Genomic DNA, 55813 nt, shown 5'->3' with positions numbered 1-55813 from the left:
CTAGCTGGTCATCGCCCCCTAAGCAACGTCAAGAGCACTTTCTCTCGCCACAAAATGCACTTCATCACTGTCCGTGTTTGTAAAATCACATTGTGCTGATCGAATTGCCGCACTTCCCGCTCAGGGCGGCGGCGCGCGACGATGTCGCGAAACGCAATGAAGATCACATTACAGCCGTCCAGCATTGTCCGAAATGCCGCCCGCACCTGGGCCGAAACCTTCTCGGCGATCGGTGCGCGACCGCTTCAGGGATGCCTTATGATCTTGTGAGCGGCACCGGACGGCAAGATCCGTCTTGCCCGCCCGTCCATGATCCACCGACCCATGGCGGCGGGTGCACGGGCAGGCGCGGCGACCACCTCTGACTCGCGCCCGTCAACCCACATCCGTCACCCCGTGCCGGGGGCGCCGCCACCGCCCGACCACACGGGACCGACGCGACATCCCGGCGTCTCGCCGGCATGTGGCCGACGCTGTGCCGCGACGGCACGGAGCCCAGCGCCCCGGCCCCGGCATGACGGCCTGGTCCATGCGTGAATGCCGGGCGCGTGTCCTGCGGCCACCACGACACGCGCTCGACCTGCCGGGTACGCGGCCATCGGCGCACCGTGACCGGCCACGGGCGCGTACCCGGCTGCGGACCACCACGGTCCGGTCTGGCGCGCGTCCCCGGGTGCCGGTCCGCCACGGGCCGGGTCAAGTGTGCGCTCGTCACGGCGAGTGCCACGTGGGCCTTCACGACCGGCCATGACGGGCGGAGAGCGGCGTCGGCGCGTGCGGGCAGGCCAGGCTTGCCGTAAAGGATGGAGATCGTTACCTGTCAGGCGGAACGGCGGAGAGAGGCGGCGATGGCGGCGGCCGCGGCGCCCGGGTCCGGGGAGCCCGTGATGGGGCGGCCGATGACGAGCAGGTCGGCGCCGTCCGCGAGGGCCTGTTCGGGCGTGGCCACGCGCGCCTGGTCCTGCGTGGCGGCGCCCGCGGGGCGCACGCCCGGCGTGATCAGCCTGATCCCCTCCCCCACCTCCGCCCGCACCGCGGACACCTCGTGGGGCGAGCACACGAGCGCCGTCGCGCCCGCCTCGACCGACAGCGCCGCCAGCCGGCGCACCGCGGCGTCGGCCGGGCCGGCGAGACCGACGCGGTCGAGGTCGGCCTCCGTCAAGGAGGTGAGAATCGTCACGGCGGCGATCTCGGTGTGCGGCGCCGCCTCCACGGCGGCCCTGATCATGGCGGGCCCGCCGGCGGCGTGCACGGTCAGGATCGCGGGACGCAGCCGGGCCACGGCGCGGGCGGCGCCGGCGACGGTGTTGGGGATGTCGTGCAGTTTGAGGTCGAGGAACACCTGCACGCCACTCGCTCCCTTGACGGAGGCGATCACGTCGGGGCCGTAGCGCAGGTAGAGCTCCAGGCCCACCTTGACCGTGCTGACGTGCGGCGTCACGAGGGCCGCCCACTGGGCTGCGGTCTCCAGGTCGGGTGCGTCGAGGGCGACGGCGATCGGTGCGGGAGTCAAGACGTGCTCTCCTCAGGTGCTGGAGCGATGGCGGGCGGGGACGTCAGGGGCGCTGGTCCGCCACGGCCGTCATGAGACGGCACGGGGCATTCTCCTCCGCGGCCGGACGGCACAGGACGCTCTCTTCGGAAGTCCGCCGGAAGACGGTACGGGACGCTCACTTCCGGGCCGGCCGGCGGACCTCACGGAGCGCTCTCCTCGGAGTCGACCAGAAGATGCCGGGGCGCGCTCCCCGGAGGACGGTGTGCCAGGCCGACGGCGTCGGCGAGGCGCTGCAGGCCGCGCGCCCTCAGGAGGTCTTCGAGCTCGCGCTCGATACGCAGGCAGGCGTAGGGGTCGTGGAAGAGCGCCGTGCCGACCCCGACCACGCAGGCGCCCGCCAGGACGAGCTGGAAGGCGTCCCGGCCGCTCATCACGCCGCCCATGCCGATCAGCGGGACTCCGGGCAGCGCGGCGTGGACCTGCCAGACGCAGCGTACGGCCAGCGGCAGGACGGCGGGCCCCGACAGCCCGCCGGTGACGGCGGCGAGCGAGGGCCGCAGCGCCTCGGTGTCGATGGCCATGCCGAGCGGGTTGTTGATCATGGACAGCGCGTCGGCGCCGGCGTCCACGCACGCCCGGGCGACCGAGACGATGTCGGCGACGTCGGGCGCGAGCTTGGCGACGACGGGAACGTCGTAGCGCATGATGGAGCGCACGGAGGCGATCACCTCGGCCGCCGCGCTGCCCTCGCGGGCGAAGACGCGGCCGCGGTCCTCCATGTTCGGGCAGGAGAGGTTGATCTCCAGTGCGGTGACCCCGGGCGCGTCGGCCAGCCTGCGGGCCAGCTCGGAGTATTCGGCGACGGTGCCCCCGCCGATCGAGACGATGGTCTTGATGCCCCGCTGGGCCAGCCAGGGCAGCTCGCGCTCCAGGAACGCGTCGATGCCGGGGCCCTGCAGGCCGACGGAGTTGAGCATGCCCGAGGGCGTCTCGGCCATCCGCGGGGTCGGCCGGCCGGCGCGCGGCGCCATGGTGATCGAGCGGGTGGTCAGCGCGCCGAGCCGGTGGAGGTCGAAGAACTGGGCCAGCTCCCGCCCCGAGGACGCGCAGCCGGCGGCCGTGGTGATGGGGTTCGCCAGCTCCACATGCGCCAGAAAAGTCCGCATATCAACTGACATGTCGTGCTCCGCCTCCGGGGGCGCCCAGCGCGTCGAACGGGATGGTTCCCACGTCCTCGAAGCGCACCCGTTCCCCCCGGAACACCGGCCCCTCCGCGCACGCCCTGACCATCCTCGTCGCCCCGTCGTCGCCGATGACGGGGAGCACGCACGTCATGCACACCCCGATCCCGCAGGCCATCGACTCCTCGACCGCCACCTGCACCGGGATGTCGAACTCCATCGCCACCGCCGTCACCGCCCGCAGCGTCGCCATGGGCGCGCAGGCGTAGACGGCGTCGGCCCGCGTGTCGGCGATCACCGAGGGCAGCGCGTCGGTGACGGTGCCGCGCAGGCCGAGCGAGCCGTCCTGGGTGGTCAGCGTGGTCGTCTCGGCCATCCTGCGGGCCCGCATCGCCCCGAAGACCCGTTCGGCCTCGGCTCCCCCGATCACGAAGTCCACCCGGCAGCCCCGCGCCAGCAGCGCGTCGGCCAGCGGGAACAGCACGGCGGAACCGTAGTCGGAACCCACCAGCACGCAGTGCGCGGGATCGCGCGGCAGCGGGAACGGCCGCCCGAGCGGCCCGACCAGGTCGAGCGTGTCACGGGCGCGCCGCTCGGCGAGCCAGGCCGTGCCGGGCCCGCCGGTGGTGAAGACCAGTTCGACCGTGCCGCCGTAGTCGGCCTTGACGTCGTGGATGAAGAACGCCCGGCGCGTCACCATCGAGGTGTAAGCCCCTCCGACCGCCACCGACACGAAGTGACCGGGGCGGTAGCGCTCGGCTATCCCCGGCGCCACCACCGTCAGCGCATGGTAGGCGTCGACGCGGCGCGTCGTCAGCACCGTGCCAGTCACCTGCACCGGAGTGCCGGCCAGTCGTCTTCACCTCCCGCCCCGGGGGTCGTACGGGGTCAGCCCCTGAGTGCCTGCGCGTGTTCCTGCAGAGACCGTACGCCCACATCGCCGCGCACGATCGCCTGGATGCCCGCCGCCGCCGCGGCGAGTCCCGCGACCGTGGTGATGCACGGGATGCCGCGCAGCACCGCGGCGGTGCGGATGTCGTAGCCGTCGAGCCGCGGGCCTGACTGCCCGGGGCTGCCGAAGGGCGTGTTGATGATCAGATCGACCTCGCCGTCGAGAATGCACTGCACGCTCGTAGGCTCACCTCCGGGCCCCGTCCCCTCGCTCTGCTTCCGCACGATCTTGGCATGGACACCGTTGCGGCGCAGCACCTCGGCGGTCCCCTCGGTGGCCAGGATCTCGAACCCGAGGTCCGCGAGCGCCTTCACAGGGAAGATCATCGCACGCTTGTCGCGGTTGGCCACGGACACGAACGCGCGTCCTTTGGTCGGCAGCTCACCATAGGCGGCCGCCTGGGACTTCGCGAACGCCACGCCGAAGAACGCGTCGATGCCCATGACCTCGCCCGTGGAGCGCATCTCGGGCCCGAGCACGATGTCGACGCCGCGGAAGCGGTTGAACGGCAGCACCGCCTCCTTGACCGCGATGGACGAGTCGAGCGGCAGCGTGCCGCCGTCACCGGTCGCGGGCAGCATGCCCTCCTCGCGCAGCGAGGCGATCGACGCGCCGAGCATCACCCGGGCCGCCGCCTTGGCCAGCGGCGCCGCCGTGGCCTTGGACACGAACGGCACGGTGCGGCTGGCGCGCGGGTTGGCCTCCAGGACATGGAGGACGCCGGCGGACATGGCGTACTGGACGTTCAGCAGCCCGCGCACCCCCACCCCGGAGGCGATGGCCTCGGTGGCGGCGCGGATGCGCTTGATGTCGTTGCTGCCGAGCGTGATGGGCGGCAGCGCGCACGCCGAGTCGCCGGAGTGGATGCCGGCCTCCTCGATGTGCTCCATGACGCCCCCGAGATAGAGCTCCTCGCCGTCGTAGAGGGCGTCGACGTCGATCTCGATGGACTCGTCGAGGAACTTGTCCACCAGCACCGGATGGCCGCCCTCCTGGGCCGCCATGTAGGTGGCCAGCGTCTCCTCGTCGTAGACGATGGCCATGCCGGCCCCGCCCAGCACGTAAGAGGGGCGCACGAGCACCGGGTAGCCGATGTCCTCGGCGATCTCCAGCGCCTCCGGGACGGTCAGCGCCGTGCCGTGCTTGGGCGCGGGCAGCCCCGCCTCGGCCAGCACCCGCCCGAACGCGCCGCGCTCCTCGGCCAGGTGGATGGACTCCGGCGAGGTGCCGACCACGGGCACGCCCGCGTCCTTCAGCGCCTGCGCGAGCCCCAGCGGCGTCTGGCCGCCGAGCTGCACGATCACGCCCGCCACCGGTCCTGTCTGCTGCTCGGCGTGCACGACCTCCAGGACGTCCTCCAGGGTGAGCGGCTCGAAGTAGAGCCGGTCGGAGGTGTCGTAGTCGGTGGAGACGGTCTCGGGGTTGCAGTTGACCATGACGGTCTCGAACCCGGCCCGCGACAGCTCGAACGAGGCGTGCACGCACGCGTAGTCGAACTCGATGCCCTGCCCGATGCGGTTGGGCCCGGAGCCGAGGATGATGACCTTCTCCCGCTCGCCGGAGGGGACCTCGCTCTCCTCGTCGTAGGTGGAGTAGAGGTAGGGGGTCTTCGCGGCGAACTCGGCGGCGCACGTGTCGACGGTGTTGTAGACCGGCCGCAGCCCGAGAGCGTGCCGCAGGTCGCGCACCCGCGCCTCGTCGATGCCGCGGATGTCGCCGATCTGCACGTCGCTGAACCCGTGGCGCTTGGCGCGTTCGAGCACCTCCACCGTCAGCTCGGTCGCCGCGGCGACCGTCTCGGCCTCCTCGTGCAGCAGGAAGAGCTGGTCGATGAACCACGGGTCGACGCGCGTGGCCTCGAACAGCTCTCCGGGCGTGGCGCCCGCCCTGATGGCCTGCTGCATGGTGTGCAGCCGCCCGTCGTGCGGCGTGCGGCACTCGGCCAGAAGCTCGTCCTTCGGCCGGAGCTCGCCGGCCCAGGTGAAGGAGGAGTCCTTCTTCTCCAGCGACCGCAGCGCCTTCTGCAGCGCCTCGGGGAAGGAGCGGCCGATGGCCATGGCCTCACCGACCGACTTCATGTGCGTGGTGAGCGTCTGGTCGGCGCCCCTGAACTTCTCGAACGCGAACCGCGGCACCTTCACCACGATGTAGTCGAGCGTCGGCTCGAAGGAGGCGGGGGTCTCCTTCGTGATGTCGTTGGGGATCTCGTCGAGGGTGTAGCCGATGGCCAGCTTGGCCGCGATCTTCGCGATCGGGAAGCCGGTGGCCTTGGACGCCAGCGCCGACGAGCGCGACACGCGCGGGTTCATCTCGATGACGATCATGCGGCCGGTGCGCGGGTCGACCGCGAACTGGATGTTGCAGCCGCCGGTGTCGACCCCGACCTCGCGGATGACGGCGATGGCGACGTCGCGCATGTTCTGGTATTCGCGGTCGGTCAGGGTCAGCGCGGGCGCGACGGTGACGCTGTCGCCGGTGTGGACGCCCATCGGGTCGATGTTCTCGATCGAGCAGACGATGACGACGTTGTCGGCCTTGTCGCGCATGACCTCGAGCTCGTACTCCTTCCAGCCGAGGATCGACTCCTCGAGGAGCACCTCGGTGGTCGGCGACGCGTCGAGCCCCGCGCCGGCGATGCGCCGCAGGTCTTCCTCGGTGTACGCGAACCCGGACCCGGCGCCGCCCATGGTGAACGACGGCCTGACCACCACCGGGTAGCCGAGATCGCCCGCGGCGGCCAGGCACTCCTCCATCGTGTGACAGATGACCGACCTCGCGGACTCGGCGTTGAGACCGTGCTCGCGGGCGACCTTGGCGACGATCTCCTTGAACCGCTCGCGGTTCTCGCCCGACTGGATCGCGTCGAAATCGGCGCCGATCAGCTCGACGTCGTACGTGTCCAGGACGCCCGACTCGTGCAGCGCGACCGCCGTGTTGAGCGCCGTCTGCCCGCCCAGCGTCGGCAGCAGCGCGTCGGGGCGCTCCTTGGCGATGATCTTCTCGACGAACTCGGGGGTGATGGGCTCGACGTACGTGGCGTCGGCGAACTCCGGGTCCGTCATGATCGTCGCGGGGTTGCTGTTGACCAGGACGACGCGGAAGCCCTCGTCCCGCAGCACCCGGCACGCCTGGGTGCCGGAGTAGTCGAACTCGCACGCCTGTCCGATCACGATCGGCCCGGAGCCGATCACCAGGACCGACCTGATGTCCTCACGCTTGGGCACGGGTCATGACCTCACAGAACTCGTCGAAAAGGTAGGCGGCGTCGTGGGGCCCCGCGGCGGCCTCCGGGTGGTACTGCACGCTGAAGGCAGGCTGCTCCAGCAGGCGCAGGCCCTCCACACAGCGGTCGTTGAGGTTGACGTGGCTGACCTCGGCCGGCCCGTACGGCGTCTCGAACGGCCCGCCGAGCGGCGCCTCCACCGCGAACCCGTGGTTGTGCGCCGAGATCTCCACCTTCCCGGTGCGTACGTCCTGCACCGGCTGGTTGACGCCCCGGTGCCCGTAGCGCAGTTTGTACGTCGACAGGCCGAGGGCCCGGCCGAAGAGCTGGTTGCCGAAGCAGATGCCGAAGAAGGGCACCCTGGCCTCCAGCACCTGCCGCAGCGCCGACACGTCGGCGGTGGCGGGGTCGCCGGGGCCGTTGGAGAAGAACACGCCGTCCGGCTGCACCGCCATGATCTGCTCGTACGTGGCGGTCGCGGGCAGCACGTGCACCTCGCAGCCGCGCTCGGCCATCCGGTGCGGCGTCATGCCCTTGATGCCCAGGTCGACGGCCGCCACCGTGAACTTCTTCGGCCCCGCCGCGGGCACGACGTAGGGCTCGGCCGTGGCCACCTGGGCGGCCAGGTCGGCGCCCTCCATGCCGGGCGAGCGGCGCACCCGCTCGACCAGCTCCTCGACGGGCTCGGACGGGCCGGTGAAGATGCCGGCGCGCATGGCGCCGCGTTCGCGCAGGTGGCGGGTGAGCGCGCGGGTGCCGGAGATGGCGATGCCGACGACGCCCTGTTCCTTGAGGTAGGCGTCGAGCGATCGGGTGGCCCGCCAGCTGGAGACCACCCTGGACGGTTCGCGCATGACGTAGCCGGCCACCCAGACGCGCGACGACTCGGGATCGTCGTCGTTGACGCCGGTGTTGCCGATGTGGGGCGCCGTCATGGCGACGATCTGCCGGTGGTAGGACGGGTCCGTCAGCGTCTCCTGGTAGCCGGTCATGCCGGTGTTGAAGACCATCTCGCCGAACGTCTCGCCTTCGGCGCCGTACGGGGTTCCGTGGAAGACGCGCCCGTCTTCCAGGACGAGCACCGCCCCTCGGTGGGCTGCGCCCCCCAAGTGCCCCCCGAAGGGCGTGGAGCCGCTTCGCGGCAGGTTGTCATTCACGTCAGCAGGGCTGTCGTTCACACCAGCTTCCCTTCGAGAACGGTCGGCCTGCCGCGCAGGAACGTGGCGACGACCCGGCCCGGCAAAGTCATGCCTTCGTAGGGTGTGTTCCTGCTCTTGGACGCGAAGGCGGAGGGGTCCACCTCGGTGCGCGCGGTCGGGTCGTACAGCATGATGTTGGCCGGCTCGCCCGCCTCGAGCGGACGGCCCTGGCCGGGCAGGCGGCCGATGCGCGCGGGAAGCGCGGACATCCGCTGCGCGACGCCCGCCCAGTCGAGCAGCCCGGTCTCGACCATGGCCTCCTGGACGACGCTGAGCGCCGTCTCCAGGCCGACCATGCCCATGGCCGCCGCCGACCACTCGGTCTCCTTGTCCTCGACCGGGTGGGGCGCGTGGTCGGTGGCCACGATGTCGATCGTGCCGTCGGCCAGCGCGGCGCGCAGCGCCTCCACGTCGGCGCGGGTGCGCAGCGGCGGGTTGACCTTGTAGATCGGGTTGTAGGCCCCTACCGGCGACTCCTCGACCAGGTCGTCGGTCAGCAGGAGGTGGTGGGGGGTGACCTCGGCGGTGACGTTCCAGCCCTTGGACTTGGCCCAGCGGATGATCTCGACCGAGCCCGCCGTGGAGACGTGGCACACGTGCAGCCTGGAGCCCACGTGCGCGGCCAGCAGGCAGTCGCGGGCGATGATCGCCTCCTCGGCGACCGCCGGCCAGCCGGCCAGGCCGAGCCTGCCGGAGACGACGCCTTCGTTCATCTGGGCGCCGGAGGTGAGCCTGGGCTCCTGGGCGTGCTGGGCGACGACGCCGTCGAACGCCTTGACGTATTCGAGGGCGCGGCGCATGAGAACGGCGTCGTCGACGCACTTGCCGTCGTCGGAGAAGACGCGCACGCGGGCGGCCGAGTCGGCCATCGCGCCCAGCTCGGCCAGCTGCCTGCCCTCCAGGCCGACGGTGACCGCGCCGACGGGGTGCACGTCGCACAGGGCGTGTTCGCGGCCCAGCCGCCACACCTGCTCGACCACGCCGGCGGTGTCGGCGACGGGCGAGGTGTTGGCCATGGCGTGGACGGCGGTGTAGCCGCCGCGGGCCGCCGACTGCGTGCCGGTCCGCACGGTCTCGGCGTCCTCCCGGCCCGGCTCGCGCAGGTGGGTGTGCAGGTCGACCAGCCCGGGGAGGGCGATCGCTCCCGCGCCGTCGATCGCCTCGGGCGCGTCCATGCCCGGCGCGACCTCCGCGATCACGCCGTCGGCGATCCGGATCGAGACCGGCTCGCCGCCGAGAATCCTGACGTTCTTGATGATCATCATGCTGTGCCCGTCGGTTGGTTCGCTGCGCTCTTTCACGTGGTCTCTCCTCCGAGCAGCAGGTAGAGGACGGCCATCCGGATGGTCACGCCGTTGGCGACCTGCTCCACGATCGTCGAGCGCGCCGAGTCGGCCACCTCGGCGGCGATCTCCATGCCGCGGTTCATCGGACCGGGGTGCATGACGATCGCGTCGTCCGGCATCTTGGCGAAGCGGTCGCGGTCGAGTCCGTAGCGGCGCGAGTATTCGCGCTCGCTCGGGAAGTAGGCGGCGTTCATCCGCTCCTTCTGCACCCGCAGCATCATCACCACGTCGGACTTCGGCAGCACCGCGTCGAGGTCGAAGGAGACCTCGCAGGGCCAGGTGCCGACGGAGACGGGCAGCAGCGTGGGCGGCGCGACCAGCGTGACCTCGGCGCCGAGCGTGCCGAGCAGCAGCACGTTGGAGCGGGCGACCCGGCTGTGCAGCACGTCGCCGACGATCGTGATCTTGCGCCCTTCGAGCGCGCCCAGGCGGCGGCGCATGGAGAAGGCGTCGAGCAGCGCCTGCGTCGGGTGCTCGTGGGTGCCGTCGCCGGCGTTGACGACGCTGCCGTGCACCCAGTTGGCCAGGCGGTGCGGCGCCCCGGAGGCGCTGTGGCGGATGACGACCGCGTCGGCCCCCATGGCCTCCAGGGTGAGCGCGGTGTCCTTGAGCGACTCGCCCTTGGACACGCTCGACCCCTTGGCCGAGAAGTTGATCACGTCGGCGGACAGCCGCTTGGCCGCCGCCTCGAACGAGATGCGCGTGCGGGTCGAGTCCTCGAAGAAGAGGTTGACCACCGTGCGCCCGCGCAGCGTGGGCAGCTTCTTGATGGAACGTTCCGAGACACTCGCCAGCTCCTCGGCGGTGTCGAGGATGAGCAGCGCGTCGTCCTTGGTGAGGTCTCCGGCGGAGATCAGATGCCGTTTCACCTGCCACCCCCCTTGACCAGCACGACGGCGTCCCGGCCGTCGATCTCCTGCAGGTAGACCTTGACCTTCTCGCTCTTGGCGGTCGGCAGGTTCTTGCCGACGTAGTCGGCGCGGATGGGCAGCTCGCGGTGGCCGCGGTCGACCAGCGTGGCCAGTTGCACGGCGGTGGGCCGGCCGAGGTCGTTGAGCGCGTCGAGCGCGGCCCGCACGGTGCGGCCGGAGTAGAGCACGTCGTCGACGAGCACCACGACCTTGCCGTCGATGCCGTCGGGTGGCAGCTCGGTGTGGCCGAGCGGCCGGGCGGGCTTGAGCCGCAGATCGTCGCGGTACATCGTGATGTCGATCGAGCCGACGGGGATCTTCACGCCTTCGAACTGCTCGACGCGGTCGCCGAGCCGGCGGGCCAGCGTCGCGCCACGGGTCGGGATGCCGAGGAGGACGACGTCGTCGGCGCCCTTGGTCCGCTCGAGGATCTCGTGCGCGATCCTGGTCAGCGCCCGGTGGATGTCGGGGGCCTCCAGCACGGCGCGGGAATCGGACATGGCGAATCTCACCACCTTTCCCGCCTCACGGGACGGGTCTTAAAGGGTGTTGGTCGGGAGACAGAGTACCAGGGGCTACCAGCTACAACGTGAGCGCCCTTCCGAAGCGCCGCGACGGCTCCCCTACAGGGGGTGACCGGCCGGGGCGGGTTCCGCCACCCTCATCCGCGGCCCGCTGCCGGGTAAAACTCCCCTCTTCCGCCGTGTCGGCCGTTCTCGCGCGGGCAGGTCACGGAGGGCTTGCCGGGCGATCGTTCATGTCCGGCTTTTGGGGGGATAGAGCGAAGATGACCTTTCATGTTGATTCGGAGGTCGGGCGGCTGCGCCAGGTCCTCCTCCACAAGCCCGACCTGGCGCTCAAGAGGCTCACCCCCACCACCAAGGACGCGTTCCTCTTCGACGACGTGCTGTGGGTCCAGCGCGCGATGGAGGAGCACGAGGAGTTCAGGCAGGTGCTGACCGGCCGCGGCATCAAGGTGTACGAGCTGGCCGACCTGCTGCGGGAGACCGTCGACATCCCCGAGGCGCGCAAGCACATCCTCGACGCGGTCATCGACGAGCGCTGGCTCGGCCCGGCCGCCATCGACGACATCCGCAACACCCTCGACGGCATGGACGCGGCCACGCTGCAGCTCTACCTGACAGGCGGCATCACCAAGGACGAACTGGTCGCCATGGGCTGCGCCCCCAAGTCGGTCACCTTCCACACCACGGCCGGCGACGACTACATCCTGCCGCCGCTGCCCAACCACCTCTTCACCCGCGACACGTCCTGCTGGATCTACGACGGCGTGTCGATCAACGCCATGCGCAAGAAGGCCCGCATGCGCGAGACGGTCAACATGGAGGCCGTCTACATGTTCCACCCCACGTTCGCCGGCGGCTTCGACCGGCCCGGCCAGGGCGGCTACCACTGCTGGATGCCCGGCCAGGCGGTGGCGCCCGCCACCCTCGAAGGCGGCGACGTGCTGGTGATCGGCAACGGCGCGGTGCTGATCGGGATCAGCGAGCGCACCCGGGCGCAGGCGGTCGAGATGCTGGCGCAGCGGCTGTTCAGAGCCGGCTCGGCGCGGAAGATCGTGGCGCTCGACATGCCGAAGGCGCGGGCGGTCATGCATCTCGACACCGTGATGACGATGCTGGACGTGGGGGTGTTCACCAAGTACGCGGGCCTCGGGATGCTGCGCTCGTACACGATCGAGCCCGGTGAGACGCACAAGGAGCTCAAGGTCACCGACCACCCGCCGGAGGACATGCACAAGGCCATCGCCCGCGCGCTGGACCTGGACGACATCAAGGTCCTCACCCCCACCCAGGACGTGTACGCCGCGGAGCGGGAGCAGTGGGACGACGGCTGCAACGGGCTGGCGCTGGAGCCCGGCGTGGTGGTCGCCTACGAGCGCAACACCACGACGAACAACTTCCTGCGCGACAACGGCATCGAAGTGATCACCATCAGGGGCAGCGAGCTCGGCAGGGGCCGGGGCGGCCCTCGCTGCATGAGCTGCCCGCTCGAGCGGGACGCGGTCCAGGAGGCCTGATGCGGGTCATCGTCGCTCTCGGCGGCAACGCCGTGCTCAAACGCGGCCAGAAGGCGGACGCCGACGTCCAGCTGGCCAACGTGCGCACGGCCGTCAGGACGCTCGCCCGGCTGGCCGGCGAGCACGAGCTGGTCATCACCCACGGGAACGGCCCGCAGATCGGCATGCTGGCGCTGGAGAGCGCGGCCGATCCCGACCTGACCCGGCCCTACCCGTTCGACACGCTGGTCGCGCAGACGCAGGGCATGCTCGGCTACTGGATGCAGCAGACCCTGCAGAACGCGCTGCCGGGTCGGCAGGTCCTCGCCATGGTCACGCAGACGCTGGTGACGGCCGTCGACCCCGCCTTCGAGCAGCCGGCCAAGTTCGTCGGGCAGGTCTACGACCAGGAGGAGGCCGAGAAGCTGGCCGCCGAGTACGGCTGGACCGTCGCTCAGGACGGCCCTCACTGGCGGCGGGTCGTCCCCTCCCCCACGCCCCGGCGCATCGTCGAGACCCGGCTGATCCGCAAGATGATCCGGGAGGGCGTGGTCGTCATCTGCGCGGGCGGCGGCGGCATCCCCGTCGTCCGCGACGAGTCGGGCCGGTTGATCGGCGTCGAGGCGGTCGTGGACAAGGATCTCACCGCCGCGATGCTGGCCGAGTCGCTCGAGTGCGACGCGTTCCTGATCCTCACCGACGTGCCCCGCGTGATGCGCGGCTTCGGCACGCCCGAGGAGACGGAGATCGCCCACACCACGCCGCACGAGCTGCGGACCATGGAGTTCCCCCCGGGGTCGATGGGCCCGAAGGTGGACGCCGTGTGCCGCTTCGTCGAGAACACCGGTGACATGGCCGCCATCGGGAAGCTTGACCAGGCCGAGCGCATACTCGACGGCTCAGCGGGCACGATCGTCACACCCAACGGCAGGTGGCCGCTGACGAGCACGTTGTAGGGGGTGTCTGATGGCACTGGCCCAGCGGCTCTTGCGTACGAAACCGGCCGAGCGCATCGTGGCCGAGGGTGGACGGGGCGAGGGCGGTGAGCTGCGGCGCACGATGTCGTTGTGGCAGCTCACGCTGTTCAGCGTGGGCGCCACGCTGGGCACCGGCATCTTCGTGATCCTCGGGCAGGCGGTCCCCAAGGCGGGGCCCGCGGTGGTGCTGGCGTTCGTGCTGGCCGCCTTCACCGCGCTGCTCTCCGCCCTGTCGTACGCCGAGCTGGCCGGGACGATCCCGGTGTCCGGCTCGTCCTACTCCTACGCGTACGCGACGCTGGGCGAGCTGGTGGCCTGGATCTGTGGCTGGTGCCTCATGCTGGAGTACGCCGTGTCCGTGGCGGCGGTCTCCGTGGGCTGGGGCGAATATCTGAACTCGTTCCTGCGGTCGTTGTTCGGCTTCACCCTGCCCGACGCGATCACCCGCTCCCCCGGCCAGGACGGCGGCGTGGTCAACGTCACCGCGATCCTCATCGTGCTGCTGGCCACCTGGCTGCTGCTCTACGGAGCGTCCGAGAGCGCCACGGCCAACGCGGTCTTCGTGCTGATCAAGATCGCGGTGCTGCTGTTCTTCTGCGCGGTGGCGTTCACCGCGTTCGACGCGGGCAACCTCTCGCCCCTCGCTCCCATGGGGGTGGCCGGCATCACCGCCGCCGCCTCCCAGGTCTTCTTCTCCTACATAGGCTTCGACGCCGCCTCGACCGCCGGCGAGGAGGCCAAGAACCCCAAGCGCGACCTGCCCCTGGCCATCGTCCTCTCCCTCGCCATCGTCACGATCGTCTACGTGCTCGTGGCCCTGGCCGCCGTCGGCGCGATGCCGTGGACCGAGTTCGACCCCGAAAGCACCGAGGCCAGCCTGGCCTACATCGCTGACCTGGCCATGGGCGCCACCTGGCCCGGCCTGATCGTCTCCTTCGGCGCGGTCATCGCCATCGCGAGCGTCGTGCTCACCGTCATGTACGGCCAGACCCGCATCCTGTTCGCGATGTCCCGCGACGGGCTCATACCCCGTGTCTTCCAGAAGGTCAACCCGCGCCACCAGGTGCCCGTCGCCAACACCCTCATCGTCGCCCTGTTCATCTCGGTGCTGGCCGGGCTCGTGCCGCTGGGCCAGCTCGCGGAGGCGACCAGCATCGGCACGCTGTTCGCCTTCGCCATCGTGAACGTCGGCGTGCTCGTGCTCCGCTACCGCAGCCCCGAGCTGCCGCGCAGCTTCCGCGTGCCGTTCTTCCCCGTCACGCCGATCCTCGGCGCGGTCTTCTGCCTCGTCGTCATGGCGGGGCTCGCCGGGGTCACCTGGCTGGCGTTCGCGTTGTGGATGCTGGTGGGCCTGACCTGCTACTTCCTCTACGGCTACAGCCATTCGCGGCTGAATGTCGAGGTGGGCTGATTGGCTTCCCCGACAGGTCTTCGAGCCGGGCACCCGACTGGCCGGCTCCCCAGGGCTGAGGTCCGGGGTCTCCGGCGAAGGAGGAGCCGATGAAGCTGGAGAACGTGCTCGCCGGATACGCGCCGGGACCGCGGGGCAGGGACGGGCTGGCGCTGGCCCTCCTGCTCAAGGAGCAGGCGCGCGGGCGCCTGACGGTGGCGATTGTGCAGCCGCCCGTCTGGACGCCGCCGGGACCCGCGAGGGCCGAGGAGAGCGCCTGGCGCGCCTACCTCGCCGAGCAGGCGGCCACGACGCTCGCGCAGGCCCGCGAGCTGGCCGGCGAGGACGCCGAGTATGTCAAGCACACCCATCGGGGCAGCGGGCGCGGCCTGGTGGAGCTGGCCCGCAAACGCGGCGCGGACGTCGTGGTGATCGGCTCGGCCCCGCGCGGCGGCAGGGGCCGCATCGCCCTGGGCAGCACGGCCGATCAGCTGCTGCACTCTTCCTCCGTCCCCGTCCTGCTCGCTCCCCGCGGCTACGGCGAACGGCCGCCGGCCGCCTTCGACCGCCTCACCGTCGCCTACCGGCGCGGCCCCGGCGGTGACGCGGCGGTCAAGGACGCGGCCAGGGCGGCCGCGACGCTCGGCGTGTCCCTGAGGCTGGTCACGCTCGTGGTCAGCAGCGGCAGGCGGGCGCGGGTCGCGGAGGAGATGCTCGTACGCCTGCGCGACCAGGCCGCGGCCGACCTGCGCACGGCTGCGCGGGGGCACCGGCGGAGACTGTCCGTGGAGGCCGAGGTGCTGGAGGGCCGGAGTGTCCCCCAAGCGCTCGGCACGACCTCGTGGCTCGCCGGCGAGATGATCATATGCGCTTCGAGCGCCACCGGGCCACTCAGACGGGTCTTCCTGGGCGACACGTCCATAAAGATCGTCAAGGCCGCGACATGCCCGGTCATGGTGCTCACCCGCCAGACGTGAGTGGGCACGCTCCCTCGTCAAACTATGACGAAGTACTGGTATTAGTGGGACATCAGAGGCGTTTGTGGCGATTCCTAACGGACCGGATTCGGCATCTTTTTTCCAATCAGCTTGACCTGGGGCGTCCACCCCTTTACCGTCACTGTGCGTAACCGCACTGCGCGGCGTTACCGGGGTAAACCCAGGCCGTGGCTACCGATGGTGCCGAGCATGGCACCAGACCCCCCGGTGGCCGGGGCATACGCCGCAAGGGAGCACAATCTACTAAGAGCGATACATACGAGAGCCGGGGGGCCACACGATGCCGTCTGAGTACGCAAAGTCGCTGGGTGCACGACTCCGCGCCATCCGCACCCAGCAGGGCCTGTCCCTGCATGGAGTCGAAGAGAAGTCGCGTGGCAGGTGGAAGGCCGTAGTCGTGGGCTCATATGAGCGCGGCGACCGGGCCGTGACCGTGCAGAAACTTGCCGAACTTGCCGACTTCTACGGGGTGCCCGTCTCCGAGCTGCTGCCGGGCGGCGCCGCCCCCAGCCCGCTCGGGCCGACACCCAAGCTTGTGATCGACCTGGAGCGCCTGGCGACCCTGCCGAAGGAGAAGGCGGGCGCGCTGGCCCGTTATGCCGCGACGATCCAGAGCCAGCGTGGCGACTACAACGGCAAGGTGCTGTCGATCCGCCAGGAGGATCTGCGCTCCCTGGCCGTGATCTACGACAAGTCGCCCAGCGAGCTGACCGAGGAGCTCATCAGCTGGGGCGTCCTCGACGCCGAGGCTCGCCGGGCCGTCGAGTCGTTCTGAGGCCGGCTCCTCAGGGATTGCTCGTTTCGAGGTCACCCGCCTGAGGCATGTGGGGCTCGCCGTGCGCCGGCGAGCCCTTCGTCCTTTCCACGGGCCTCGCCTTCGCCACCGGCCACCATGTGGAGCGGCCCGCACGGCATCCGGTCGAACCCTCTCGGAAGGGCACGTGACCGAGGTCCTCGGAAGCCAGGGCCGGTCGAGACCGGCCGGAGGGGCACGTGACCGAACCCCCGGGAAGCCCGCCAGGAAGGGCTCGCGCGTGAGGGAGCGTCAGCCCGCCAGGGGGACGTCCGCGGGAAGCTGGGGCTGGCTGGGAACGCCGAGCAGGTCTTCGATGGCGCAGACGAAGGTCTCCGCCTCGGCCAGGATCTCGTCGGCGTCGGCCGCGCCGATCCCGCGGACCATGCCCGCCTCGGCGGCGGCCCGCTTGGCGGCACTCGCCGCGAAGTAGGCGGCCCACTCGGACAGGTGCGGCTCCGCCTCGGGCAGCAGCTCCCACGCGCTGCGCAGGCGGCGCCTGCGGCCCTCCATGGGCCGCGGGCGGGCGGCCAGGATCGCCGCCGCCGCCCTGAGGGCGGCGAGGTGGGCGGCCACATATCGGGATGCCGGGGTGCGAGCGCCGGTCGCCTCCGCCAGGCAGGAACGTGAATCGATCAGGTGTGCCCGAACCGCAGCCGACAGCCGGGGCCCGGGCGTTTCTCTAGGCCGTGGTGCCATCTTGCGCGCCTCCTCTGGAGTCGTGGGCGGGCGGCCGGCGTTGCGCCGGTGGAGTCAACACTCGCAGACGCCACCGACATTTCCGCCGGGCCGGCCGGACGAGGAGCTTCCCCTCTCCCCGTCCGGCCAGGACACGCCCGCTCGTCTCCGCCGACGACGAGGACGCGCCCTTCGCCCGTGGAACCTGGCCGCGGGGATCGCTTGGGGAAGCGAGCCGCCCGCGACCAGGCCCAGGTGACGCCGAGCCGCGAGCCTCACCGTCACTGCTTCGAACATAATTTCGATGAGGTTCGGTGTCAACCACATCCACGAACACAGGTTCGATGACCATGAACGAAACGGCCGGCTGGCCACGCGGGCAACCCGTACGACGAAAGCAGCCGCCACCGCGGATGGGCACGCGGCGGCGGCTCGGGTCCGGAGGGCGCCGAAGCGGCGCCCAGGACGGCCAGGAGGCGCTCAGGAGGCGGAGATCGCCCCCGAGGGACAGAGGGTCACGGCGCGCCGCACGGCCTCCTCCTGCCCGTCCGGCGGCGTCCGGCGCAACAACACCACCGTGCCTTCGTCCTCGCTCTGGTCGAACACCTCCGGCGCCGTCAGCGCGCACATGCCGGCACCGATGCACACCGTGGTGTCTGCCTTGATCTCCATGATGACCTACCAAGTGACAGGGAGGCGGTGCACTCCATAGATGGTCATGTCCGAGCGCATCGGCACCTCCTCGGGCGTTACCGCCAAGCGTAGGCCAGGGAAGCGCCGCAGCAGCGCAGGGTAGGCGATGCGCATCTCGGCCCGGGCGAGCTGCTGGCCGAGGCACTGGTGGATGCCGTGGCCGAAGGTCATGTGACCGCCGGCGGGGCGGGTGACGTCGAGGTGCTCGCCGCCGGGGAAGCGGGAGGGGTCCCGGTTGACGACGGGCAGGTGGACGCCGACCATCTCCCCCTCCTTGATGAGGTTGCCCGAGATCTCGACGTCCTCCGTCGCGAGCCTGAACGGGCCGAGGTGGATGATGGTGAGGTAGCGCAGCAGTTCCTCGACGCCGTTGTCCACCACCGACGGGTCGTCGCGCATGGCGGCGAGCTGGTCGGGGTTGGTGAGCAGCGCGTACGTCCCGAGGCCCAGCATGTTGGCGGTCGTCTCGTGCCCGGCCACCAGCAGCAGGAACGCCACCCCGGTGAGCTCCTCGTCGTCGAGCTCCCCGCCCTCGATGAGCCCGCTCAGCAGGTCGTCGGCCGGTTCCTTGCGCTTGCGCTGGATCAGCCCGTACAGGTAGGCCGAGACCCGCCCGAGCGCCGCCAGCACGTCGTCGGCCTTGGTCTCCAGGTTGACCAGGATCTTGGAGTCCTCCTGGAACTGCGCACGATCCTCGTACGGCACCCCGAGCAGCTCGCAGATCACCAGCGACGGGATCGGCAGCGCGAACGCCTGGACGAGGTCCGCGGCGCCGTCGGCGGCCGCCATGTCGTCCAGGCAGGCGTTGGTGATCTCGGTGATCCGCGGCTCGAGAGCCTTCATCCTGCGCACGGTGAACTGCCCGGTCAGGAGCTTGCGGTAGCGCGTGTGCTCGGGCGCGTCCGTGCGCAGGAAGAACCCCCGCGGCACCCCGCGATCCCTGCGCTCGCCCACCAGGTCGACTCTGGACGGGATCGGGGCGTGCATCTTCTCCGGCCGGTTGCTGAAGCCGGGGTGGGCCAGCACCGCACGGGCCTCCGCGTAGCCGGTCACCAACCAGCCGACGTGGCCGTCGGCGTACGTCATGCGGTGCATCGATGCCTGTTGCCGCAGCTCCGCGACCTCGTCCGGCGGGTCGAACGGACGCTGCCTGGTCATGGGCAGGGTGAAGTCGGACATGTCTCTGCTCCTTTCCGAGCGACCTCCCAAGAAAACATCAATCGTTGCAAATTTTCAACCAGTGAAAACAATAAGAGCGTGCAGTATAGTTCCGGCATGGCGGGATTGCGGGAGCGCAAGAAGCAGCGCACGCGCCGGGCGCTGATCGAGTCGGCGCTCCAGCTGTTCGACGAGAAGGGGTTCGAGGAGACCACGCTGGCGGAGATCGCCGCTGGGGCCGACGTGTCGACGCGCACGTTCTTCAGCTACTTCGCGAGCAAGGACGACGTGGTCTTCTACGACACCAACGAGCGCATGGAGCTGGCGAAGTCCATGCTGGCCCGCGCGGAGCCGGGGATGGCGCCGGCCGACCTGCTGAACAGCCTCATCGACAACAGCCTCGCGTGGTCGAGCGCGCAGGAGGATCTCACCTTCGAGGACGCCGAGCTGCGGCTGCGGCTCATCCTGACCGAGCCGACGCTGCAGGCGCGGGCGCTGACCGTGCTGTTCGAGACCCAGCTCGCGCTGGCGCGGACGCTGCACGAGACGTACGCCGACGAGCTGAGCCTGATCGAGGCCTCGGCGGCGGTGGGCGCGCTGTTCGGGTCGGTCAAGCTCGCGGTGATCGCCAACCTGGAGCACAACAGGTCACTGGAGGAGATCTTGGACACCGCTCGCCGGGCGGCCGACGTCGCGCTCGCCGGGATGCGCTCGCTCGGCTAGCACCTCGCCCACGGCTTCTGAGAGGCTGTCCCCTGAGTCGGGAGAGGAGAGCGCATGGCGGAAAGCCGGCGGCGGCCCAACGATCTGGTCCTGCTGGCTCTGGGGCCGGTCCTGGCGGCGGCGTACGCGGCCGCCAATTATGCGGCCATCCGGGCGGGCGTGCGGGCGGAGATCGCCGGCCCGGGGTGGGAGGGCGGCCGGCCCGGCGCCGGCGAGATGACGGCGCTGGGCGCCGACACCTGGCAGCTGACCTGGTGGACCGCACTGTTCACGGGGATCATGGCGGTGGCCTACGTCGTCCTCGGGGCGCTGCTGCGGCGGCGCGGCCGGGGCCGCACACCGCTCATGGTGCTCTCGGGCGTCCTCATCGTCCCGTACGCGCTCGCGTTCTTCGTCGCGCTGCTCAACCCCGTACACGTCCTGCCAGGCCTGTACGAGTCCCCCGACTTCGCCGCGGGAGTGCCGGGCTGGCAGGTGGCCACGCCACTCATCGTGCTCGTGGGCGGGCTGGCGCAGGCGGTGGGGATGACGATGGCGGCCTCGACCGGCCGGCGCGCGGCGCGGGCAGGCGTGGAGCCCGCCCGCTGAGCCGCCGCGCACGCGAGCGCCGCGGCGGAGGGATCACGCGCGCCTGAACGTGCCCCGCACGTGCACCGGCACGCCCTTGCCGAGCATGTCGGGAAGTTCCTCGGCCACGTTCATCGGCATGCGTACGCAACCGTGCGAGGCAGGGTGGAGCGGCACGGACAGCGCCCCGTGGAAGGCGATGCCGCCGTTGAAGAAGATCGGGTTGTACAGCTCGCCCAGATAGGACTTGTGCCACCCGCTGGCGCGCCAGGTCGTCCGGTAGTTGCCGGTCGGCGTCGTGGCCGAGCCGCAGAAACGCTGCTGCTTGCCCTGCCACACGGCCGTCTCACAGTAGGCGATGCCGCTGCCCGACGACACGTGGGTGATGAGCTTGGCCTCGCCCTTGACGTACATGACCATGATCTGCTTGGTCAGGTCGACCTCGGCGCGGGTCGGCCTGCCGTTCCTGGCCAGGACTCTCGGGGCCCTCGGCGTCTCCAGCGCCTCCCAGGTGCGCCTGGCGACGGTGCTGGTCGGCTTGATGCCGTTGACCTTCTGGAACGCCCACACGGCCGCCAGCGTCGTGCCGCCGTATTTCCCGTCCACCTTGCCCGGGCGGTAGCCCAGCTCGGTCAGGCGCTCCTGCATCCAGGTGACGGCCTCGCCCTTGGCGCCGAGCTTGAGCGTCCTGCCCGGCGCGGTGACCGTCGCGGCGGGAACGGCGGCGGCCGGCCCGCCCGCCGTCGCGGGTGTCGTGGTGGTCGTCGCCGGCGCCAGCACAGGTGACGACGCGTGCGTACGGTGCGGCGCCGGCGTGCCGCATCCCGAGACGATGACGGCGCCGGCCGTCAGGAGAGCAGCTACCCCGGGTAGCCGTCGAGCCCTCACCTGTACCACCTCTCACCCCGGTAACGAATGGATCAGTGGACCTTACACCACTCACCATCATTCGGTAATCAAGCAGTCATCCTGTTTAGAGTGTGTCCATGTCTGAGAAGTTGCCGGCCAATGCCGTCATTGTGGAATCAGCGCTTCGCCGGCTCGGGGTGACCGGCGAGATCGTCGTTCTGCCGGAGAAGGCCCCCACCGCCGCGACCGCCGCGGCGCAGATCGGGTGCGAGGTCGGGGCCATCGCCAACAGCCTGATCTTCGACGCGGACGGCGGGCCCCTGCTCGTGCTGACGAGCGGCGCGCACCGGGTCGACGTTGAGCTGATCGCCCGCACGGCGGGTGTCCAGCGGGTACGCCGGGCGTCGCCGGAGTTCGTCAGGGCCGCCACCGGCCAGCCGATCGGCGGGGTCGCCCCGGTCGGGCATCCGGCGCCCGTGCCCACGCTGGTGGACACCTGGCTGAGCAAGCACGAGGTGGTCTGGGCGGCCGGCGGGCATCCGCTGACCGTGTTCCCGACCACGTTCGACGAGTTGGTGCGGATCACCGGGGGCACCCCTGTGGACGTCGAGTAGTGTGCGACAGGTGATCGAGTTTCGCGGGGTGGGTCCCGCCGGGTTCACCGAACGGCTGGAGACGGTGATCGGCATCTACACGGCCGCGATGAACCCGCCCGCGGACCAGATCGCCGGCCGCAAGACCATCATGCGAAATCATGGGACATATCCCCATTTTCAGTGTTATTTCGCTGAATTGCGTGATTCATCCCCACAGCTACCCCCTTCGGAACCCCAAATCGTGGGTTTCGCGTACGGCTTCCGGGGCGCGCCGGGGCAATGGTGGCATGACGTGGTTCTCCGGGCCCTGCGCGACGAGATGGGCCCGGAGGCCGCCAACGCCTGGCTGGGATTCGCGTTCGAGCTGGCCGAGATCCACGTCCACCCCGACTACCAGGGCAAGGGCATCGGCCGGGCCATGATCAGGACACTGTGCGCCGGCCGGCCGGAACGCTCGGCCGTCCTGTCCACGCACGACCAGCCCACGGCCGCCCGGCGCCTCTACGCCAGCATGGGCTTCACCGATCTGCTGACGCGGTTCGTCTTCCCCGGCGGCCACGAGGAGTACGCGATCGCCGGCCGCCCCCTGCCTCTCCCCTGACCGGCGCGGAGGAAAGCCGCCGCCCCGGGCGCCGCCTCCCCGACCCGCGGTCTCCCGGTGACAGGGAAAAACCTTGATGACGACGTGACCCGTGGGTTTACCGGGCATGGCCGAGGGCATCATCCATGACAGAAAGTAACCGACCCTTTACTCGCCGGCTACCAGTCCCCCGCCCGTCACCCGCCCGGTCCCCCTGCGGGCGGGTGGCGGGCCTTCCTCATGCTCGCTGACCGGCCCACGCCTCGAACCACGCGCCCGGCCCGCGTCGCGCCGTGACGGCGGCCCGCCCCGAGCGGGTCAGCGGGCGTCTCCCTGGAGGCCGCCGGCCCCGGTCGGCGGGTGGCGTGCCGCCGGCCGTGCCGTAACGACAACAAGACCGCGCCGAGCGGAGAGCCACGTCGGGCGGACAGCCGCAGCCCACCACCACGTCAGGCGGACAGCTGCGCCCCGGACAGTCTCTGGAACACCTCGCGCGTGGCGCTGGAGCGGTTGAACGTGATGAAGTGGATCCCCGGCGCGCCCTCGTCGAGCAGCCGCTGGCACAGCTCGGCCCCGTGCTCGATGCCCAGCCGCCGCACCGCTGCCGGATCGTCCTTGACCGCCTCGAAGCGCGCCGCCAGGCGGGGCGGGAACGGCGCCCCGGACAGCTGTTCCGAGCGCGCGATCGTGCTCATCTGCGTCACCGGCATGATGCACGGGATGATCGGCGTGTCACAGCCCTGGGCCGCCACCCGGTCGCGCAGCCGCAGATAGTCGTCGGCCTCGAAGAACATCTGCGTGATCGCGTAGTCGGCACCCGCCCGGCACTTGCGGACGAAGTAATCGGTGTCGGACTCGATGGACGGCGAGCGCGGGTGCTTGTAGGGGAAGGCGGCCACGCCGACGCAGAAGTCGCCCGCCTGCCTGATCAGCCGCACCAGGTCTTCGGCGTAGAGCACGCCCTCGGGGTGCGGCACCCACTCGGCCGTCGGGTCGCCGGGGGGATCGCCCCGGACGGCCAGGATGTTGCGCACCCCGGCGTCGGCGAAGCGCCCCACGAGGTGGCGCAGCTCGCGGACGGAGTGGTCGACCGCCGTGAAGTGCGCCACGGGCGTGAGCGTGGTGTCGTGGGCGATGCGCTCCACGATGTCGACCGTGCGGTCGCGGGTGGAGCCGCCCGCGCCGTAGGTCACCGACACGAACGTCGGCCGCAGCGACTCGAGCTCCCTGATCGCCCGCCACAACGATCGCTCGCCCTCGTCGGTCTTCGGCGGGAAGAACTCGAAGGAGAACGACCGCCCACCGTCGGCGAGCATGTCGCGGACCGTGGGAACACGTTCGGGGAAGAAGGAAGGTCGACCAAGCGCCATGGTCACCAGGCTACAGTGGCGCCGCGGGAGCGGCAGCCCGAGAGGCCCTGGAGATCCTGACGCCCGCGTCCGGCCATTAGTCTCAGTGTCATGACCATTGACGCCGCCCGCATGGACGTCCTGCGCCCGCAGGTGGAGCGCTCCCTCGGAGACTTCGTCGAACGGAAGTTGCCGGCCGGGGGCGATGCCGCCTTCGCCCCGCTGCGCACGGCCGCCGACGCGCTGCTGTCCGGGGGCAAGCGGCTGCGCCCGGCGTTCTGCTACTGGGGCTGGCGCGGCGCGGGCGGCGCCGACGTCCCCGCGATCTTCACCGCCGCCGCCTCGCTGGAGCTGCTGCAGGCCAGCGCGCTCGTCCACGACGACGTGATGGACAAGAGCGACCTGCGCAGGGGGATGCCGGCCGCGCACCGCCGCTTCGAGTCCATGCACGAGCAGTCCCGCTGGCAGGGGTCGGCGCAGCAGTTCGGCGAGGGTGCGGCGATCCTGCTCGGCAACCTGCTGCTCATCTGGTCGGGCGAGATGTGGCGCACCAGCGGCCTGCCGCCCGCGTCCCTGGAGGCGGCCCAGCCCGTGCACGACCACATGCGCACCGAGCTGATGTGCGGCCAGTACCTCGACCTGCTGGAGCAGGCCAACGGGGAGAACACGTTCGAGTCGGCGCTGCGGGTGGCACTGTTCAAGAGCGGCAAATACTCGGTGGAGCAGCCGCTGCGGCTCGGGCTGGTGCTCGCCGGCCAGGAGCGCGCGCCGTGGATGGACGAGCTGTGCACCGGCTACGGCACCCGCGTGGGGATCGCCTTCCAGCTCAGGGACGACGTCCTCGGGGTGTTCGGCGACCCCGCGCAGACGGGCAAGCCCGCGGGCGACGACCTGCGCGAGGGCAAGCGGACGATGCTCGTGGCCCGCACGCTGGCGGCCGCGTCCCCCGGGGCCGCGCGGACCGTCCGGCGGCTGCTCGGCGACCCCGAGCTGGACGAGGCCGGGGTGGCGACGCTGCGGGGGATCATCGACGACACCGGCGCGTTGCGGGAGTGCGAGGACCTGATCGGCGACTATCTGGGCCAGGCGCTGTCCGCCCTCGACGAGTCGCCGGTGACGACCGAGGCCCGCTCCGCCCTGACCGAGCTCGCCATCGCCGCCACGTCCCGCAAGACCTGAGGCGGCCGGGCGGGCCGGTCAGGGACCGCCCGGCGTCGGGCTCAGGGAGACAGGCGTTTGGCGAACTCGGCCGCCGCCGCCCCCGGATCGTCCGCGTCGGTGATCGCGCGTACGACGACCACCCGCTCGGCGCCGTACGACATGACCTCGTCGAGATTGTCGAGGTCGATGCCGCCTATCCCGAACCACGGCCGCGAGGTGCCGAGCCCCGCCGCGTGCCTGAGCAGCGGCGGTCCGGGCGCCGGGCGGCCGGGTTTGGTCGGGGTGGGCCAGATGGGGCCGCAGCAGAAATAGCCGACGCCCTGCTCCACGGCCGCGGCGGACGCCTCGGCGGCGGAGTGGGTGGACCGTCCGATGACGATGTCGTCGCCGAGTATCTCTCGCGCGACCGTCGCCGGAAGGTCGTCCTGCCCCAGGTGGAGCACGTCGGGCCGGGCAGCGTAGGCGATGTCCGCCCGGTCGTTGACGGCCAGGAGTTTGCCGTGCCGGTCGCAGGCGTCGCGGAAGACCTCGAGGAGCGCGAGTTCTTCGCGGGCCTCCAAACCCTTCTCCCGCAGCTGGATGATGTCCACGCCGCCGGCCAGCACGGAGTCGAGGAACTCTGCCAGGTCGCCGCGGTCGCGGCGGCCGTCGGTGCAGAGATAGAGGCGGGCCTCAGAAAGCGAGAGCTTGGGCACGCCGCTTGACCTCCGTGTGACGGCCGGCCCGGATCGCCTCGATGGGCGATCCCGGCAGGGACTCGTCCGGGGTGAAGAGCCAGCGCAGCGACTCGACGTCGTCGTAGCCGGCGTCCTGCAACACGGTCAGCGTGCCGGGCAGGCCCTTCATCACGTCTTTTCCGTCGAGGAACACCGCGGGCACCTGAGGCCCGCCGCTGCCCCTGCGTACGCCGAGCAGCTTGTGGTCCTTGAGGAGTTGCTTGGCCCGCCCCAGCGGAAGGTCGAGGCGTGAGGCCACTTCGGGGAGAGTGAGCCACTCGTCGACGAGCTGCTCGGTCTCCCGGTCGATCTGTGCAACAGAAAGTGTCACGAAACCACAACTACCACATGGCGCGCTTGCTCAAACAACACAATCTCGTAGGGACACTTCGGGATCTACCAGGCGTTTGGCATCGAGGCGTTGGCCCGAGGCGATGACTCTGCGGCCCTGTACGAGGTCTCGCGGCCGGTCGACGGCGAGCACGGCGGCGAGGGCGTCGTCGGCGGTGAGCCAGACGGCCGACCATTTACCCTCCGTGTCACCGCGGTAGAGGAGGCGTTCGCCGGCGGGGTGGTGGCCGGCGTACTGCACCATGTGCCCGAACTGCTCCGACCAGAAGTAGGGCACGGGATCGTAGACGGCCTCCTCGCCGAGCAGCGTCGCGGCGGCGACCTCGGGCGCGTTGAGCGCGGAGTCCCAGTGTTCGACGCGGAGCCGGGTCTGCCAGCGGCGCGACCACCAGGCGGCGCAGTCGCCGACGGCGACGACGCCGGGCAACGAAGCGCGCAGATGCTCGTCGGTGACGACGCCGTTGTGCAGGTCGATGTCGGCGTCGGCGAGCCACTCGACGGCGGGACGCACGCCGATGCCGGTGACGACCACGTGGGCGTCGACGAACGCACCGCCCACCAACCGCACGCCGCCCTCGTCCACGGAGTCGACCATGGCGCCGAGCCGCAGGTCGATGCCGGAATACCAGGGCTCGGTGCGCGCGCCGATCTCGGCGCCGACGGCGGTGGCGAGCGGCGCGGGGCCGGCCTCGATCACCGTCACCGCGCACCCGGCCCGGCGTGCGGCGGTGGCGACCTCGGCGCCGATCCAGCCGGCGCCGATGATCGCGACGCGGGCGCCGGGGACGAGCATGGCCCTGAGCTCGTGGGCGTCGTCGAGGGTGCGCAGCACGTGCTGGGGACCGTCGCCGGGAAGCCTGATCGGGTCGGCTCCGGTCGCGATGACCAGGCCGTCGTAGCCCAGCTCGCCCTCGGTCGTCTCCACGACCCCCGCGCGCAGCGACTTGGCGCTGACGCCGGGCCAGAACTCGACGCCGAGCGCGGCCAGGTCGGCGCCGACGTAGCTGTCGTCGGCCTCTCCCGACAGCACGGCCTTGGACAGGGGCGGGCGGTCGTAGGGGCGATGGCGTTCCCTGCCGACCATGGTGACGCGCCCGGTGAAGCCCTTCGAGCGCAGCGCCTCCACGGTGCGCAGACCGGCCAGTCCTGCTCCGACGACAACGACGTGGTTCACGCTGATGACCATAACGGGGGCGGTGTCCGGGCGTGACACCGAGGCCGTAGGCTGGTGAGGGAAAGACGCGCGGGAGTCCGGCCGTGACCGGGCTGAGAGGAAGGCTTGACCGGGCCTTCGACCGCAAGACACCTGATCCGGGTCATGCCGGCGAAGGGAGCGCATGTGGACGTGATCGTAGGCGGCGGGATCGTCGGGCTGTCGGCCGCCTGGCGGCTGGCCCGCTCCGGCCTGCCGGTCACCGTGGCCGACCCGGCTCCCGCCTCGGGCGCGTCGCACGCGGCCGCGGGGATGCTGGCTCCGGTCAGCGAGGTGACCTACACCGAGGCGCCGCTGCTGCGGCTGGGGATGGCGGCGCTGCGCCGCTGGCCGTCCTTCGCCGCCGAGCTGGCCGCGGACGCCGGGCTCTCCGGGCCGGCCGCACTCGACTTCCGTACGAACGGCACGCTGGACGTCGCGTTCGGCGCCGACGACCTGGCGGCGCTGGACGAGCTGGCCGCGTTCATGGAGAAGCTGGAGCTGCCGGTCGAGCGGCTGGCGGGGCGCGAGTGCCGGCGCCTTGAGCCCATGCTGGCCCCCTCCGTGCGCGGCGGCCTGCTGGCTCCCGGCGACGCCTGGGTCGATCCGCGCCGCGTGACGGCGGCCCTGCTCGCCGCCCTCGACCGGCTGCGCGTCCCGCTGGTGCGGGCGCGCGTGAGCGAGCTCCTGCGTGACGGCGGCAGGGTCACAGGGGTTCGCCTCGCGCCACCGGACGTCCCGGCCCCCGCCGTGGCCGATGGCGGCGTGCCGCGGCAGTTGCGGGCCGAGCGGGTGATCCTGGCGGCCGGGGCGTGGAGCTCCGGGCTCGCCGGGGTGCCGGTGCGGCCGGTCAAGGGGCAGATCATGCGGTTGCGCTCCGCCCAGCCCCTGCTCGGCCGGTGCGTACGCGGCACCGTGCACGGCTCGTCCGTCTACCTGGTCCCCAGGGGCGACGGCGAGCTGGTCGTCGGCGCGACCCAGGAGGAGATGGGGTTCGACACCAGGGTGACGGCCGGCGGGCTCTACGAGCTGCTGCGTGACGCCAGGGAGCTGGTTCCGGGCGTCACCGAGCTGGAAGTGGCCGACGTGGTGGCCGGGCTGCGGCCGGGCACGCCGGACAACCTGCCCGTCATCGGCCCGAGCGGCACGCCCGGGCTCACGCTGGCCACCGGGCACCATCGGGGCGGCGTGCTGCTGGCCCCGTTGACGACGGCCATCCTGCTGGGCGAAGAAGGCGAGCTGGCGGCGCTGTGCTCGCCGGAAAGGTTTCAGGAGATTTCATGATTGTGATGATCAATGGGACCGCGCACGAGGTGATCGACGGCACGACCGTGGCGCAGGCCGTGAGCACGTTGACCGCGGCCACCACCGGAGTGGCCGTGGCCGTGAACGACGAGGTGGTCACGCGCAGCGCCTGGGAGACGACGGCGCTCAGCGACAGCGACCGCGTGGAGGTTCTGACGGCGGTGCAAGGTGGATGACCTGATCATCGCCGGGGAGAAGTTCTCGTCCCGGCTCGTCATGGGCACCGGCGGCGCCCCGTCGCTCGAGGTGCTCGACCAGGCGCTGGTCGCGTCCGGCACCGAGATGACCACGGTCGCCATGCGGCGGCTCGACCCGGAGGCCCGCGGTTCCGTCCTCGACGTGCTGCGCAGGCGGGACATCAAGGTGCTCCCCAACACCGCGGGCTGCTTCACCGCGGGCGAGGCCGTGCTGACGGCGCGGCTGGCCAGGGAGGCGCTCGGCACGCCCTGGGTCAAGCTGGAGGTCATCGCCGACGAGCGCACGCTGCTGCCCGACCCCATCGAGACGTTCGACGCGGCCGAGCGGCTGGTGGCCGACGGGTTCGTGGTGCTGCCGTACATCGGCGACGACCCGGCGCTGGCGCGGCGCCTGGAGCAGGCGGGCTGCGCGGCCGTCATGCCGCTGGGCGCGCCGATCGGCTCCGGGCTGGGCATCCGCAACCCGCACAACATCGAGCTGATCGTGGAGGCCGCGTCCGTGCCGGTCATCCTCGACGCGGGCATCGGCACGGCCAGCGACGCGGCCCTGGCGATGGAGCTGGGCTGCGACGCCGTCCTGCTGGCCACGGCGGTCACCCGGGCACAGCGGCCCGACCTCATGGCCACGGCCATGCGGGAGGCCGTGACGGCCGGGCGCCTGGCCCGCCAGGCGGGGCGCATCCCCCGCCGCCGCTACGCCGAAGCCTCCTCCCCGATGACCCCGTGACCCCTCTCCCCGGCGAGGGCTCGCGACCGCTCGCGCGGGCGACGTCGACGGTCGCCGGGGCGCCCCCCGCGCGGTATCACCGCGCGGGGAACGTACGGGCACGGCCCCGGTGACCGGCGCATCCGGCCGGCCCTCGTAGGGGGAGCGGCCGCCCGGACGACACGCCCGGACTGCCGCGGGTGAAGGGATGGTCCGCCTCCGGGTCTCCTGCCTCGGTCCGGAGCCCGGCGACGCGGGGCGCGCGGCCGACCGGTAAGGGCGTGACGCCGGTGAGGCTGTGTCCGCTTCCCCGGGACGAAGGGCGTACGAACGAGAACGTCTCCGCATCGGTTTCGGGCGGCCGGGCCCTGTCAGTGGCAAAACGCCCGTAAACTCAGCGGGGTGGACACGACGACTGCGGACCCCCTGGTCGGGCGGCTCCTCGATGGGCGCTATCGCATCGAGAGCCGGATCGCCCGGGGCGGTATGGCGACCGTCTACCTCGCGCTGGACATCCGGCTCGACCGGACGGTCGCGCTGAAGGTCATGCACCGCTCACTCGCCGAGGACCCGGCGTTCGTCCGGAGGTTCATCGGCGAGGCCAAGTCGGTGGCCAGTCTCTCCCACCCCAACATAGTGCACGTTTTCGACCAGGGCACCGACACCGACGTGGTCTACCTGTCGATGGAATACGTGCCAGGCCGCACGCTGCGCGACATCCTGCGCGACCGCGGCCGGCTGCCGGCCCGCGAGGCGCTCGAGATCATGATCCCGGTCCTGGCCGCGCTCGGCGCGGCCCACCAGGCGGGCCTGGTCCACCGCGACGTGAAGCCGGAGAACGTCCTCATGACCGACGACGGCCGGGTCAAGGTCGTCGACTTCGGCCTGGCCAGGGCCATCGAGGCGACCAACCAGACCCGCACCGGCGTGATGATCGGCACGATCGGCTACATGTCGCCCGAGCAGGTCACCACGGGCGGCGCCGACGTGCGCAGCGACGTCTACGCGGCCGGCATCATGCTGTTCGAGCTGGTGACCGGGCAGCAGCCGTATGACGGCGAGACGCCGATGTCGGTGGCCTACCGGCACGTCCATGACACCGTGCCGGCGCCGTCGTCGTTCGTCCACGACGTGCCGCCGCTGATCGACACGCTGGTGGCGCACGCGACGGCCCGCGAGCCGGGCGACCGTCCCGCGGACGCCACCGCGATGCTGGTGGCCGCCGTCGACGCGCACCGCATGTTGCCGCGGATGACCGGCCAGCCCGTGAGCGGCCCCGTGCCGCCGCGCGTCCACCAGCAGGGCGCCCACCAGCAGGGCGCCGGCTCCGCCGCGCGGTCGCGCCCGCAGGCCGCTCCCGCGCACACGCTGATCCAGCCGCGGGCGGAGGTGCCGCAACGGCGCGCGTTCCGGCCCAACTGGTTCCTGGTGACGCTGGCCGCCGTGATGGCGGTCGCGGTGGGGCTGACCGGCTGGTACTTCTCGCAGTCCGACCCCGTCATCGTCCCCGACCTGGTCGGGAAGGACATGGCGATCGCGGAGAAGAACGCCGCCGCGCTCGGCCTCGTGGTCCGCAAGGCCGACGGCAGGCACGACGAGAAGGTGGCCGCCGGCCTGGTCCTGCGCACCGACCCGGTGGCCAAGACCGAGCTCGACAACGGCGACACGATCACGCTGGTGCCCTCGCTCGGTCCCAAGCGCGTCATCGTGCCCAACGTGGCCGGGATGACCGGCAACGACGCCCGCGTGGCCCTCGCCGACGCGGGGCTGACCGTCGACTCGGTCAAACGCCTGGCCAACCAGGAGGTCGAGCGCGACAAGGTGATCCGCACCTCGCCGCAGGTCGGCGAGAAGGTGAAGGAAGGCACCAAGGTCGACATCTTCGTCAGCGCCGGGCTGGTCATGCCCGACGTGGGCGGCATGCCGAAGGACGAGGCCGCCGGCCATCTCAGCGGCCAGGGTTTCCAGGTGCAGGTCAACGAGGTCGACGACGACGCCGAGCCGTGCACGGTCATCGCCCAGGAGCCCAAGGCGAAGACGGAGGTCGACAAGGGCGCCCAGGTCATGATCACGGTGGCGCGGTGCCAGACGGACTTCTGGGACTGGTTCGGCGACCGCGACGGCGAGGGCCGCGACGACCGGCATCTCCGCGTGGTGCCAGGGGTGCTCGGCAAGGAGCTCAGGGACGCCAGGTCCGAGTTACAGGCCCTGGGCTTCCAGGTGCGGGTGCAGCGGCTGGTCAACGCCGGCGTGGTGAAATACCAGCGCCCGCTGCCCAACAGCGAACGCCCGTCGGGGAGCACGGTCTACCTCTGGCAGTGAGCGCCGGTCCCGCCGGCCCGGCCCGCACCCCTGCCCGCCTGCACGCGCCGGGCACGGTCAGGACAGGTGGCCGAGGAGGCGGATCCTGGCCAGACCGCCGTCCGGGTGGATGTCGACCCTGACGTGGGTGACCGGGCCGGGGTGGTGGAGCCGGAAGCGGTGCGGGGTGTCGGGCTGGAGCCTGGTCCTGGGCAGCAGCTCGACCTCGCGCTCCCCGTCGATCCCGGTGAGCGCGACCGCGCCGGGCGCGTTGAACAGCAGGTTCGTGGTGTCGATCTCGGCCAGCTTGACGACGCCGCGGCCGGCCAGCCGGATCACCAGCCAGTCGTTGCCCTCGTCCCGGCGGCGCGCGGTCTCCCAGCCCTCCGCCTGGTGGCGGGCCAGGCCGGGGGCGATGACGTTGTTGGGGGCGGAGTAGAAGTCGTCGGAGCAGGCGGTGACCAGGCCGCCGTTCGCCAGGGCGGCCAGGTCGAGGCCGAGGCCGTCGTAGGCGGACAGGTCGGGGCGGGCTTCGCCGTGCACGCGCAGGCGGGCGACGCCCCCGTCGGGGTGGATGTTCAGGCGGACGTGCGTGTAGCGGGTCTCGCCGGCGACCTGGAAGTGGTGTTCGGCGTCGCCCTTCAGCGCGGCCTTCGGCACGATCTCCGTCCATGGGGCGGCCAGCAGCTCGTCCGGGGACGGATGGCCGTGGACGGCGGCGGCCTCTACCGAGGCGTACGGCGGGTAGTTGCCCTTGAACCAGGCGGTGTCGATCACCACGGCGCGGATGACGCCCGGGACGCCCAGGCGGACGAGGGCCCAGTCGTGGCCGGGCTCGCGCCTGCGCCGGGTCTCCCACCCGTCGTAGACCTGCCCCTTGTTGCCGAAGGTCCCGGCCTGGAAGCCCGGACGGCCCGGCCTGATCAGGCTCTCCTTCTCGGCGAACGACTCGTCGCTCGCCGCGACCACGGAGCCGCCGAGGGCGCGCCCAGCCAGATCGGGCAGGTTCAGGCCGGGCTGCGCGTCGGAGTGTGACATCTAGTGCTCTCCCAGCAGAAGCCGTCCGCAGGGCTCGCCGTCCACCGGCCTGCCGCGCAGCCAGGTGGTCAGGACGGCTCCCCTGAGGGTGCGGCCGTGGTAGGGGGTGACGGGGTGCCTGTGGTGCAGGAGTGCGGCGTCGACCGGGCCGGCGGCGGCCGGGTCGAAGGCCACCAGGTCGGCATCATTGCCCGGCTTGATGCTCCCTTTTCCCGATATTTCAGCCATTGCGGCGGGGTTGGCGGACATCCAGCGGACCACATCCGCAAGCCCGAACCCCCTGCGGGACGCCTCCGTCCACACCGCGCGCAGCCCGAGCTGGAGCGAGGCGATGCCGCCCCAGGCGGCGGCGAAGTCGGGCGCCTTCAGCTCGGCGGGCGACGGCGAGTGGTCGGACACGACACAGCTCAGGACACCCCTCCTCAGGCCGTCCCACAGCAGGTCGCGGTTGGCCCCCGAGCGGATCGGCGGGCAGCACTTGTACGCGGTGCCCCCCTCGGGCACCTGGTCGGCGGCCAGCGTCAGGTAGTGCGGGCAGGTCTCCGCCGTGACGGCCGCTCCGCGGGCCCGGGCCTCCTCCAGGACGTCCAGGCAGGCGGCGCTGGAGACGTGCAGGATGTGCACCCTGGCCCCGGTCTCCCCGGCCAGCCGGACGACCTGCTCGACGGCGCTGCGCTCCGCCCTGTCCGGCCGCGAGTCCAGGAACTCGCGGTACGTCGGGCCGGACGGCTCGCCGAGCAACGCCGGATCCTCGGCGTGCACCACCATCACCCCGCCGAACCCGGCGACCTCCTTCAGAGCCTGCCGTGCCTCGGAGACGCCGAGCGGCGGGAACTCCTCCACGCCCGACGGCGACATGAAGCACTTGAAGCCGTGCACCCCGCGCTCGCGCAGCGGCGCCAGGTCCTTGACGTTGCCCGGCACGGCCCCGCCCCAGAACCCGACGTCCACCCGGCACTGGCCGGCGGCGGCACGCAGCTTGGCCTCGAAGGCCCCGACGTTCACGGTGGGCGGGAGCGAGTTGAGCGGCATGTCCAGGATCGTGGTGACGCCGCCGGCGGCGGCCGCCCGGGTCGCCGAGGCGAACCCCTCCCAGTGGGCGCGTCCCGGCTCGTTGACGTGCACGTGCGTGTCGACCAGGCCGGGGAGCAGGGCCAGGTCGCGCAGGTCGATGTCCTCGGCGGCGTCGAGCGGTGCCGCGTGGTCGTACAGGGCGACGATCTTCTCCCCGCGCACGGCCACCGCGGCCGCCCGCTCGCCCTCGGGGGTGACGGTCCTGCGGGATCGCACGACGAGGTCGAACCCGGTCATCCGGCGCCTCCCTGGAGATGGTCGGCGGCGAGCCGGGCGGCGAGGCGTTCGAGCAGCGGGCCCGCCTCGGTCATGCAGCGGTCCTCGTCGGGCTCCAGGTCGGTCAGGGCGTAGGCGGCCTCGATGCCCGCCGCCTTCAGCTCGGCGTCGGAGAGGGTACGGCGGCCGCAGACGGCGACGACGGGAACGCCCGCCCTGGCCGCGGCCTGGGCCACGCCGACCGGCGCCTTGCCGCGCAGCGACTGCTCGTCCAGGGACCCCTCGCCCGTGATCACCAGCCGCGCGTTCTCCGCCAGCTCGCCGAACCCGAGCAGGCCGAGCAGGTAGTCGATGCCGGGCCGCAGCTCCGCGTGCAGGAACGCCAGCGCCGCGAACCCCACCCCGCCGGCCGCGCCCGCCCCCGGCGCTCCGGCCACTCCCATGGCCCGGGGGGTGTCGTCATGCTCGTGCTCATGGTCGCGCCCGCTTCGCTCCTCGTTGGCTCGTTCCTCGCTCTCTCGTCCCGAGCTCCTGCGCTCGACGGCGCCCACCAGCCCATGGGTGGCGGTCGCCACCGCCGCCAGCCGGGACAGGGAGCCCTCCAGGATCTTGACGTCGTCGGGGGTCGCGCCCTTCTGCGGCCCGTAGACGGCGGCGGCGCCGTGGGGGCCGAGGAGCGGGTTGTCCACGTCGCTCGCCACCACGAACTCCACGCCCGACACGTCGAGGAAACCGGACATGTCGATGCGGGCGAGCTCCTTGAGCGCGGCCCCGCCCCGGGGGAGCTCGTCGCCGCCGGCGTCGAGCAGGCGCGCGCCGAGGGCCTGCACCATGCCCGCTCCCCCGTCGGTGCACGCGCTGCCGCCCAGCCCCAGGACCACCCGCTTGGCGCCGCGGCGTACGGCGTCGGCGACCAGTTCGCCCGTGCCGTAGCTGGTGGCGGTCAGGGGCTCGCGCCCGCCGGGCAGCCGGCGCAGCCCGGACGCCTCCGCCAGCTCGACCACGGCCGTGCCGGCCGCCTGCCAGGCGTACGAGGCGGGGATCCGCTCGCCCGTGGGGCCGGTCACCTCGATCGTGACCCGCGTGAAGCCGCCGGCCACGGCGGCGTCGACGGTGCCGTCGCCCCCGTCGGCGACCGGCAGCTCCACCGTGGGGACGCCGAGCCCGGCCGACACCCGGGAGGCCACCTCCGCCGCCGTCAGCGACCCCTTGAACTTGTCCGGAGCGACCAGAACAGGCTGAACCACAACGAACTCCCGCATGATGGTGAACAATGTCCTGACGCGCCTTCCTGCCCGGTGCGAGCGGGCAGGAGGGCGTGACTCATCATCATCACATCCCGGGCCGTTCATCCCCTACGCTGCCCGGGCGATCGGCGGGGGCGTGCCGGACCGCTAAGAGACCGCTCTGATGAACTCCTCCAGGCTGTAACGGCCGTCCTGGTCGAGGTCGGCCTCCTGGCTCATCGCCCCGAGGGCCTCGGGCGGCAGGTCGGGGAAGTGCAGCCTGAGCTCGGACTCGCTGATGTAGCCGTCGCCGTCGGTGTCGATCGACGCGAAGGTGCTCTTGAGCCGGGCCAGCCGCTCGTCTGATAGCTCCGCCGCCACGGGACCGCCTTCCGGATGCTCGTTCGTGCGGGTGCTCGTTGTCCGGATGTCCCCCACACCCTAGTCATCATTGACCTATGACAACCGGATGGAACCCCGTTTACCGGCGAGCGGAGAAGGGCCGGGAGGATCAGGTCCTGGCGGTGCTGGACGAGTGCGCCGCCTGGCTCGCCGCGCTGGGGGTGCGGCAGTGGCCGGACAGGTTCGAGCGGGCGTGGATCGAGCCGGCCGTCGCGCGGGGCGAGACCTGGCTGGTCCACGTCGGGGACGAGGTGGCCGCCACCGTCACGCTGGACTGGTCCGACAACCTGTGGGACGACGACGGGACGGCCGGATACGTGCACCGCATGGCCGTACGCCGGTGGGCGGCCGGGCTGGGCGCGCACGTGCTGGGATGGGCGGCGGACACGACACGCGGGCAGGGGCGCGACCGGCTGCGGCTGGACTGCGCGGCCTCGAACCGGCGGCTGCGCGGCTATTACGAGTCCGCCGGATTCGCGCACCGCGGGGACGTCGCCGTCGGCGGCGCGCCGGGGCAGCGCGACCCGGACGGCCCGGTCACCCTCGTGAGCCGCTACGAGCTGCCGCTCACGCCGTGAAGCCTTCGTGGACGTGCCTCGCCGGGCGCACGCCGCGCTCCTCCGCCAGCCGCACCAGCCGCCGGCGGGCGGCGGCGCCCGCGCGCCCTGCCGCGTCCTGGGAGACGGTCGTCAGCTCGCCGCCGGCCACCACGGTGCGCCCGCCGACCAGCACCAGGGCCGGCGGCGGCGTGGGCCCGAAGACCAGCGCGCACACCGGGTCGGCGACGGCGGCGGCGAAGGGCCCGACCGGCCACAGGACGACGTCGGCCAGCTTGCCCGGCTCGAGCGAGCCGAGCTCGTCCGCGCGGCCCAGGTTGCGGGCGCCGCCCAGGGTGGCCAGCTCCAGGGCCTGCCGGGCCGTGAGCGCCCCGGGACCGTATCGGGCCCGCTGGAACAGCAGCGCCTGCCGCATCTCCCCGGCCAGCGGGGTGAGCTCGGAGGAGGCGCTGCCGTCCACGCCGAGGCCCACGTTCATGCCGCGGCGCAACATCTCGGACACGCGGGCGATGCCCGCCCCGAGCCGGCCGTTGGAGGAGGGGCAGTGGGCGGAGCCGGTGCCGGTGGCGGCGAGCTTGCCGATGTCGGCGTCGCTCAGGTGCACGGTGTGCGCGAACCACACGTCGGGCCCGAGCCAGCCCAGCTTCTCCATGTAGTCGACGGGCCGCGTCCCGAACTGCTCCAGGCAGTGCTCGTCCTCGTCGAGGGTCTCGGCGATGTGGGTGTGCAGGCGAACGCCCTTGGACCTGGCCAGCGCCGCCGACTCCGTCATCAGCTCGGCACTGGCCGAGAACGGCGAGCACGGCCCCACCGCGACCCGCACCATCGAGGAGAACGACGGGTCGTGGTGGGCGTCGACGGCCTCGGCCGTGGCGGTCAGGACCTCGTCGAGCTCCTCGACCACGACGTCCGGCGGCAGCCCGCCCTTCGACTCTCCCATGTCCATGGAGCCGCGCGCCGGGTGGAACCTGAGGCCGATCTCGCGAGCGGCCTCGATGCCCGCCGCGAACAGGTCGCCTCTCCCCTTGGGGAAGAGGTAGTGGTGGTCGCTGGAGGTGGTGCAGCCCGACAGCGCCAGCCAGCCCAGGCCGGCGGCGGCGGCCCCCTTGACCACCTCGGCGTCCATGGCGGCCCACACCGGATAGAGCGCGACCAGCCACTCGAACAGCGTGGCGTCCTGCGCGAGCCCTTGCGAGGCCCACTGGTAGAGATGGTGGTGGGTGTTGACCAGGCCGGGCGTGGCCAGGCAGCCGGAGCCGTCGATCCGGGTCGTCCCCGGGGCGGCGGGCGCGGGCCCGGGACCCACCGCGGCGATGCGATCCCCCTCGATCCTGATGTATCCGGAGGGGATCTCGGGGCCGGTGACCGGCGCGACATGCACGTTCTCGATCACGATGACGGGTTCGGACGTCGAGCCGGTGCGCGGGTCGTTCACGTGGCCGCCTTCCGCCGCGCGGCCAGCCGTACCGCCTCGAGGATCTTCTCGTAGCCCGTGCACCGGCAGAGGTTGCCCGCCAGCGCCTCCCTGATCTCCGCGTCCGACGGCCGCTCGACGCGCGCGATCAGGTCGTGCGCCTGCACGATCAACCCCGGCGTGCAGAAGCCGCACTGCACCGCGCCGCACTCCGCGAACGCCTCCTGCACCGGGTCGAGCCGGTCCCCCTCGGCCAGCCCCTCGACGGTGCGCACCCGCCGCCCCTCGGCCTGACCGGCGGCGACCAGGCACGAGCAGACCGGCACGCCGTCGAGATAGACCGTGCACGAGCCGCACTCGCCCTGCTCGCAGGCGTTCTTGGAGCCGGGCAGGCCGAGCCGCTCGCGCAGCACGTACAGCAGGCTCTCTCCCTCCCACACGTTGTCGGCGCTCTCCTCGCGGCCGTTGACGGTGAAGGTGACGCGCATCAGGCGGCCCTCCTTCCCAGATGGTCGTTCCAGGCCCACGTGAGCGTGCGGCGGGCCATCACCCCGATGGCGTGCACGCGGTAGGCGGCGGTGCCGCGGACGTCGTCGATCGGCGCGGCCGCGGCCGCGCACAGCTCGCCGAACCTCCTGAGCAGCGCCGGGTCGAGCGGCGCCTGCCAGTCGAGCTCCCGCGCCAGCAGTTCCTCGGCCTCGTACGCCCGCCGCGGCGTGGGCGCCGCCGACCCGAGCCCCGTGCCGACCCGCCGCTCCTCGGGGCGCAGCGCGACCGCGAACGAGCACACCGCGATCACCATGGCGTTGCGGGTGCCGACCTTGGAGAAGTACTGGGGCCCCGTGGCCGGCCTGACGTGCACGGCCCTGATGAGCTCGTCCGGTTCGAGCGCGCTGCGCTTGACCCCGAGGTAGAACGCGGTGGCGGGGATCATCCTGACCCCCCGGTCCCGCGACTCCACCTCGACCACCGCGTCGGCGGCGAGCAGCGGCGGATGGCTGTCACCCGCGGGTGAGGCCGCGCCGAGGTTGCCGCCGACGGATCCGCGGTTGCGGATCTGCGGCGAGCCGACCGTGCGCGAGGCCTGCGCGAGCCCCGGCAGCGGCCCGCCCAGCTCCTCGATGATCGTCGTGTACGGCACCCCCGCCCCGACCCGGCAGGCGCCGCCCTCCATGCCCCACGCGCGCAACTCGGCCACCTGGCCGAGGTCGAGCAGCGCGGCGGGCCTGCGCACGTCGAAGTTGAGCTCGACCATCACGTCGGTGCCGCCCTGGATGGGCACCGCGTCGGGCCGGTCCGCCTTGGCGGCCAGCGCCTCCTCCCACGTCGTGGGGCGCAAGAAGTCCATCGATGTCTACTCCCAGGCGAATCCGGCGTCGGGCGCGTCCTCACGCAGCACACTGCCCTCGATCAGGCCGTACGGGCGGTCGGCGGCGAAGAAGACCTCGTTGTCGTTGTCCAGGCCGAAGGGCGACAGGTCGACGGCGAAGTGGTGCTTGTTCGGCAGGGCCAGCCTGACCTCGCAGATCTCCTCGCAGGCGGTCAGCGCCCGCTCGCCCATGGCGTACAGGGTCTGCTGGAGCGAGCGGCTGTGCGTGTCCGCGAACGCCTCGACCAGGCATCGCCGCACCCGCTCGTACGACGAGTCGTAGGAGGGGGTGTCACCGGCGTGCCGCCACCGTGCCTCGACGGCTGTGGCGAGGACCCGGTCGGTGGCGGGCGGCAGCGTGGTGTACTCGTCGGCGATGTAGCCGTGGAACTCCGACCCCGTCGAGTTGAGCAGCACCAGGTCCTTGAGCCCGGACACCACGGTGGCGCGGCCGTCGCGGTCGCGGTGGACGACGCAGGTGCGCACCTCGCCGCCCGCGCGCGCGAACGAGTGCGGGCCCTCGCGGCGCCAGGCGTACTCCTCGATCTCCACCCTGGCGTGGTGGATCGAGGGTTGCGACCCGGCGAAGTGGCCGGCCAGCAGGAGGGCGAACTCCTCGATCTGGCCGACGCCGTGTTTCCTCGCGAACGCGTACACGGTGTTCTTCTGCGTGTCGGTCGGCAGCACGGCGGCGTTGTCGCCGGTCAGGTGGACGGCCTCCATGTCGCCCGACAGGGACGTGCTGACGTTGACGTCCTTGACGTGGTGCACGGGGCCGTCCTTGACGACGTGGACGAGCCGCGTCTCCGCCTTGCCGTAGCGGTTGGGCCCGAGCTTGACGGCCATCTAACTCCCTCGGTAGGTGGAGTAGGCGTACGGGCTGAGCAGCAGGGGCACGTGGTGGTGCCGGCCGGGATCGGTCACGGTGAAGGTGACGACGACCTCGGGATAGAACGTCTCGGGCAGGTAGCCGCCGGTGTCGAAGACGACGCGGTGCACCCCGGTTCCCGGCTTCCAGCCCTTGATCCGGCCGTCGGCGTCGGTCCGCCCCTCGGCCAGGACGCTTCCGTCGTGCTCCAGCCGCACGCGGACGCCCTCGGCGGGCAGCCCGGTGACCGCGTTCAGCACGTGCGTGGAGAAGCTCATCTCCCCTCCTCGATGAGCTTGCGCAGCCGCACCCGCGTGATCGCGGCCAGCTCGGCGCGTACGACGTCGCGCTCGGTCTCCTCGTCGTTGCGCAGCCGGGACGTGAGCTTGGCCAGCAACTCCGCGCCGTCGAGGCCGGTGGCGCAGACGAGGTAGACGTGCCCGAAACGCTCCTCGTAGGCCCGGTTGCCCTCCGCCAGGGCCGCGCGCGACGCGTCGCCGACCCCTGACTGCTCCTGCCGCGACCAGGCCGCCTCCGTGCCGGTGCCGGCCGCCCGCTCGCCGATCCTCGGGTGCGCGCCCAGCGCCTCCAGCACGCCGGACCACGCAAGTTCCCGAACGGCCGCGTCCGCGGCGGCGAGCAGCTCGCCGAGCCCGCGGTACGGTCGCAGGCCCGCGACCTTCACGGCGAAGGCGCGGCAGGCGCAGCAGGCGAGCAGGTCGCGCTCGGCCGCGTCGGGCGGCCGTGCGTTGAAGGCGTCGAGCGCGGTGAGCGTGTCGGGCATGTCTGAAGTACACACATGCGCTACGTGCCCGGTCCATCCGCGAGAACTCCGAACCGGCCGCCCCGATGGCCGGGACTTTTGTGTCATGCTCCAAGTCCCGGGCCAGGGTCAGATCGTGATCACGGTCTTGCCCCTGGCGTGGCCTGCGGCGATGTCGCGCAGCACGGCCGGCGCCCGCTCCAGCGGCACCAGCGACTCGACCCGCACGCGCAGCTCGCCGCCGTCGATCAGCTCGGCCAGGCTCGTCAGGACCTCCGGGGTGACCCGGTTGATCACGTTGACGCCGCGCAGCCCTCTCGCGGCCAGGGCGTCAGGGTCGAGCGCGTGGATGACGCTGCAGATCACGCCGCCCGGGCGCAGCACGCCCGCCATGGCGTCGACGGCGCCGGCCGGGGTGGCCAGGTCGAACACCGCGTCGATCCCGCCGGGCCAGGCGGCGAGCACCTGTCCTGGCACGTCTCCCTTGGTGTGGTCGACCGTCTCGTTGGCGCCCAGGTCGCTCATGAGGTCCTCCGCGTCCGGCGCGGCGGTGGCGATGACGTACGCGCGGCGCAGGGCGGCGAGCTGGGTGGCCGCCTGGCCCACACCGCCCGTCGCCCCGACGATCAGCACGGTCCGGCCCTCGGCCAGTTCAGCCGTCTCGACCAGGGCGTACGCGGTCGCGCTCGCGGTGGGCACGGCCGCGGCCTGCTCGGGCAGCAGGCCCTTGGGCATGCGGGCGACGGGCCCGTCCTGGGCCACCACGCCGTACTCGGCGTAGCCGCCGAGGCCGCGGGCGGGGTCGCTGAAGCGGCCGTAGACCTCGTCACCGGGCCCGTACGCGGTGACCTCGGCCCCGACGGCCTCCACGACGCCGGCGGCGTCCTGCCCCATGATGAGCGGGAACCTGGGCGACAATCCGGTCATGGCGCCGCTCGCGATCTTCGTGTCGACCGGGTTGTAGGCCGCGGCCCGCAGGCGGACCAGCAGCTCGCCGGGTCCTGGCACGGGCTCTGGCAGCTCGACGAGCTCCGGCCGGGCTCCGAAGGCGGAAATGGCGATGGCACGCATGGGCTCTCCCCGTCTGGCCTGCGTTGGCGAACGAAAGAGGCGTTACCCGCCCGCGTGCCCGCCAAAGGGGACAGGCCGGCCTCTTGGAGCAACCTTTGTGCGGGCCACCTCACCCGGCCGCCTCACCGCGTCACCCCACCGGGTCACCTCACCGGGTCATACGGGGCCGTCTCACGGGCCTGCTGACCAGACCGGCGCGGTGGCGTACGGGAAGTGTCCGCCACTGCGCCTACACTGTCGGTCATCATGACCCTGAAATCCCTGATCGGCGGACACGTGTCCGTGACGGGCGGCCTCGCGACGGGCGGCCTGAAATACATGGCGGAGATCGGCGCCGAGATGATCCAGGTGTTCGTCACCAACCCGCGAGGGTGGGCGCTCACCGAGGGCAAGCCCGAGCAGGACGCCCGGCTGGCGGAGTCGGGCGTCGACGCGTTCATCCACGTGCCCTATCTCGCCAACTTCGGCTCGCCCAGTCCCGAGACGCTGGCCAACTCCATCGCGATCGTGCGCCACACGCTGCGCCGCGGCGTGGCGACCGGCGCCAAGGGGGTCGTGGTGCACACGGGTTCGGCCGTGACGCAGCCCCGCGACGACGCGCTGCGCCAGACCCGCGAAAACCTGCTGCCGCTGCTCGACGAGATCCCCGACGGCGGGCCCGGCCTGCTGCTCGAGCCGATGGCGGGCCAGGGCGCCATGCTGTGCGCCACGGTCCAGGACATCGAGCCCTACCTCGCGGCCCTCGACTGGCATCCGCGGGCCGGCATCTGCCTCGACACCTGCCACGCCTTCGCCGCCGGTCACGACCTGGCGGCCGAGGGCGGGGTGCGGGAGACGTTCGACGCCCTGCACACGATCGCTCCCGGGCGGCTCAAGCTGATCCACGCCAACGACTCGAAGGACGCCTGCGGCGCCAAGAAGGACCGCCACGAGAACATCGGGGCCGGCCTCATCGGCGCGCGGCCGTTCGCCGAGCTGATGCGGCACCCGGCGGTGGCGGGCGTGCCGATCTGCATCGAGACGCCGGGCAAGGCGCCCAAGCACGCCGAGGACATCGCCCTGCTCAAGCGGCTCCGCGACGGCTGAGCGCGTACGCGTCGACGCGGGCATGGAGCGCCCGCCGTGCGCGGTCGCGCGACCACCGGTGGCAGCCGGACACAACCGTAACGGGGCCACCGAACATGATGAGGGACGCCCGCTCGCGTGATCCGGAGCCCCCGTGGCCCGGATCGCGGGGCCGGTTCTCGCGGCCTCAGCGGGCGCCCCCTCACGGAACGGCGTGGCGGGCCCTACCCCCCGGTCAGGGCCCGGCCGCCGCGGCGACCTGCGCGGTCGCCGGTGAATCCGGCGCATCAGATCTGCTGTGAGCCTTGCGGCTCGTCCCCCCCAACGCGCCGGGGTGGCTATCCGATGCCGAAACACTACGGTCGCGATCATGCGGGCGAAACCCCGTTTACGGACAGCTCGTCGAACGGTCTGTAGTCATCGCCATACGGAGAGTGCTAATGCGACGAGCGGTCACCGGGCTGCGATGAGCGGCAGTCTGGGGGGCCCGCACCCGGCTCGGGCACGTGCATCCTGGCCATCATCCACCCCACCCCGCTCGGCACCCGGCCCGGCGTGACCAGGGACATCATGACCATGGCCGCGAACGCCACCGGCACCGCGACCAGCGCGGGATAGGACGCCGGCTCCCCCACGCGCACGCCTGCCTGCTCGCTGAGCACGAGCGCGGCGGTCACGCCCCCTCCCAGGGCGAACCCCGCCGCCACCCCCGCGTCCGTCAGCCGCCGCCACCAGATGCCGAGCACCAGCATCGGGCAGAACGTGGCTGCGGAGAGCGTGAAGCCGACCACCACCAGCGCCACCGATTCCCGCGGGGTGCTGGCCGCGGTCAGGGCGAGCGCCGCCAGCAGCACCGCGGTCACGGCGGCGCGGAAGGAACGGGCGCCCGCCGGCGGCACGCATGACGACACCGCGCCCCCGACGGCCACCAGCACGCCCACCATGGTCGCGAGGAGCGCCGCGAACGCCCCGGCCGCCAGCACCCCGGTGAGCACCTCTCCGGCGGCCCCGGGCAACATCCTGGCGGGCAGCAGGAGCACGATCTCGTCCGCCGCCGCGTCGCGCGCGTGCCGGTGCCCCAGCGCCCCGTACAACGGCGGGACGACGCCGAACACCGCCAGCATCACCTGGGCCGCCACGATCGACCGCCTGGCCGCGCGGGCGTCCCTGTTGGTGTAGACGCGGACGATCACGTGCGGCAGCCCCATCGTGCCCAGCGCGCACGCCAGCAGCACCGCCAGCACCCCGGGCAGCGACGGGTCGCCGGCCCCCGCCAGCCCGGCCACCCCGGCCCGGTAGGAGCCCTCGAACAGGGCGATCGGCCGCGCGCCCGACATCCACCAGCAGATGACCCCCACGCCCAGGAAGACGACCAGCTTCAGCCAGAACTGCGAGGCCTGCAGGCTCGTCACGCTCCCCAGGCCGCCCGCGACCGCCACGCCCAGCGTCGCCGCCCCGACGGCCGCCCAGCCCAGCCACGGCGGCAGCCCGGTCAGCAGCCGCACCACGATCCCTGCGGCGTGCAGCTGGGCGACCATGAACGCCAGCCCGATGACCAGGAGGAAACAGGTGGTGAACGGGCGCAGCCGGGCCGAGCGGAGCCGCCATCCGGCGAAGTCGGGCAGCGTGTACGTCCCCGAGCGGCGCAGCGGCGCCACGACCAGCGCCAGGATGACGACGAACCCGGCGGCGGCCCCGACCGGATACCACAACATCGGCCCGCCGTGGGTGGCGATGAGCCCCGCGGTGCCGAGACAGGCCGCCGCCGAGGTGACCTCGGAGGAGATCGCGGCACCGTTCCACCAGGGCGGCACCTCCCTGGCCGCCACGTGGAAGTCGGCCAGGCCGCTGGAGCGGCGCGGCCGCGCGGCGCCCACCATCACGCCCAGTACGACGACGAAGGCGATCCCGGTGAGCACCGCGACGGTCATTTCTCCAGCCGCTCCGCCCGTCTCAGCTGCACCACGGCCAGCCCCACCCAGGCGGCCTGGGCGGCCAGCGAGAGCGCCACCCAGACCTCCGGGGCGGGCACCCACATGGCGATGACGGGAACGCCCGCCAGCACCGCGGCGACGGCGGCCACCGTCAGCATGGCCTGCCGTAACTGGCGCCCCACGATGGCCGGCACGTCGGGCGGGACCTGCCTGCCGTGCTCGTCGACGCGCCGCCGGCCGCGCCCGAGGGCGACCGGCCGTCGCGAGACGACGACACGGCGCTCCGCCGTCACCGGACCACTCCTCCGCCGACCGTCACGAGATCACGCCCCTGTGCTGGCGTACGAGCTGTTCGCGGACCTGGCGGCTGTGCCGCCTGCTGACCTGCAGCGTCTCGGTGCCGACGGTGAGCGACACCCGCCCGCCCTCGAACCTGAGCTCGCTGACGTGCTTGGCCGACACCAGAGTGCTGCGGTGGATGCGGATGAACCCGGCCTCCGACCAGCGCCGTTCCAGCGCGGCCAGCGACATGCGCACGAGATAGCTGCCGTCGACGGTGTGCAGGCGCACGTAGTCGCCCTTGGCCTCGGCGAACCAGACGGCCTGCTGGGGCACGAAGCGGGTGCGCCCGCCCAGCTCGACGGGGATCACGTCGTCCTGGCCCGGCTCGGCGGCGGGCGAGGTGGCGGCCTCCAGCCTGCGCACGGCCTCGGCCAGCCGCTCGGCCCTGACCGGCTTCAGCAGGTAGTCGACCGCCTCCAGCTCGAACGCCTGCACCGCGCACTCCTCGTGGGCCGTCACGAAGACCAGCCGGGGCGGGCTGGGGAAGCCGCCGACGAGCCGGGCGAGGTCGAGCCCGTCGAGCCCGGGCATCCGGATGTCGAGGAAGACGCCGTCGAGCCGCTCGCCCGCGCCGATCATCTGCACCATGTCCTGCAGCGCGGCGACGCCGTCGGCCGCGGTCGTGACCTGCTCGATCCGGGCGTCCTGGCGCAACAAGTAGGCGAGCTCCTCCAGAGCCGGCACTTCGTCGTCGACGGCCAGAACTCTCAGCATGTCCACCACGCTGCCGTAGAAAAGCAGAGGCCACAAGGGGTAAGCCAGCTTAGCGTAATGAATTGACTACTATGAGCCAAGTTGTGTCTTCGGTACGCGCAACCGCACCTTGGTGCCGGCGCCCAGCGCGGTCTCCACGACGAGCCCGTAGCCGTCGCCGTAGATCTGGCGCATCCTGAGGTCCACGTTCGCCAGCCCGATGCCGCCGCCCTCGCGGCCGGGTTCGTCGTCGAGCATGCGCCGCGCGCACTCGGGATCCATCCCCGCGCCGTCGTCCTCGACGGTGATGTGCGCCTCGGGGCCCGCGTCGCGCACCACGACCCGCACCTCCCCCGCGGCGCCGCCGTCGCCCCGCATGCCGTGCTTGATGGCGTTCTCCACCAGCGGCTGCAGGCACAGGAACGGCACGGGCACCGGCAGCACCTCCGGAGCCACCTGCACGGTGAAGCGCAGCTTGTCGCCGAAGCGGGCGCGCTCCAGCAGCAGGTAGCGGTCGACGCAGGTCAGCTCGTCGGCGAGGGTGGTGAAGTCGTTGGCCCTGCGCAGGGCGTAGCGGGCGAAGTCGGCGAAGTCGAGCAGGAGCTCGCGGGCGCGCCTGGGGTTCGTCCGGACGAACGAGGCGATCGTGGTGAGCGCGTTGTAGATGAAGTGCGGCGAGATCTGGGCGCGCAGCGCGCGCATCTCGGCCTCCAGCGCGCGCTGCCGCGAGGCGTCCAGGTCGGCCAGCTCCAGCTGGCCGGAGACCCAGCGGCCGACCTCGGTGACGGTGCGCACGAGCGCGGCGCTGACCTCGTCGTCGTGGGCAGCCAGCGTGCCCACGACCGCGCCGTCCACGGTCAGCGGCACCACCACCGCCGCGTACGGCTCGCCGGGGAACACCTGGGCCCGGCCGGCGGCCAGCGTGGCGCGGGCGTGGGCGAGCACGTCCCCTTCGCGCGGCCCTTCGCGCGGCCCGTCCGCCGGGCCGTCCCAGGCCAGCACCGCCTCGGCCGAGGTGATCGCGACGGCGTGGGTGCCGAGCAGCGTGCGCAGGTGCCGGACGGCCTTGCGGGCGGAGTCGCGGCCGAGCCCCGCGCGCAGGGCGGGGGCGGCGAGCGCGGCGATGTGCAACGTGGTGAACGTCGCCTCGTCCGACCTGCGGCCCTGCGGCAGCGCGTCACGGCACGGCCGCGTCCTGGCCAGCCCGTAACCGGCGGCGAAGGCCAGCAGGAACAGCGCCACGCCAGTCAGCATGCGGGCCACCGTAGCCAACAACGCGCCGTGTCCGGGGCGAAACCCGCAGTGAGACCGCTCTCGCGCTACGGCGGGCCCTCGCCGGGTTCTTCCTGGTAGGAGTAGCGCTGTTCGCGCCAGGGGTCGGCGAGGTTGTGGTAGCCGCGCTCCTCCCAGAAGCCCCGGCGATCCTCGAGGAGATATTCGATGCCGCGCACCCATTTGACGCTCTTCCACGCGTAGAGGTGGGGCACCACGATCCGCACCGGGTGGCCGCGGTCAGGGCTGAGCGGTTTCTCGTCGAGCTCCATGGCGAACAGCGTGCCGGGGGCGGTGAAGTCGGACATCCGCAGGTTGGCGCTGTAGCCGTACTCGGCCCAGATCATCACGTGGCGCACCCCGGGGTCGGGCGGGAATGCGCCGATGATGGTGGCGGGGGCGACGCCGCGCCACTCGTTGGCCATGAGCGAGAACTTGGTGACGCAGTGGAAGTCGGCGAGCCGGGTCGTGCGGGGCAGCCGCTCGAACTCCTCCCAGGTGTAACAGTGCTCCTCGCCGGTGGCGGTGGCCCCGAACACGCGGAAGTCCCAGCTCTCGGGCTTGAACGTGGGGACCCTGCCGTAGTGGATCACGGGTCTGCCGCGCGGGACGTACTGGCCTGGAGGCAGGCGCGACTCCTCCACGATCACTCCCCTCACCGGTCTCGCGTCTTGGGCCATCCTGCCATCGGGCCGCCGATGGCACGCGGCCGGGTGCGGTGCGCTACGATTGGGGTCTATGCGCACAGCGTTCTGGTTTTGGTATGGCGACGGACCCGAGTCCGTTCGCCATCTGACGCTGCGCTAGCAGACAGGCGAACGAAAGGCCCCGGGTCCACGTGGACCCGGGGCCTTTCGTGTTTTCAGGCAGAAGGAGAAGCAGATGGTGATCGTGATGGGCCCGGAGGCCACGCCGGACGATCTCACGTCGATCGTGTCGGTCGTCGAGGCGGCCGGGGTGGAGGCTTTCATCAGCAAGGGCGTGCGCCGCACCATCGTCGGCCTGGTCGGCGACGTCACCCAGCTCGACGCGGCCGGCCTGCGCGGCATGCCGGGGGTGCGCGACGTGATGCGCGTGACCACGCCGTACAAGCTGGTCAGCAGGGAGAACCATCCGGAACGCTCCACGGTCCACGTGGGCGGCGTGCCGATCGGCCCCGACACCGTGACGCTGATCGCGGGGCCGTGCGCGGTGGAGACGCGCCAGCAGACGCTGGACGCGGCCAGGATGGCGCAGTCGGCGGGAGCGGTGCTGCTGCGGGGCGGGGCGTTCAAGCCGCGCACGTCGCCGTACGCGTTCCAGGGGCTGGGCGAGGCCGGCCTGCGCATCCTGGCCGACGTGCGCGAGGAGACCGGGCTGCCGATCGTGACGGAGGTCGTGGACGCCCAGGACGTCGAGCTGGTGGCGTCGTACGCCGACATGTTGCAGGTCGGCACCCGCAACGCGCAGAACTTCGCGCTGCTGCGGGCGGTCGGCGCGGCCGGGCGGCCGGTGATGCTCAAGCGCGGCATGAACGCCACGATCGAGGAGTGGCTGATGGCCGCCGAGTACATCGCGCAGCGCGGCAACCTGGACATCGTGCTGTGCGAGCGGGGCATCAGGACGTTCGAGACGGCGACGCGCAACACGCTCGACGTCTCCGCGGTCCCGGTGGCGCAGCGGCTGTCGCACCTGCCGGTGATCATCGACCCGTCGCACTCCGGCGGCCGGCGTGACCTGGTGTTGCCGCTGACCCGCGCGGCCATCGCGGTGGGCGCCGACGGCGTGATCATCGACGTGCACCCGCAGCCCGAGCAGGCGCTCTGCGACGGCCCGCAGGCGCTCGTCGACACCGACCTGGGTGAGCTGGCCCAGGTCATGACGGACTTCCCCGCGCTGCTCGGCAAGTCGACCGCGGCCGCGGTCGCCGCCTGACCCGCCCCTTCATCCTCTGCCCGGGCTCCTGTCGTTCGCCGTCCCGGTCGTCCCGGTGACGACCGCCCTGATCCGCCCGCCGGCCGAGGGGTGGATCAGGGCGCCGGCCGTGCGGGACCGCCTAGAGCGTGTACTCCTGGATCGAGTCGGCCAGTTGCACGCACAGCTCCTCGGCGTCGAGCCGCTTCTCGATCTGCTTCAGGTCGTCGATCTTGGCCCGCGTCTCGGCGCGCTTGGGCGCCAGCAGGGAGCAGCAGTCCTCGTCGGGCAGCTCCGAGATCTCCAGCGTGCCGATGCGCCGGGCCTCGGCCATGATCTCGGTCTTGTCCCAGCCCACCAGCGGCCGCAGGATCGGCAGCTCGACCGCGTTGTCCTGAGCCGTGATGTTGGTCAGGGTCTGCGAAGAGACCTGCCCGAGCGCGTCACCGGTGATCAGCGCGGCGGCGCGGATGCGGTGGGCGACCTCTTCGGCCGTCTTGAGCATGAGCCGCCGCTGGGCGATCACGGCCAGGCGGTCCTGGCCGGAGGTGCGGATCGACTGCTGCGCCTTGCCGAACGGCACCACCCACAACCGCGAGCCGCCCTGGAACCTGTCGAGCTTCCGCACCAGCGCGTACGCCTTGTAGATCGACTCGGAGGTGGTGAACGGGATGCCCGAGAAGTGCAGGAAGTCGACGTGCAGGCCGCGCCGCATCATCCGGTAGGCCGCCACCGGCGAGTCGATGCCGCCCGACATCAGCACCAGCGCCCGCCCGCTGCTGCCGACCGGCAGGCCGCCCTGGCCGGGGATGCCGTCGGTGAAGACGAACACCTCGTCCCTGTCGACCTCGATGAACACCGTCAGCTCGGGGTTCTTCAGGTCGACGGGCAGGCGGTATTCGTCGTTGATCGCGCCGCCCACCATGCGGTCGAGTTCGTTGGAGCGCAGCGGGAAACGTTTGTCGCGGCGGCGCGAGCGGACCGCGAAGCGGGCGCCGCGCTTGGCTTCCTCGCTCTCCCCGACGAGCTCGAGACCGGCCTTCAGCACCGTTTCCGGGTCTTTCTCGACCCGCCAGGCCCGGTGGATCCACACCAGCCCCGGCACGTCGGCGACCCGCTCGGCCACGGCTCCGGCCTGCTCCGCGGTGGCGCCCTGGGGGAGGAAGATCGCGATCACGCCGTGCCGTCTGCGCACGTCGACCTTGATCCCGAGCGGCTGGAGCGCGTCGCGGATGTTACCGATCAGGCGGCGTTCGAACAGCTCGCGGTTCTTGCCCTTGAGGACGATCTCGCCCAGCTTGAGCAGCACGCACGGCTCGCCCAGGGCAGACATCGTCATGGTGGAACCTCCGGGAAATGGGGAAAAGGCGTGTTGGTGCCAACGTCGCGCGCCCCCGAGTTTAGTCCGCGTCGAGGCCCTGCTCGATCGCATATCGCACCAGCTCCACCCTGTTGTGCAGCTGGAGCTTGCCGAGGGTGTTCTGGACGTGGTTCTGCACGGTGCGGTGCGAGACCACCAGCCGCTCGGCGATCTGTTTGTACGACAACCCCTTGGCGACCAGCCGGAGCACCTGCGTCTCGCGCTCGGTGAGGCGCGGGCCCTCGGCGGGCGCGGGCTGCGCGGCCAGCCGCCGGTATTCGCCCAGCAGGAGCCCGGCCAGCCCGGGGGTGAACACGGCGTCGCCCTCGGCTGTCCTGCGTACGGCGTCGAGGAACTCCTCCCGGCTCGCCGATTTCACCAAATATCCGGACGCGCCCGCCTTGATCGCCTCCAGCACGTCCTCCTGCTCGGCGCTGGCCGACAACACCAGCACGCGCGGCGGCGCCTCCAGCCCGGACAACCCGGCGGCCACCTCGTGGCCCGGCATGTCGGGCAGCCGCAGATCGAGCACCACGAGGCCGGGCCGGACCGCGCCGGCCACCCTGACCGCCTGCCGCCCCTCACCCACGGTGGCCACGACGTCGTAGCCGGCCTCGGCCAGATCTCTCGAGATCCCGTCACGCCACATGGGATGGTCGTCCACCACCATGACCCGCACCATGCCCGCAACTCTAACGCCGGCCGCGCCCCGCGCCCCGGCCTCGGCGGAGCAGGGCCACGATCAGCGTCGCGGGGGCGGGGTCACGCGGGGAGGCTGATCTCGACCTCGGTGCCCTGCCCGGGGACGCTGACGATCGAGACGTCACCGCCCAGGTCGGCCACCCGGCCGCGGATGGAGCGGGCGACCCCCATGCGCCCCTCGGCCAGCGCCTCGTCCAGCCGCCCTTCCGGGATGCCCGGCCCGTCGTCCCGCACGCTGACCGTCACGGTGCCCTCGCCCGGCTCCGCCAGCACCCAGGCGCGCGCCGACGGCCCGCAGTGCGCCCTGACGTTGTCCAGGGCCGCCCCGACGGCGGCCACCGCCTGCTCCGCCACCGGCGCCGGCAGGACCAGCGGCGTGGCGGGGGTGGAGACCGTCACCTGGGACGAGGCGTGCCGCAGCAGGAGGGTGCGCAGGTCGGCGGAGCCCGGCTCGCCGGCCTCGCCGGGGCGGTCGGCGACGAGGCGGCGTAAGGCGGACTCCTGCTCACCGGCGAGGGGGCCGAGCTCGGCCGCCTCGCCGCCGAGCCGCTGCCCGCGCCGGTGCACCAGGGCGAGCACCTGGAGGACCGAGTCGTGGATGTCGCGGGCCAGGCGGTCGCGCTCGCGCTGGGCGGCCTCCATCTCGACGGCCCGCTGCATGCGCTCCTCGGCCTGCTTGGCGAGCCTGGCCACGTGGCCGACCACGACGCCCGACAGGAAGAGCAGGACCGCGCCGTTGATCAGGATGGGCACGTCGGGGGCGCGCACGCGCAGCCACAGGTCGCCCGCCGCCATGGCGAGCGCCGCCACCGCTCCCGCGCGCCGGCCGCCGTGCACGGCCCAGGCGAGCACGGGCCCGGCGACCCAGGTCGCGGGGACGGGCGTCGTGCCCGCCTCGCCCTGCTCGGCGCCCTGGACGTACGGCGAGGCCAGCAGGCAGGCCAGCACCACGAGCAGGTCGGTCACGAGCAACGGCCACCGGCGCAGCGCGGCGGCGGAGTAGGCGAGCGTCGTCCCCGCGGTCCAGAGCACCATCACGCCGATCACCAGCCAGCCGAGGACCGGCTGCTCGTAGCCGCGGTGCTGGGCCATCAGGACGATCGCGTACACCACGGACGCGACGCGGAAGACGGCGATCGCCCGCCAGAACGGCCCCTCGATAGCCATGAGCCTTTCTCATGTTTCCGACATAACAAGTTGACAGATAGTTGCAATATCCATGCGTAAGGGACATTCCCGATGACAGAATCCGGGGACCCCTAATGCAAGGAACGCGATAGATGACCGCTGTGAATCATTTCACCTATGGGCCGCTCACGCCGCTGCTGGCCTACGTGATGTCATGCATCGGGTCAATGCTCGGCCTGCGTCTCACCGCGCAGGCCCACGCTTCGCGCGGGGGTTCCAAGGTGCGGTGGCTGCTCGGCGCGGCCATCTCCATCGGCGGCACGGGCGTCTGGGTCATGCACTTCATCGGCATGATGGGCTTCCAGGTGGAGGGCACCCAGATCAAGTACGACGTGTGGCTCACCGCGGCCTCCGCGGCCGTCGCGATCATCGTCGTGGGCACCGGCCTGTTCCTCGTCTCCTACGGCCGCGGCCGCCTCCTGGCCCTGCTCGGCGGCGGCCTGCTGACGGGGCTCGGGGTGGCCTCCATGCACTACCTGGGCATGTACGCGATGAACATGTCCGCCCAGGTCTCCTACGACCGCGTCACCGTGGCGATCTCCGTGGTCATCGCCGTGGTGGCCGCGACGGCGGCGCTGTGGTTCACCCTCCGTGTCAGGAAGCCCATCTGGATCACCGGCGCCGCCCTGGTCATGGGCGTGGCCGTGTCCGGCATGCACTACACCGGCATGTACGCGATGCACGTCACGGTCGATTCGGAGCCCGGCGTGATCGCCGGCGCCGACGCGCTCGACTTCCTCGTGCCCCTCATGACCGTGATCAGCCTGATCACCCTGACCATGCTCCTCATGGTGATCCTCTCTCCGTCGGAGGAGGAACTGCACGAGGACGCGGAGCTCCTCGCCAAGCTGGAGCTGCGCCGGCGCACCGCGCAGCAACAGCAGCAGCTCGCCCATCCCTCGCCCGGTGTGGCGCCCGCGCCGATGCCGATGGCGGCTCCCACGCCCCAGGCTCCCTTCTCACAGGCTCCCTTCCCCCAGGGTTCCTATCCCCAGGCGCCCGCCCCGCAGGCCGATCCTTCGTCCATGCCGGCGCCCGGCGGCCAGGCCCAGGCTCCGCGCAGGCAGCCGTCGCGCAGGCAGCCGTCGCGCTCGCGCAGAAGGTAGTTGCGCGGCCGACGATCACCCGCCCATACTCCCTTATCAGTACGCGAGGGATGGGTGGGTATGTCGTCGGTCGATCATTTCTCCTTCGGGCTCGTGACGCCCGTCGCCGCCTACGCCGTCTCCAGCATGGGTTCGATGCTGGGCCTGCTCCTGACCTCGCGGGCCCGTGTGGTCGGCGGGCGCGCCGGCGCGTTCTGGCTGGTGGGAGCCGCCCTCGCCATCGGCGGCACGGGCATCTGGACGATGCACTTCATCGCCATGCTCGGCTTCTCCATCCCCGGCATGGCCATCCGCTACGACGTGCCGCTCACGGTCACCTCCGCGCTCATCGCGGTCGTGGTCGTGGGGGTGGGGCTGTTCCTCGCCGCGTACGGCGCCGATCGCCTGAGCTCCCTGCTCGGCGGCGGTCTGCTGACCGGAGCCGGCGTGGCGAGCATGCACTATCTCGGCATGGCCGCGATGAACATGTCAGCACATGTCTCCTATGACCCAGTGATCGTCTCGGTCTCGGTGCTGATCGCGATCGCGGCGGCCACGGCGGCGCTGTGGTTCACCGTACGGGTCAGCGGTGCGCTCAAGATCGGCGCCGCGGCGCTCGTCATGGGCGTGGCGGTCGCGGGCATGCACTACACCGGGATGTACTCCATGACGGTGACGCCGCACCACGAGGTGGGGGCTGTGCCCGGCGCCCAGGGCGTCGACTTCCTGCTGCCGCTGATCGTCGGCACCAGCGTGATCACCGTCGGCCTGCTGCTCGCGGCCCTGCTGTCGCCGTCGGAGAAGGAGCTGCGCAACGAGGCGGCCTACCGGGAACGGCTACGCGCGCACGACGAGGGCGCGCCGGAGATGGATCTCTCCGCCGCGCCCCGCCGATGATCTATGTCATGGGTACGGCCCGCGTCGCACAGGTGGGCCGCCAACTCGCTGCGGCGCAAGCCGTACCCCTTGGGGGGTTGTAGCGGTAACCCCGCTGACGCAGAAGCTACGGCCGCCCGCTTGCAGCCCGCTTACAGTCAGCCGAAGAACACCTCCGCCTCCGCGTAGCGCGAGACGGGCACGGTCTTCAGCTCGGCCGTGGCCTCGTCGAGCCCGACGCGGACGATGTCGGTGCCGCGCAGCGCGACCATCTTGCCGTAGTCACCCTCGTGGGCCGCGTCGATGGCCTGCAGCCCGAACCTGGTGGCCAGCACCCGGTCGTAGGCCGTCGGGGTGCCACCGCGCTGGATGTGACCGAGCACCGTCGTGCGGGCCTCCTTGCCGGTGCGCTTCTCGATCTCCTTGGCCAGCACCTCGCCGATGCCGCCCAGCCGGACGTGGCCGAACGCGTCGAGCTCGCCCGCCTGCAGCTCCATCTGGCCCTCGACGGGGTGGGCGCCCTCGGCGACGACGATGATCGGCGAGTAGCGGGTGCGGAACCGCGACTCCACGTATTCGCAGACCCGGTCGATGTCGAACGGCTTCTCCGGGATGAGGATGACGTTCGCGCCGCCGGCCATGCCCGCGTGCAGGGCGATCCAGCCGGCGTGCCGGCCCATGACCTCGCAGATGAGCGCCCTGTGGTGGGACTCGGCGGTGGTGTGCAGGCGGTCGATGGCCTCCGTCGCGATGTTGACGGCGGTGTCGAAGCCGAAGGTGTAGTCGGTGCCCGACAGGTCGTTGTCGATCGTCTTGGGCACGCCCACGACCTTGACGTCGCGGTCGTAGAGCTGCTTGGCGACGCCCAGGGTGTCCTCGCCGCCGATGGCGATCAGCGCGTCGACGCCGGTCGAGGCGAGGTTGTCCTTGATCCGGTCGACGCCGCCCTCGATCTTGATCGGGTTGGTGCGCGAGGAGCCGAGAATGGTCCCTCCGCGCGGCAGGATGCCGCGCACGGCCTGGATGTCGAGCGGCATCGTGTCGCCTTCGAGCGGGCCGCGCCAGCCGTCACGGAAGCCGACGAACTCGTGGCCGTACACGCTCACCCCCTTGCGGACCACTGCCCGGATCACGGCGTTCAGGCCGGGGCAGTCGCCGCCCCCGGTGAGCACTCCAATACGCATGGCGGGTTCCTCCCGATGGGGTTCACGTCCAGAATCATATGGTCAGAATCACATGTTCAGACCACGTTCAGACCGCATTCTGCCGGTCGGGCGGGCAGTGGTCTAGACCAAACGCCAGGTCCGCCGGCCCGAACTGACGACGATGCCATTCTGCCGGAGTCGCGGTGGCCGGCGCGCGCCCCGCGGCGCGCGGCGTACCGGTCCGCGTGTCCCGCCGCGACGGCGCCCGCACCTCGCGAAGGAGCGATCGAGGACCAGGCGAGGACGGACGCCCCTACCGTCTCACTGATTCGCGTGACGTGCGGATGCACCGGGGCGGCTGTGAGCGCTCCGGCGCAGCGCACCGTACGGCAGAGGAAGGAGCCGTCATGGACGAGACCGCCCAGATCGAGACCGACAGCCCGGTCGAGGAGAAGAAGAAGGTCACCCTTACGATCCGGCGCCTGGAGAGGATCGAGACCACCACCGAGCGATCCATGGACGCCTGATCTGTGACGGCCTGGGGGGGGGGGGGGGGGGGGGGGGGGCTCGCCGTTGCACCGACCAGGAGGAGAGAACGCGAACTCCCCAAAGCCAAAGAAGTCACCCGCCCCCCAGCACACCCGGCTACCCCA

General features: G+C 71.8%; 55 protein-coding genes and 1 riboswitch. Of the genes, 19 read left to right on the top strand and 36 right to left on the bottom strand.

Going from position 1 to position 55813, the window contains the following annotated elements; genetic code table 11:
* Positions 1-820: 820 nt before the first annotated feature.
* The 8 genes from pyrF to pyrR all read right to left on the bottom strand — a co-directional run bounded on the left by pyrF (position 821) and on the right by pyrR (position 10807).
* A complete protein-coding gene (gene pyrF, locus ACZ6SA_RS33080; protein WP_347642706.1) occupies positions 821-1513 on the bottom strand; it encodes an orotidine-5'-phosphate decarboxylase in 693 nt (230 codons plus the stop codon).
* 182 nt (positions 1514-1695) lie between these two features.
* Positions 1696-2673, bottom strand: a complete 978-nt coding sequence (locus ACZ6SA_RS33075; RefSeq protein ID WP_347642705.1) for a dihydroorotate dehydrogenase — start codon at positions 2671-2673, stop codon at positions 1696-1698.
* The gene (locus ACZ6SA_RS33070) at positions 2663-3529 is read right to left on the bottom strand and encodes a dihydroorotate dehydrogenase electron transfer subunit (RefSeq protein WP_132510573.1); all 867 of its coding nucleotides are present in this window, start codon (positions 3527-3529) and stop codon (positions 2663-2665) included. Before ACZ6SA_RS33070 ends, ACZ6SA_RS33075 begins: the two co-directional genes overlap by 11 nt.
* A gap of 35 nt (positions 3530-3564) precedes the next feature.
* Complete coding sequence (gene carB / locus ACZ6SA_RS33065) at positions 3565-6852, bottom strand: carbamoyl-phosphate synthase large subunit (protein WP_465832634.1); 3288 nt, start codon at positions 6850-6852, stop codon at positions 3565-3567.
* Entirely contained in the window at positions 6839-7933 is a 1095-nt protein-coding gene (carA, locus tag ACZ6SA_RS33060) for a glutamine-hydrolyzing carbamoyl-phosphate synthase small subunit (protein ID WP_465832632.1), read from the bottom strand. The genes carB and carA overlap by 14 nt, the downstream gene beginning before the upstream one ends.
* Positions 7934-8025: 92 nt before the next feature.
* Positions 8026-9315 carry a dihydroorotase gene (locus ACZ6SA_RS33055; RefSeq protein ID WP_347643133.1) on the bottom strand — a complete coding sequence of 430 codons (1290 nt, stop codon included), beginning with the start codon at positions 9313-9315 and terminating at the stop codon, positions 8026-8028.
* Between the two features lie 32 nt (positions 9316-9347).
* Entirely contained in the window at positions 9348-10265 is a 918-nt protein-coding gene (locus ACZ6SA_RS33050) for an aspartate carbamoyltransferase catalytic subunit (protein WP_465832631.1), read from the bottom strand.
* Positions 10262-10807, bottom strand: a complete 546-nt coding sequence (gene pyrR / locus ACZ6SA_RS33045) for a bifunctional pyr operon transcriptional regulator/uracil phosphoribosyltransferase PyrR (protein ID WP_347642701.1) — start codon at positions 10805-10807, stop codon at positions 10262-10264. Before pyrR ends, ACZ6SA_RS33050 begins: the two co-directional genes overlap by 4 nt.
* A 287-nt stretch (positions 10808-11094) precedes the next feature.
* Here pyrR and ACZ6SA_RS33040 point away from each other — a divergent pair, with 287 nt between their 5' ends.
* The 5 genes from ACZ6SA_RS33040 to bldD all read left to right on the top strand — a co-directional run bounded on the left by ACZ6SA_RS33040 (position 11095) and on the right by bldD (position 16467).
* Positions 11095-12348 carry an arginine deiminase gene (locus tag ACZ6SA_RS33040; RefSeq protein ID WP_347642700.1) on the top strand — a complete coding sequence of 418 codons (1254 nt, stop codon included), beginning with the start codon at positions 11095-11097 and terminating at the stop codon, positions 12346-12348.
* Positions 12348-13283 carry a carbamate kinase gene (arcC, locus tag ACZ6SA_RS33035; protein WP_347642699.1) on the top strand — a complete coding sequence of 312 codons (936 nt, stop codon included), beginning with the start codon at positions 12348-12350 and terminating at the stop codon, positions 13281-13283. The genes ACZ6SA_RS33040 and arcC overlap by 1 nt, the downstream gene beginning before the upstream one ends.
* A 10-nt stretch (positions 13284-13293) precedes the next feature.
* On the top strand, positions 13294-14715 hold the full coding sequence (locus ACZ6SA_RS33030) for an amino acid permease (protein ID WP_465832628.1): 1422 nt from the start codon (positions 13294-13296) through the stop codon (positions 14713-14715).
* A gap of 89 nt (positions 14716-14804) precedes the next feature.
* A complete protein-coding gene (locus tag ACZ6SA_RS33025) occupies positions 14805-15671 on the top strand; it encodes a universal stress protein (protein ID WP_465832626.1) in 867 nt (288 codons plus the stop codon).
* A gap of 301 nt (positions 15672-15972) precedes the next feature.
* On the top strand, positions 15973-16467 hold the full coding sequence (gene bldD, locus ACZ6SA_RS33020; protein ID WP_026214021.1) for a transcriptional regulator BldD: 495 nt from the start codon (positions 15973-15975) through the stop codon (positions 16465-16467).
* A 270-nt stretch (positions 16468-16737) separates the two neighbouring features.
* On the opposite strand, the gene ACZ6SA_RS33015 is transcribed toward bldD, so the two are convergent.
* The 3 genes from ACZ6SA_RS33015 to ACZ6SA_RS33005 all read right to left on the bottom strand — a co-directional run bounded on the left by ACZ6SA_RS33015 (position 16738) and on the right by ACZ6SA_RS33005 (position 19035).
* Positions 16738-17184 carry an SAV_6107 family HEPN domain-containing protein gene (locus tag ACZ6SA_RS33015; protein WP_347642696.1) on the bottom strand — a complete coding sequence of 149 codons (447 nt, stop codon included), beginning with the start codon at positions 17182-17184 and terminating at the stop codon, positions 16738-16740.
* 459 nt (positions 17185-17643) lie between these two features.
* Complete coding sequence (locus ACZ6SA_RS33010) at positions 17644-17835, bottom strand: ferredoxin (protein WP_465832622.1); 192 nt, start codon at positions 17833-17835, stop codon at positions 17644-17646.
* Between the two features lie 6 nt (positions 17836-17841).
* Positions 17842-19035: a cytochrome P450 gene (locus tag ACZ6SA_RS33005; RefSeq protein ID WP_465832620.1), complete on the bottom strand. Its 1194-nt coding sequence runs from the start codon at positions 19033-19035 to the stop codon at positions 17842-17844.
* A gap of 96 nt (positions 19036-19131) precedes the next feature.
* Between ACZ6SA_RS33005 and ACZ6SA_RS33000 the strand changes: the two genes are divergently transcribed.
* The gene (locus ACZ6SA_RS33000; protein ID WP_465832618.1) at positions 19132-19737 is read left to right on the top strand and encodes a TetR/AcrR family transcriptional regulator; all 606 of its coding nucleotides are present in this window, start codon (positions 19132-19134) and stop codon (positions 19735-19737) included.
* A 54-nt stretch (positions 19738-19791) separates the two neighbouring features.
* On the top strand, positions 19792-20325 hold the full coding sequence (locus tag ACZ6SA_RS32995; protein ID WP_465832616.1) for a hypothetical protein: 534 nt from the start codon (positions 19792-19794) through the stop codon (positions 20323-20325).
* A gap of 33 nt (positions 20326-20358) precedes the next feature.
* On the opposite strand, the gene ACZ6SA_RS32990 is transcribed toward ACZ6SA_RS32995, so the two are convergent.
* Positions 20359-21192: a L,D-transpeptidase family protein gene (locus ACZ6SA_RS32990; RefSeq protein WP_347642691.1), complete on the bottom strand. Its 834-nt coding sequence runs from the start codon at positions 21190-21192 to the stop codon at positions 20359-20361.
* Positions 21193-21290: 98 nt separating this feature from the next.
* Here ACZ6SA_RS32990 and ACZ6SA_RS32985 point away from each other — a divergent pair, with 98 nt between their 5' ends.
* Together ACZ6SA_RS32985 and ACZ6SA_RS32980 are read left to right on the top strand one after the other, a co-directional pair.
* Positions 21291-21767, top strand: a complete 477-nt coding sequence (locus tag ACZ6SA_RS32985; RefSeq protein WP_443151789.1) for a YbaK/EbsC family protein — start codon at positions 21291-21293, stop codon at positions 21765-21767.
* Between the two features lie 274 nt (positions 21768-22041).
* Entirely contained in the window at positions 22042-22350 is a 309-nt protein-coding gene (locus ACZ6SA_RS32980; protein WP_347642689.1) for a GNAT family N-acetyltransferase, read from the top strand.
* Positions 22351-22778: 428 nt separating this feature from the next.
* Here ACZ6SA_RS32980 and metF read toward each other — a convergent pair whose 3' ends face one another.
* Entirely contained in the window at positions 22779-23699 is a 921-nt protein-coding gene (gene metF, locus ACZ6SA_RS32975; protein WP_347642688.1) for a methylenetetrahydrofolate reductase [NAD(P)H], read from the bottom strand.
* A 90-nt stretch (positions 23700-23789) separates the two neighbouring features.
* Between metF and ACZ6SA_RS32970 the strand changes: the two genes are divergently transcribed.
* Positions 23790-24857, top strand: coding sequence for a polyprenyl synthetase family protein (locus ACZ6SA_RS32970; RefSeq protein WP_465832612.1), 1068 nt, complete (start codon positions 23790-23792; stop codon positions 24855-24857).
* Positions 24858-24898: 41 nt separating this feature from the next.
* On the opposite strand, the gene thiE is transcribed toward ACZ6SA_RS32970, so the two are convergent.
* From thiE to ACZ6SA_RS32955, 3 genes are read right to left on the bottom strand one after another with little or no spacing between them, the layout of a single operon-like run.
* Positions 24899-25534, bottom strand: a complete 636-nt coding sequence (gene thiE, locus ACZ6SA_RS32965; protein WP_347642686.1) for a thiamine phosphate synthase — start codon at positions 25532-25534, stop codon at positions 24899-24901.
* Positions 25512-25886, bottom strand: a complete 375-nt coding sequence (locus ACZ6SA_RS32960; protein ID WP_132510611.1) for an Rv2175c family DNA-binding protein — start codon at positions 25884-25886, stop codon at positions 25512-25514. Before ACZ6SA_RS32960 ends, thiE begins: the two co-directional genes overlap by 23 nt.
* A 30-nt stretch (positions 25887-25916) precedes the next feature.
* Positions 25917-27080 (bottom strand): NAD(P)/FAD-dependent oxidoreductase, encoded by a 1164-nt coding sequence (locus tag ACZ6SA_RS32955; RefSeq protein ID WP_347642685.1) that lies wholly within the window; start codon positions 27078-27080, stop codon positions 25917-25919.
* 59 nt (positions 27081-27139) lie between these two features.
* Positions 27140-27256, top strand: a riboswitch (TPP riboswitch).
* Between ACZ6SA_RS32955 and thiO the strand changes: the two genes are divergently transcribed.
* The 4 genes from thiO (at position 27225) to pknB (ending at position 31628) form a co-directional block, all read left to right on the top strand.
* Positions 27225-28382, top strand: coding sequence for a glycine oxidase ThiO (thiO, locus tag ACZ6SA_RS32950; RefSeq protein WP_465832608.1), 1158 nt, complete (start codon positions 27225-27227; stop codon positions 28380-28382). (Overlaps the previous riboswitch by 32 nt.)
* The gene (gene thiS, locus ACZ6SA_RS32945) at positions 28379-28579 is read left to right on the top strand and encodes a sulfur carrier protein ThiS (protein ID WP_132510617.1); all 201 of its coding nucleotides are present in this window, start codon (positions 28379-28381) and stop codon (positions 28577-28579) included. Before thiO ends, thiS begins: the two co-directional genes overlap by 4 nt.
* A complete protein-coding gene (locus tag ACZ6SA_RS32940; RefSeq protein ID WP_347642683.1) occupies positions 28572-29327 on the top strand; it encodes a thiazole synthase in 756 nt (251 codons plus the stop codon). The genes thiS and ACZ6SA_RS32940 overlap by 8 nt, the downstream gene beginning before the upstream one ends.
* A gap of 381 nt (positions 29328-29708) precedes the next feature.
* Complete coding sequence (gene pknB, locus ACZ6SA_RS32935) at positions 29709-31628, top strand: Stk1 family PASTA domain-containing Ser/Thr kinase (protein ID WP_347642682.1); 1920 nt, start codon at positions 29709-29711, stop codon at positions 31626-31628.
* Between the two features lie 57 nt (positions 31629-31685).
* Here the strand turns inward: pknB and alc are convergent, their stop codons facing one another.
* The 4 genes from alc to ACZ6SA_RS32915 all read right to left on the bottom strand — a co-directional run bounded on the left by alc (position 31686) and on the right by ACZ6SA_RS32915 (position 35542).
* Complete coding sequence (gene alc, locus ACZ6SA_RS32930; protein ID WP_465832605.1) at positions 31686-32645, bottom strand: allantoicase; 960 nt, start codon at positions 32643-32645, stop codon at positions 31686-31688.
* Positions 32646-33956, bottom strand: a complete 1311-nt coding sequence (allB, locus tag ACZ6SA_RS32925; protein ID WP_465832603.1) for an allantoinase AllB — start codon at positions 33954-33956, stop codon at positions 32646-32648.
* Positions 33953-35182: a glycerate kinase gene (locus ACZ6SA_RS32920; protein WP_465832601.1), complete on the bottom strand. Its 1230-nt coding sequence runs from the start codon at positions 35180-35182 to the stop codon at positions 33953-33955. The genes allB and ACZ6SA_RS32920 overlap by 4 nt, the downstream gene beginning before the upstream one ends.
* A 147-nt stretch (positions 35183-35329) precedes the next feature.
* Positions 35330-35542, bottom strand: coding sequence for an EF-hand domain-containing protein (locus tag ACZ6SA_RS32915; RefSeq protein WP_465832599.1), 213 nt, complete (start codon positions 35540-35542; stop codon positions 35330-35332).
* Between the two features lie 77 nt (positions 35543-35619).
* On the opposite strand from ACZ6SA_RS32915, the gene ACZ6SA_RS32910 reads away from it, so the two are divergent.
* On the top strand, positions 35620-36141 hold the full coding sequence (locus tag ACZ6SA_RS32910) for a GNAT family N-acetyltransferase (protein ID WP_465832597.1): 522 nt from the start codon (positions 35620-35622) through the stop codon (positions 36139-36141).
* On the opposite strand, the gene ACZ6SA_RS32905 is transcribed toward ACZ6SA_RS32910, so the two are convergent.
* The 7 genes from ACZ6SA_RS32905 to ACZ6SA_RS32875 all read right to left on the bottom strand — a co-directional run bounded on the left by ACZ6SA_RS32905 (position 36131) and on the right by ACZ6SA_RS32875 (position 41605).
* On the bottom strand, positions 36131-37555 hold the full coding sequence (locus tag ACZ6SA_RS32905; protein WP_465832595.1) for an 8-oxoguanine deaminase: 1425 nt from the start codon (positions 37553-37555) through the stop codon (positions 36131-36133). The genes ACZ6SA_RS32910 and ACZ6SA_RS32905 overlap by 11 nt on opposite strands.
* The gene (locus ACZ6SA_RS32900) at positions 37552-38022 is read right to left on the bottom strand and encodes a (2Fe-2S)-binding protein (protein WP_347642675.1); all 471 of its coding nucleotides are present in this window, start codon (positions 38020-38022) and stop codon (positions 37552-37554) included. The genes ACZ6SA_RS32905 and ACZ6SA_RS32900 overlap by 4 nt, the downstream gene beginning before the upstream one ends.
* Entirely contained in the window at positions 38022-38882 is an 861-nt protein-coding gene (locus tag ACZ6SA_RS32895) for an FAD binding domain-containing protein (protein ID WP_347642674.1), read from the bottom strand. Before ACZ6SA_RS32895 ends, ACZ6SA_RS32900 begins: the two co-directional genes overlap by 1 nt.
* 6 nt (positions 38883-38888) lie before the next feature.
* On the bottom strand, positions 38889-39749 hold the full coding sequence (gene pucL / locus ACZ6SA_RS32890; RefSeq protein ID WP_465832592.1) for a factor-independent urate hydroxylase: 861 nt from the start codon (positions 39747-39749) through the stop codon (positions 38889-38891).
* On the bottom strand, positions 39750-40049 hold the full coding sequence (uraH, locus tag ACZ6SA_RS32885; protein ID WP_465832590.1) for a hydroxyisourate hydrolase: 300 nt from the start codon (positions 40047-40049) through the stop codon (positions 39750-39752).
* Positions 40046-40555, bottom strand: coding sequence for a 2-oxo-4-hydroxy-4-carboxy-5-ureidoimidazoline decarboxylase (gene uraD / locus ACZ6SA_RS32880; RefSeq protein WP_465832588.1), 510 nt, complete (start codon positions 40553-40555; stop codon positions 40046-40048). Before uraD ends, uraH begins: the two co-directional genes overlap by 4 nt.
* Before the next feature lie 108 nt (positions 40556-40663).
* Positions 40664-41605, bottom strand: coding sequence for an NADP-dependent oxidoreductase (locus tag ACZ6SA_RS32875; RefSeq protein ID WP_465832586.1), 942 nt, complete (start codon positions 41603-41605; stop codon positions 40664-40666).
* Positions 41606-41851: 246 nt separating this feature from the next.
* Here ACZ6SA_RS32875 and ACZ6SA_RS32870 point away from each other — a divergent pair, with 246 nt between their 5' ends.
* Positions 41852-42691 (top strand): deoxyribonuclease IV, encoded by an 840-nt coding sequence (locus tag ACZ6SA_RS32870; protein ID WP_347642669.1) that lies wholly within the window; start codon positions 41852-41854, stop codon positions 42689-42691.
* 416 nt (positions 42692-43107) lie between these two features.
* On the opposite strand, the gene ACZ6SA_RS32865 is transcribed toward ACZ6SA_RS32870, so the two are convergent.
* The 5 genes from ACZ6SA_RS32865 to ACZ6SA_RS32845 all read right to left on the bottom strand — a co-directional run bounded on the left by ACZ6SA_RS32865 (position 43108) and on the right by ACZ6SA_RS32845 (position 47555).
* Positions 43108-44601 carry a sodium:solute symporter family transporter gene (locus ACZ6SA_RS32865; RefSeq protein ID WP_465832584.1) on the bottom strand — a complete coding sequence of 498 codons (1494 nt, stop codon included), beginning with the start codon at positions 44599-44601 and terminating at the stop codon, positions 43108-43110.
* Positions 44598-44897, bottom strand: a complete 300-nt coding sequence (locus ACZ6SA_RS32860; protein WP_347642667.1) for a hypothetical protein — start codon at positions 44895-44897, stop codon at positions 44598-44600. The genes ACZ6SA_RS32865 and ACZ6SA_RS32860 overlap by 4 nt, the downstream gene beginning before the upstream one ends.
* 22 nt (positions 44898-44919) lie before the next feature.
* Positions 44920-45660: a LytR/AlgR family response regulator transcription factor gene (locus ACZ6SA_RS32855; protein WP_465832582.1), complete on the bottom strand. Its 741-nt coding sequence runs from the start codon at positions 45658-45660 to the stop codon at positions 44920-44922.
* A 69-nt stretch (positions 45661-45729) separates the two neighbouring features.
* Positions 45730-46893: a sensor histidine kinase gene (locus ACZ6SA_RS32850; protein WP_465832580.1), complete on the bottom strand. Its 1164-nt coding sequence runs from the start codon at positions 46891-46893 to the stop codon at positions 45730-45732.
* A gap of 65 nt (positions 46894-46958) precedes the next feature.
* The gene (locus tag ACZ6SA_RS32845; protein ID WP_347642664.1) at positions 46959-47555 is read right to left on the bottom strand and encodes a molybdopterin-dependent oxidoreductase; all 597 of its coding nucleotides are present in this window, start codon (positions 47553-47555) and stop codon (positions 46959-46961) included.
* A 238-nt stretch (positions 47556-47793) separates the two neighbouring features.
* Here ACZ6SA_RS32845 and aroF point away from each other — a divergent pair, with 238 nt between their 5' ends.
* Positions 47794-48825: a 3-deoxy-7-phosphoheptulonate synthase gene (gene aroF / locus ACZ6SA_RS32840; RefSeq protein ID WP_443151811.1), complete on the top strand. Its 1032-nt coding sequence runs from the start codon at positions 47794-47796 to the stop codon at positions 48823-48825.
* Positions 48826-48946: 121 nt separating this feature from the next.
* On the opposite strand, the gene thiI is transcribed toward aroF, so the two are convergent.
* The 3 genes from thiI to macS all read right to left on the bottom strand — a co-directional run bounded on the left by thiI (position 48947) and on the right by macS (position 52033).
* Positions 48947-50143 (bottom strand): tRNA uracil 4-sulfurtransferase ThiI, encoded by a 1197-nt coding sequence (gene thiI / locus ACZ6SA_RS32835; RefSeq protein ID WP_347642662.1) that lies wholly within the window; start codon positions 50141-50143, stop codon positions 48947-48949.
* Between the two features lie 61 nt (positions 50144-50204).
* Positions 50205-50846 (bottom strand): response regulator, encoded by a 642-nt coding sequence (locus ACZ6SA_RS32830; RefSeq protein ID WP_465832577.1) that lies wholly within the window; start codon positions 50844-50846, stop codon positions 50205-50207.
* An 80-nt stretch (positions 50847-50926) separates the two neighbouring features.
* On the bottom strand, positions 50927-52033 hold the full coding sequence (gene macS, locus ACZ6SA_RS32825; RefSeq protein WP_465832575.1) for a MacS family sensor histidine kinase: 1107 nt from the start codon (positions 52031-52033) through the stop codon (positions 50927-50929).
* Positions 52034-52146: 113 nt separating this feature from the next.
* Here macS and ACZ6SA_RS32820 point away from each other — a divergent pair, with 113 nt between their 5' ends.
* Together ACZ6SA_RS32820 and ACZ6SA_RS32815 are read left to right on the top strand one after the other, a co-directional pair.
* A complete protein-coding gene (locus ACZ6SA_RS32820; protein ID WP_465832573.1) occupies positions 52147-53160 on the top strand; it encodes an MHYT domain-containing protein in 1014 nt (337 codons plus the stop codon).
* 60 nt (positions 53161-53220) lie between these two features.
* Entirely contained in the window at positions 53221-54036 is an 816-nt protein-coding gene (locus ACZ6SA_RS32815; RefSeq protein WP_347642658.1) for an MHYT domain-containing protein, read from the top strand.
* A gap of 137 nt (positions 54037-54173) precedes the next feature.
* On the opposite strand, the gene ACZ6SA_RS32810 is transcribed toward ACZ6SA_RS32815, so the two are convergent.
* Positions 54174-55199: a 6-phosphofructokinase gene (locus ACZ6SA_RS32810; protein WP_132514396.1), complete on the bottom strand. Its 1026-nt coding sequence runs from the start codon at positions 55197-55199 to the stop codon at positions 54174-54176.
* Positions 55200-55813: the final 614 nt, after the last annotated feature.

This window comes from Nonomuraea sp. NPDC049378, assembly GCF_055586745.1.
This window is presented reverse-complemented; position numbering and strand designations above follow the sequence as displayed.

Excerpts from the sequence above, each read along its gene's own strand:
- ACZ6SA_RS32820 (WP_465832573.1), top strand. The coding sequence starts at position 52,147 with ATGACCGCTGTGAATCATTTCACCTATGGGCCGCTCACGCCGCTGCTG.
- ACZ6SA_RS33015 (WP_347642696.1), bottom strand. The coding sequence starts at position 17,184 with ATGGCACCACGGCCTAGAGAAACGCCCGGGCCCCGGCTGTCGGCTGCG.
- pucL (WP_465832592.1), bottom strand. The coding sequence starts at position 39,749 with ATGGCCGTCAAGCTCGGGCCCAACCGCTACGGCAAGGCGGAGACGCGG.
- thiI (WP_347642662.1), bottom strand. The coding sequence starts at position 50,143 with ATGACGATGTCTGCCCTGGGCGAGCCGTGCGTGCTGCTCAAGCTGGGC.
- thiS (WP_132510617.1), top strand. The coding sequence starts at position 28,379 with ATGATTGTGATGATCAATGGGACCGCGCACGAGGTGATCGACGGCACG.
- ACZ6SA_RS32895 (WP_347642674.1), bottom strand. The coding sequence starts at position 38,882 with ATGGACTTCTTGCGCCCCACGACGTGGGAGGAGGCGCTGGCCGCCAAG.
- uraH (WP_465832590.1), bottom strand. The coding sequence starts at position 40,049 with ATGAGCTTCTCCACGCACGTGCTGAACGCGGTCACCGGGCTGCCCGCC.
- ACZ6SA_RS33005 (WP_465832620.1), bottom strand. The coding sequence starts at position 19,035 with ATGTCCGACTTCACCCTGCCCATGACCAGGCAGCGTCCGTTCGACCCG.
- ACZ6SA_RS32875 (WP_465832586.1), bottom strand. The coding sequence starts at position 41,605 with ATGCGTGCCATCGCCATTTCCGCCTTCGGAGCCCGGCCGGAGCTCGTC.
- uraD (WP_465832588.1), bottom strand. The coding sequence starts at position 40,555 with ATGCCCGACACGCTCACCGCGCTCGACGCCTTCAACGCACGGCCGCCC.
- ACZ6SA_RS32830 (WP_465832577.1), bottom strand. The coding sequence starts at position 50,846 with ATGGTGCGGGTCATGGTGGTGGACGACCATCCCATGTGGCGTGACGGG.
- ACZ6SA_RS32985 (WP_443151789.1), top strand. The coding sequence starts at position 21,291 with ATGTCTGAGAAGTTGCCGGCCAATGCCGTCATTGTGGAATCAGCGCTT.
- ACZ6SA_RS33025 (WP_465832626.1), top strand. The coding sequence starts at position 14,805 with ATGAAGCTGGAGAACGTGCTCGCCGGATACGCGCCGGGACCGCGGGGC.
- ACZ6SA_RS32865 (WP_465832584.1), bottom strand. The coding sequence starts at position 44,601 with ATGACCGTCGCGGTGCTCACCGGGATCGCCTTCGTCGTCGTACTGGGC.
- thiO (WP_465832608.1), top strand. The coding sequence starts at position 27,225 with ATGCCGGCGAAGGGAGCGCATGTGGACGTGATCGTAGGCGGCGGGATC.
- ACZ6SA_RS32810 (WP_132514396.1), bottom strand. The coding sequence starts at position 55,199 with ATGCGTATTGGAGTGCTCACCGGGGGCGGCGACTGCCCCGGCCTGAAC.
- ACZ6SA_RS33010 (WP_465832622.1), bottom strand. The coding sequence starts at position 17,835 with ATGGAGATCAAGGCAGACACCACGGTGTGCATCGGTGCCGGCATGTGC.
- ACZ6SA_RS33055 (WP_347643133.1), bottom strand. The coding sequence starts at position 9,315 with ATGATGATCATCAAGAACGTCAGGATTCTCGGCGGCGAGCCGGTCTCG.
- aroF (WP_443151811.1), top strand. The coding sequence starts at position 47,794 with ATGGTGATCGTGATGGGCCCGGAGGCCACGCCGGACGATCTCACGTCG.
- macS (WP_465832575.1), bottom strand. The coding sequence starts at position 52,033 with ATGGCTATCGAGGGGCCGTTCTGGCGGGCGATCGCCGTCTTCCGCGTC.
- ACZ6SA_RS32815 (WP_347642658.1), top strand. The coding sequence starts at position 53,221 with ATGTCGTCGGTCGATCATTTCTCCTTCGGGCTCGTGACGCCCGTCGCC.
- allB (WP_465832603.1), bottom strand. The coding sequence starts at position 33,956 with ATGACCGGGTTCGACCTCGTCGTGCGATCCCGCAGGACCGTCACCCCC.
- ACZ6SA_RS32850 (WP_465832580.1), bottom strand. The coding sequence starts at position 46,893 with ATGCTGACTGGCGTGGCGCTGTTCCTGCTGGCCTTCGCCGCCGGTTAC.
- bldD (WP_026214021.1), top strand. The coding sequence starts at position 15,973 with ATGCCGTCTGAGTACGCAAAGTCGCTGGGTGCACGACTCCGCGCCATC.
- ACZ6SA_RS32870 (WP_347642669.1), top strand. The coding sequence starts at position 41,852 with ATGACCCTGAAATCCCTGATCGGCGGACACGTGTCCGTGACGGGCGGC.
- pyrR (WP_347642701.1), bottom strand. The coding sequence starts at position 10,807 with ATGTCCGATTCCCGCGCCGTGCTGGAGGCCCCCGACATCCACCGGGCG.
- ACZ6SA_RS32970 (WP_465832612.1), top strand. The coding sequence starts at position 23,790 with ATGACCATTGACGCCGCCCGCATGGACGTCCTGCGCCCGCAGGTGGAG.
- ACZ6SA_RS32910 (WP_465832597.1), top strand. The coding sequence starts at position 35,620 with ATGACAACCGGATGGAACCCCGTTTACCGGCGAGCGGAGAAGGGCCGG.
- ACZ6SA_RS32855 (WP_465832582.1), bottom strand. The coding sequence starts at position 45,660 with ATGCTGAGAGTTCTGGCCGTCGACGACGAAGTGCCGGCTCTGGAGGAG.
- ACZ6SA_RS33040 (WP_347642700.1), top strand. The coding sequence starts at position 11,095 with ATGACCTTTCATGTTGATTCGGAGGTCGGGCGGCTGCGCCAGGTCCTC.
- arcC (WP_347642699.1), top strand. The coding sequence starts at position 12,348 with ATGCGGGTCATCGTCGCTCTCGGCGGCAACGCCGTGCTCAAACGCGGC.
- ACZ6SA_RS32900 (WP_347642675.1), bottom strand. The coding sequence starts at position 38,022 with ATGCGCGTCACCTTCACCGTCAACGGCCGCGAGGAGAGCGCCGACAAC.
- ACZ6SA_RS33030 (WP_465832628.1), top strand. The coding sequence starts at position 13,294 with ATGGCACTGGCCCAGCGGCTCTTGCGTACGAAACCGGCCGAGCGCATC.
- metF (WP_347642688.1), bottom strand. The coding sequence starts at position 23,699 with ATGGCGCTTGGTCGACCTTCCTTCTTCCCCGAACGTGTTCCCACGGTC.
- ACZ6SA_RS32995 (WP_465832616.1), top strand. The coding sequence starts at position 19,792 with ATGGCGGAAAGCCGGCGGCGGCCCAACGATCTGGTCCTGCTGGCTCTG.
- ACZ6SA_RS33000 (WP_465832618.1), top strand. The coding sequence starts at position 19,132 with ATGGCGGGATTGCGGGAGCGCAAGAAGCAGCGCACGCGCCGGGCGCTG.
- alc (WP_465832605.1), bottom strand. The coding sequence starts at position 32,645 with ATGTCACACTCCGACGCGCAGCCCGGCCTGAACCTGCCCGATCTGGCT.
- ACZ6SA_RS33075 (WP_347642705.1), bottom strand. The coding sequence starts at position 2,673 with ATGTCAGTTGATATGCGGACTTTTCTGGCGCATGTGGAGCTGGCGAAC.